This is a genomic window from Tatumella sp. UBA2305 (genome assembly GCF_002345795.1).
Classification (GTDB): Bacteria; Pseudomonadota; Gammaproteobacteria; order Enterobacterales; family Enterobacteriaceae; genus Tatumella; species Tatumella morbirosei.
On sequence record NZ_DDVT01000005.1, the window covers coordinates 57,672 to 115,342 of the forward strand.

At 51.4% G+C, this 57,671-nt stretch carries 47 protein-coding genes (2 of these 47 cut by a window edge); 23 read left to right on the top strand and 24 right to left on the bottom strand.

Annotation, left to right across the window (positions count from 1 at the left end; translation table 11 throughout):
* The 6 genes from B3Z23_RS02680 to B3Z23_RS02705 all read left to right on the top strand — a co-directional run.
* Positions 1-538, top strand: partial view of a M20 peptidase aminoacylase family protein gene (locus B3Z23_RS02680; protein ID WP_294901244.1) — the end only. 569 nt of this gene lie to the left of the window's left edge; 538 of the gene's 1,107 nt are visible here — the last part of the coding sequence; its start codon lies beyond the left edge, outside the window; it ends in the stop codon at positions 536-538.
* A gap of 163 nt (positions 539-701) precedes the next feature.
* Positions 702-2,054, top strand: coding sequence for a glycoside hydrolase family 28 protein (locus tag B3Z23_RS02685; protein WP_294901247.1), 1,353 nt, complete (start codon positions 702-704; stop codon positions 2,052-2,054).
* Positions 2,055-2,137: 83 nt separating this feature from the next.
* Positions 2,138-2,692 (top strand): hypothetical protein, encoded by a 555-nt coding sequence (locus B3Z23_RS02690; protein ID WP_294901250.1) that lies wholly within the window; start codon positions 2,138-2,140, stop codon positions 2,690-2,692.
* Between the two features lie 246 nt (positions 2,693-2,938).
* On the top strand, positions 2,939-3,550 hold the full coding sequence (locus tag B3Z23_RS02695; protein ID WP_294901253.1) for a methylthioribulose 1-phosphate dehydratase: 612 nt from the start codon (positions 2,939-2,941) through the stop codon (positions 3,548-3,550).
* A 123-nt stretch (positions 3,551-3,673) separates the two neighbouring features.
* Entirely contained in the window at positions 3,674-5,986 is a 2,313-nt protein-coding gene (locus tag B3Z23_RS02700) for a molybdopterin-dependent oxidoreductase (protein ID WP_294901256.1), read from the top strand.
* A 315-nt stretch (positions 5,987-6,301) separates the two neighbouring features.
* Complete coding sequence (locus B3Z23_RS02705; RefSeq protein WP_294901259.1) at positions 6,302-7,081, top strand: N-formylglutamate amidohydrolase; 780 nt, start codon at positions 6,302-6,304, stop codon at positions 7,079-7,081.
* A gap of 45 nt (positions 7,082-7,126) precedes the next feature.
* On the opposite strand, the gene B3Z23_RS02710 is transcribed toward B3Z23_RS02705, so the two are convergent.
* Positions 7,127-8,503: an MFS transporter gene (locus B3Z23_RS02710; protein ID WP_294901262.1), complete on the bottom strand. Its 1,377-nt coding sequence runs from the start codon at positions 8,501-8,503 to the stop codon at positions 7,127-7,129.
* Between the two features lie 122 nt (positions 8,504-8,625).
* Between B3Z23_RS02710 and B3Z23_RS02715 the strand changes: the two genes are divergently transcribed.
* On the top strand, positions 8,626-9,537 hold the full coding sequence (locus B3Z23_RS02715; RefSeq protein ID WP_294901265.1) for a LysR substrate-binding domain-containing protein: 912 nt from the start codon (positions 8,626-8,628) through the stop codon (positions 9,535-9,537).
* A 370-nt stretch (positions 9,538-9,907) separates the two neighbouring features.
* A complete protein-coding gene (proP, locus tag B3Z23_RS02720; protein WP_294901268.1) occupies positions 9,908-11,383 on the top strand; it encodes a glycine betaine/L-proline transporter ProP in 1,476 nt (491 codons plus the stop codon).
* A 92-nt stretch (positions 11,384-11,475) separates the two neighbouring features.
* Here proP and B3Z23_RS02725 read toward each other — a convergent pair whose 3' ends face one another.
* From B3Z23_RS02725 to B3Z23_RS02740, 4 genes are all read right to left on the bottom strand, one after another.
* Complete coding sequence (locus tag B3Z23_RS02725; RefSeq protein WP_294901272.1) at positions 11,476-11,763, bottom strand: hypothetical protein; 288 nt, start codon at positions 11,761-11,763, stop codon at positions 11,476-11,478.
* A gap of 73 nt (positions 11,764-11,836) precedes the next feature.
* Positions 11,837-13,192, bottom strand: a complete 1,356-nt coding sequence (locus B3Z23_RS02730; RefSeq protein WP_294901275.1) for an NAD(P)/FAD-dependent oxidoreductase — start codon at positions 13,190-13,192, stop codon at positions 11,837-11,839.
* Positions 13,189-14,697 (bottom strand): aldehyde dehydrogenase, encoded by a 1,509-nt coding sequence (locus B3Z23_RS02735; RefSeq protein WP_294901278.1) that lies wholly within the window; start codon positions 14,695-14,697, stop codon positions 13,189-13,191. The genes B3Z23_RS02730 and B3Z23_RS02735 overlap by 4 nt, the downstream gene beginning before the upstream one ends.
* Positions 14,694-15,608 carry a dihydrodipicolinate synthase family protein gene (locus B3Z23_RS02740; RefSeq protein WP_294901281.1) on the bottom strand — a complete coding sequence of 305 codons (915 nt, stop codon included), beginning with the start codon at positions 15,606-15,608 and terminating at the stop codon, positions 14,694-14,696. The genes B3Z23_RS02735 and B3Z23_RS02740 overlap by 4 nt, the downstream gene beginning before the upstream one ends.
* A gap of 855 nt (positions 15,609-16,463) precedes the next feature.
* Here B3Z23_RS02740 and B3Z23_RS02745 point away from each other — a divergent pair.
* A complete protein-coding gene (locus B3Z23_RS02745) occupies positions 16,464-17,843 on the top strand; it encodes an MFS transporter (protein ID WP_294901284.1) in 1,380 nt (459 codons plus the stop codon).
* Between the two features lie 42 nt (positions 17,844-17,885).
* Here the strand turns inward: B3Z23_RS02745 and B3Z23_RS02750 are convergent, their stop codons facing one another.
* From B3Z23_RS02750 to B3Z23_RS02790, 9 genes are all read right to left on the bottom strand, one after another.
* Positions 17,886-18,932, bottom strand: coding sequence for a GlxA family transcriptional regulator (locus B3Z23_RS02750; RefSeq protein WP_294901287.1), 1,047 nt, complete (start codon positions 18,930-18,932; stop codon positions 17,886-17,888).
* Positions 18,933-19,085: 153 nt separating this feature from the next.
* Positions 19,086-19,952 (bottom strand): formyltetrahydrofolate deformylase, encoded by an 867-nt coding sequence (purU, locus tag B3Z23_RS02755; RefSeq protein WP_294901290.1) that lies wholly within the window; start codon positions 19,950-19,952, stop codon positions 19,086-19,088.
* A 64-nt stretch (positions 19,953-20,016) separates the two neighbouring features.
* Positions 20,017-20,658 (bottom strand): sarcosine oxidase subunit gamma, encoded by a 642-nt coding sequence (locus B3Z23_RS02760; protein ID WP_294901294.1) that lies wholly within the window; start codon positions 20,656-20,658, stop codon positions 20,017-20,019.
* Positions 20,651-23,689, bottom strand: coding sequence for a sarcosine oxidase subunit alpha family protein (locus B3Z23_RS02765; RefSeq protein ID WP_294901297.1), 3,039 nt, complete (start codon positions 23,687-23,689; stop codon positions 20,651-20,653). Before B3Z23_RS02765 ends, B3Z23_RS02760 begins: the two co-directional genes overlap by 8 nt.
* Positions 23,686-24,048 (bottom strand): sarcosine oxidase subunit delta, encoded by a 363-nt coding sequence (locus tag B3Z23_RS02770; protein WP_294901300.1) that lies wholly within the window; start codon positions 24,046-24,048, stop codon positions 23,686-23,688. Before B3Z23_RS02770 ends, B3Z23_RS02765 begins: the two co-directional genes overlap by 4 nt.
* A 16-nt stretch (positions 24,049-24,064) precedes the next feature.
* On the bottom strand, positions 24,065-25,315 hold the full coding sequence (locus tag B3Z23_RS02775; RefSeq protein ID WP_294901303.1) for a sarcosine oxidase subunit beta family protein: 1,251 nt from the start codon (positions 25,313-25,315) through the stop codon (positions 24,065-24,067).
* 19 nt (positions 25,316-25,334) lie between these two features.
* The gene (gene glyA, locus B3Z23_RS02780; RefSeq protein ID WP_294901306.1) at positions 25,335-26,636 is read right to left on the bottom strand and encodes a serine hydroxymethyltransferase; all 1,302 of its coding nucleotides are present in this window, start codon (positions 26,634-26,636) and stop codon (positions 25,335-25,337) included.
* 428 nt (positions 26,637-27,064) lie between these two features.
* Positions 27,065-28,285, bottom strand: a complete 1,221-nt coding sequence (locus B3Z23_RS02785) for a GlxA family transcriptional regulator (protein WP_294901308.1) — start codon at positions 28,283-28,285, stop codon at positions 27,065-27,067.
* Positions 28,227-29,603, bottom strand: a complete 1,377-nt coding sequence (locus B3Z23_RS02790; RefSeq protein WP_294901311.1) for an L-serine ammonia-lyase — start codon at positions 29,601-29,603, stop codon at positions 28,227-28,229. The genes B3Z23_RS02785 and B3Z23_RS02790 overlap by 59 nt, the downstream gene beginning before the upstream one ends.
* Positions 29,604-29,707: 104 nt before the next feature.
* Here B3Z23_RS02790 and B3Z23_RS02795 point away from each other — a divergent pair, with 104 nt between their 5' ends.
* A complete protein-coding gene (locus B3Z23_RS02795; protein WP_294901312.1) occupies positions 29,708-30,640 on the top strand; it encodes a LysR substrate-binding domain-containing protein in 933 nt (310 codons plus the stop codon).
* 617 nt (positions 30,641-31,257) lie between these two features.
* On the opposite strand, the gene B3Z23_RS02800 is transcribed toward B3Z23_RS02795, so the two are convergent.
* The gene (locus tag B3Z23_RS02800) at positions 31,258-32,685 is read right to left on the bottom strand and encodes a PLP-dependent aminotransferase family protein (RefSeq protein ID WP_294901314.1); all 1,428 of its coding nucleotides are present in this window, start codon (positions 32,683-32,685) and stop codon (positions 31,258-31,260) included.
* Between the two features lie 92 nt (positions 32,686-32,777).
* Between B3Z23_RS02800 and B3Z23_RS02805 the strand changes: the two genes are divergently transcribed.
* From B3Z23_RS02805 to B3Z23_RS02825, 5 genes are all read left to right on the top strand, one after another.
* On the top strand, positions 32,778-33,419 hold the full coding sequence (locus tag B3Z23_RS02805) for a YczE/YyaS/YitT family protein (RefSeq protein ID WP_294901317.1): 642 nt from the start codon (positions 32,778-32,780) through the stop codon (positions 33,417-33,419).
* Between the two features lie 153 nt (positions 33,420-33,572).
* Positions 33,573-33,755 carry a DUF6404 family protein gene (locus B3Z23_RS02810; protein WP_294901319.1) on the top strand — a complete coding sequence of 61 codons (183 nt, stop codon included), beginning with the start codon at positions 33,573-33,575 and terminating at the stop codon, positions 33,753-33,755.
* A gap of 871 nt (positions 33,756-34,626) precedes the next feature.
* On the top strand, positions 34,627-35,496 hold the full coding sequence (locus tag B3Z23_RS02815; protein ID WP_294901322.1) for a helix-turn-helix domain-containing protein: 870 nt from the start codon (positions 34,627-34,629) through the stop codon (positions 35,494-35,496).
* Between the two features lie 96 nt (positions 35,497-35,592).
* The gene (locus tag B3Z23_RS02820) at positions 35,593-35,910 is read left to right on the top strand and encodes a hypothetical protein (RefSeq protein WP_294901324.1); all 318 of its coding nucleotides are present in this window, start codon (positions 35,593-35,595) and stop codon (positions 35,908-35,910) included.
* A gap of 235 nt (positions 35,911-36,145) precedes the next feature.
* On the top strand, positions 36,146-36,283 hold the full coding sequence (locus B3Z23_RS02825; RefSeq protein ID WP_294901328.1) for a hypothetical protein: 138 nt from the start codon (positions 36,146-36,148) through the stop codon (positions 36,281-36,283).
* A gap of 2 nt (positions 36,284-36,285) precedes the next feature.
* On the opposite strand, the gene B3Z23_RS02830 is transcribed toward B3Z23_RS02825, so the two are convergent.
* Positions 36,286-37,473, bottom strand: a complete 1,188-nt coding sequence (locus tag B3Z23_RS02830; RefSeq protein WP_294901330.1) for an NAD(P)/FAD-dependent oxidoreductase — start codon at positions 37,471-37,473, stop codon at positions 36,286-36,288.
* Positions 37,474-37,709: 236 nt separating this feature from the next.
* On the opposite strand from B3Z23_RS02830, the gene pitA reads away from it, so the two are divergent.
* On the top strand, positions 37,710-39,197 hold the full coding sequence (pitA, locus tag B3Z23_RS02835; protein ID WP_294901438.1) for an inorganic phosphate transporter PitA: 1,488 nt from the start codon (positions 37,710-37,712) through the stop codon (positions 39,195-39,197).
* A gap of 142 nt (positions 39,198-39,339) precedes the next feature.
* On the opposite strand, the gene uspB is transcribed toward pitA, so the two are convergent.
* Positions 39,340-39,675: a universal stress protein UspB gene (gene uspB, locus B3Z23_RS02840; RefSeq protein WP_038015825.1), complete on the bottom strand. Its 336-nt coding sequence runs from the start codon at positions 39,673-39,675 to the stop codon at positions 39,340-39,342.
* A 330-nt stretch (positions 39,676-40,005) separates the two neighbouring features.
* Between uspB and uspA the strand changes: the two genes are divergently transcribed.
* Positions 40,006-40,437, top strand: coding sequence for a universal stress protein UspA (gene uspA / locus B3Z23_RS02845; RefSeq protein ID WP_038015627.1), 432 nt, complete (start codon positions 40,006-40,008; stop codon positions 40,435-40,437).
* A gap of 76 nt (positions 40,438-40,513) precedes the next feature.
* On the opposite strand, the gene rsmJ is transcribed toward uspA, so the two are convergent.
* Positions 40,514-41,290 carry a 16S rRNA (guanine(1516)-N(2))-methyltransferase RsmJ gene (gene rsmJ, locus B3Z23_RS02850; protein ID WP_294901336.1) on the bottom strand — a complete coding sequence of 259 codons (777 nt, stop codon included), beginning with the start codon at positions 41,288-41,290 and terminating at the stop codon, positions 40,514-40,516.
* Between the two features lie 7 nt (positions 41,291-41,297).
* Complete coding sequence (gene prlC / locus B3Z23_RS02855) at positions 41,298-43,340, bottom strand: oligopeptidase A (RefSeq protein ID WP_294901339.1); 2,043 nt, start codon at positions 43,338-43,340, stop codon at positions 41,298-41,300.
* A gap of 330 nt (positions 43,341-43,670) precedes the next feature.
* On the opposite strand from prlC, the gene B3Z23_RS02860 reads away from it, so the two are divergent.
* Positions 43,671-44,513 carry a 23S rRNA (adenine(2030)-N(6))-methyltransferase RlmJ gene (locus tag B3Z23_RS02860; RefSeq protein WP_294901341.1) on the top strand — a complete coding sequence of 281 codons (843 nt, stop codon included), beginning with the start codon at positions 43,671-43,673 and terminating at the stop codon, positions 44,511-44,513.
* Positions 44,514-44,518: 5 nt separating this feature from the next.
* Here B3Z23_RS02860 and rnz read toward each other — a convergent pair whose 3' ends face one another.
* Positions 44,519-45,427, bottom strand: coding sequence for a ribonuclease Z (gene rnz / locus B3Z23_RS02865; protein ID WP_294901344.1), 909 nt, complete (start codon positions 45,425-45,427; stop codon positions 44,519-44,521).
* A 197-nt stretch (positions 45,428-45,624) separates the two neighbouring features.
* On the opposite strand from rnz, the gene gorA reads away from it, so the two are divergent.
* On the top strand, positions 45,625-46,977 hold the full coding sequence (gene gorA, locus B3Z23_RS02870) for a glutathione-disulfide reductase (protein ID WP_294901347.1): 1,353 nt from the start codon (positions 45,625-45,627) through the stop codon (positions 46,975-46,977).
* Between the two features lie 47 nt (positions 46,978-47,024).
* On the opposite strand, the gene B3Z23_RS02875 is transcribed toward gorA, so the two are convergent.
* Together B3Z23_RS02875 and B3Z23_RS02880 are read right to left on the bottom strand one after the other, a co-directional pair.
* Entirely contained in the window at positions 47,025-47,516 is a 492-nt protein-coding gene (locus tag B3Z23_RS02875; RefSeq protein WP_294901350.1) for a helix-turn-helix domain-containing protein, read from the bottom strand.
* A gap of 195 nt (positions 47,517-47,711) precedes the next feature.
* Complete coding sequence (locus tag B3Z23_RS02880; RefSeq protein ID WP_294901353.1) at positions 47,712-49,043, bottom strand: aspartate aminotransferase family protein; 1,332 nt, start codon at positions 49,041-49,043, stop codon at positions 47,712-47,714.
* Positions 49,044-49,143: 100 nt separating this feature from the next.
* Here B3Z23_RS02880 and B3Z23_RS02885 point away from each other — a divergent pair, with 100 nt between their 5' ends.
* Positions 49,144-50,052 (top strand): LysR family transcriptional regulator, encoded by a 909-nt coding sequence (locus tag B3Z23_RS02885; protein WP_294901355.1) that lies wholly within the window; start codon positions 49,144-49,146, stop codon positions 50,050-50,052.
* Positions 50,053-50,061: 9 nt separating this feature from the next.
* Here B3Z23_RS02885 and B3Z23_RS02890 read toward each other — a convergent pair whose 3' ends face one another.
* Together B3Z23_RS02890 and B3Z23_RS02895 are read right to left on the bottom strand one after the other, a co-directional pair.
* The gene (locus B3Z23_RS02890) at positions 50,062-51,378 is read right to left on the bottom strand and encodes a CitMHS family transporter (RefSeq protein WP_294901358.1); all 1,317 of its coding nucleotides are present in this window, start codon (positions 51,376-51,378) and stop codon (positions 50,062-50,064) included.
* Between the two features lie 450 nt (positions 51,379-51,828).
* The gene (locus tag B3Z23_RS02895) at positions 51,829-51,984 is read right to left on the bottom strand and encodes a YlcI/YnfO family protein (protein ID WP_156994689.1); all 156 of its coding nucleotides are present in this window, start codon (positions 51,982-51,984) and stop codon (positions 51,829-51,831) included.
* 1,016 nt (positions 51,985-53,000) lie between these two features.
* Between B3Z23_RS02895 and B3Z23_RS02900 the strand changes: the two genes are divergently transcribed.
* The 3 genes from B3Z23_RS02900 to B3Z23_RS02910 all read left to right on the top strand — a co-directional run.
* A complete protein-coding gene (locus tag B3Z23_RS02900) occupies positions 53,001-54,626 on the top strand; it encodes an NAD-dependent malic enzyme (protein ID WP_294901361.1) in 1,626 nt (541 codons plus the stop codon).
* Between the two features lie 76 nt (positions 54,627-54,702).
* Complete coding sequence (locus tag B3Z23_RS02905; protein ID WP_294901364.1) at positions 54,703-56,367, top strand: aspartate:alanine exchanger family transporter; 1,665 nt, start codon at positions 54,703-54,705, stop codon at positions 56,365-56,367.
* Between the two features lie 101 nt (positions 56,368-56,468).
* Positions 56,469-57,671: the 5' portion of a sensor histidine kinase gene (locus B3Z23_RS02910; protein WP_294901441.1), read on the top strand. Its footprint extends 669 nt past the window's final position; the window shows 1,203 of its 1,872 coding nt (coding positions 1-1,203); it begins with the start codon at positions 56,469-56,471; its stop codon lies beyond the right edge, outside the window.

Here is a 57,671-nt window from a genome sequence, read left to right on the forward strand (position 1 = left end):
GGATGCCGCAGTCCAGGCAGTCCAGGCGGTAAATACCATTCACCTCTCCCCTTCGCTGACCTTCAGTGCCAAAGCCACGCGCTTTCTGTGTGATGCCGGGGTGACCAACTCCATCCCTTCCGAAGCTACAGTCTGCTGGGACTTACGTTCTGCCGAAAATGTCCCGATGGCGGAGCTGAAACAGAAAGTCACCGCTGCCCTGCAGGGAAGCGCTGCCGCCCTGGGCGCCACGGTCGACATCAAAATTCTCAAGGAGATGCCGGCTGCAATTATTGATGATGAAGCCACGCAAATCATCAGCCAGGCTATCCGCGAAAATCTGGGGGAAGAAGCTCTTCTCCCGGCGCGGGCAACCCCTGGCAGCGAAGATTTTTTCCATTATCTGCGTCTTTGCCCACAGGTGAAAGGCGGGTTCTGGGGACTAGGCTGTAACCTCACCCCGGGCCTGCACCACCCGGAAATGCACTTCGATCGTGATGCTCTGGCGATTGGGGTAAAAATCTTTAAATCCTGCGTACAGCAGGTGCTCGGCGAGTAATGGTCACGGCCTCCCTGAAACCGGAGGCCGTCATTTCTTCTGAACATATTGTTGCACAACACCTCGCATATCCACATTCCGTAACCTTAATTCCGGGTACTCTCTGCCACGGGCTGTTTATGATAAGACATTGCTTGTCATCAACGTTTATCAGGGAGAACTCATGCTGTTGGCCAAACGTTCCCGTCAATTTTTCACACCGTTGACCCTTGGGGGTATTACTTTACTGGCGACTCTTAGTTGTTCTGCGGTGCAGGCCGCCAACCGGCAGTGTTCACTCACTCTGTCTTCCTCAAGCCAGCCGGTGACCGGGGGGCTACAGCACGCTATTGATCAATGCAGTTTACAGGGTGGCGGGACGGTAACATTACCCTCAGGAGTCTGGGTAAGTGGACCACTGCAACTGAAAAGTCATGTGACATTACATCTGGCTGCCGGCAGTGTGTTGAAGTCAACGGCTAACCCGTCTGATTTTACCCCGGCATTTATCAGCCAGCCTCTGCGGCCTCATGAAGCATTCATCATCGCCAGCCATGTCAGCGATATCGGTCTTACCGGACCGGGAACTATTGACGGACAAGGTCAGCACGGCTGGTGGCCACTGGCCAGCGAAGCGCGGAATCATCTGAAACAGGGAGATAGTCAGTGGTTTAGCCAGCACTGGCCGGGTATTCCTGCCGCTAACGGTATGCCGCGTCCCTGGCTGATTGAATTTGATCATGTTCAGCGAGCCAGAATTAACCAACTGCGGGTGATTAACTCGCCGATGTGGAACGTGGTACTGCGCAACAGCCAGAATATTGCCATGACTAACAGTTCGGTGACTAATCCGCCGGACTCACCGAATACCGACGGGGTAGACATCGTGTCTTCGCAGAATATTACCCTACGCCATCTGACACTTTCGACCGGGGATGATGATATTTCGATAAAATCCGGACTGGCGGGCTCCGGAAAGGCAGCTGCCAGCGGTGATATCATTATCGAAGATATTAATGTACTTCGTGGCCACGGTATTTCCGTAGGCAGTGAAACGGCAAATGGTATTGGTCGTATTACCCTAAATGACCTGACATTTACCGGCACCGACAATGGCCTGCGTATTAAATCCGGACGCGACCGGGGCAGCCGTATTGGTCCGTTAATCGCAGATCATCTGAAGATGAGCCATGTCCGTGTTCCATTGGTGATCACGGACAGCTATGGCGGCAATGGTGGATATTCCGCTGACAGTGTTAGTGCCATCAGCCCTGAACCCGTCAGCCGCTATACACCCTTTATCCACGATATTTCAGTCAGCCATCTTACCGCGACCGGGGCGGACAGTGCCGGGATAATCAGTGGATTACCGGAAGCGCCGCTGCAAAATATTCATCTGAAGAATATCAGAATCTCCGCCCGCCACGGGCTACAGAGTCGTTACGTTGCAGGTATGCGCAGTCACGTTGATGTCACAACGTTGCCGCATGTGCTGCCATGGCTACAGGGACCGGACAGTCACTGGACAGCCAGCTAATCACAGAGTAGGTTAAACGCCGCCCGGGAGCTCTCTTCCGGGCGGGACTCTGTGCCTTGCGGGCTTTCCGGGAGAAAAGGGTGATGCAATATTCCGATCAATTTTTACCGCAATACCAGTTTCGTGAACAACATCAACGCCAAATCCCTGCCAGCCCGCAGCGTGTCATTATTGCCGCTGAACACTACCGTCCCGAACAAGACCCGTTCTTCCGGAAAATGATTCAACTGCGGGAATGGCCACAACGGCTACTGGAATGCACAGGGCGCCGCCCGACATCAGGGCAACCTCCCTTCAGCCTGGACAATTTCACCCTGCTGGAGCGTTCCGATAATTTTCAACTGGCTTATGGCTTGATGGGCAGGTTTTGGGAAGCAGGCTACGGGTTAATCCCTGTCGCAGATGTCGACTTTTTCACTGATACCCACCAGCCAGGTGCTGCCCGGCTGTTACTCACTTTTCAGGCCCTGCCAATCGAGGCCCGGGTCAGCGTACTGATCACTGAAACCCGGGTATTTTGTCCGGACTCAGCCAGTCTGAAGGCATTTACACCCTACTGGTATCTGATTCGTCCGGTCAGCGGGATGATCCGCCGTCGTATGCTGTCGGCCATTGCCCGCAATGTTACCGGCGGGTGATGCCGTTTTCCGGGGGCAGATGCCATTTTACTGCTGAAGGTCACAGGTAAGGTATTCCAACCTCCCGGCAAAGCCCTGAGCCGCAAAATTATCCTCTGATCCGCGCCAGCCATTGTACTCCATGGCCTGCACAGACAATCATTGCTCCCTCTGCAGCGCAGTGATACCATCAATCAGCCATATAGATGGCTAAAATCTGCTTAAAATACCAGCTCAACATTGAATCACGCGTAATAAGGAATGGGTATGTGGCAACAACGACTGGCGGACTTAGTCACCGCCTGCCATTGGATTGGCAGCAAAGGCTGGGCGCCCGCGACCGGTGGCAATATGTCTGTCCGTCAGGACAGCCAATGGTGCTGGCTGAGTGAATCCGGTCGCGATAAAGGCGCTCTGACCACAGATGATTTCCTGCAGGTTGATATCACTACCCTGCAGGCACCCTCGGGGCGCAAACCTTCCGCAGAAACCGGCCTGCATACCCTGATTTACCGTTTGTTTCCAGAGGCCAATGTGGTTCTGCATGTCCATACCTCTAATGCCACGGTGTTGTCGCGCATCGAAACCGGCCCACAACTCAACCTGTCCGGTTATGAAATGCAGAAAACCCTGAGCGGCCAGACCAGCCACCTGGATACCGTACCGATTGCCGTGTTCGACAATGATCAGGATATTACCGCACTGGCTGAGCGAATCGAACAATGGTCAGCCACCCATCCGCTGAAATACGGCTTCCTGCTGCGCGGCCACGGCCTGACCTGCTGGGGTAAAGATGTCAGTGAAGCCCGCCGCCATCTGGAAGGACTGGAATTTCTGTTTGAATGTGAGCTAAAACGCCGATTGTACCAGCGCGATTAATCTCCCGAATGAAAGGCCATCAGGATGGCTCATTCAGAAGAGTTTCCCGCACCATTCACTTATTGATATGTTTCCCTGCATTCGGGGAACACAAATTTTCACCGATATGACAGGCAGTGACTGATGAAAACAGCAAACAACCTGACCAGTACCCACTGGGGGAGTTACCACGTAGAAACGGCGGGTGATAAAATCGCGTCCATGACACCAGTGGCCTGGGATAAAAACCCGTCCCGGATTGGTCAGTCAATGCCAGAGGCCATTACCGGCAATACCCGCATCCGCCGCCCGGCGGTACGGCTGGGCTACCTGAAAAACGGGCCTGCTTCCCGTGAAGGACGGGGCAAGGAGCCGTTTGTGGAAGTCAGCTGGGAGCAGGCGCTCGATCTGGTCGCCCGTGAAATGCAATCGGTAAAGCAACGCCACGGAAACCAGGCCATTTATGGTGGCTCATACGGCTGGGGCAGTGCCGGTCGTTTTCATCACGTTCAAAGCCAGTTGCACCGGTTTTTGAAAGGATTCGGCGGTTATACCGCCAGTACCAATACCTACAGCAGTGCCGCCGGTGAGCGCATCCTGCCCCATATTCTCGGGCCACTCAGTCCGCTGCATACCCGACATACCCACTTTTCGGTACTGGCAGAACATTGCGAAGTATTTGTGGCAATTGGTGGCCTGCCGCTGAGAAACTCGCAGGTTAATGTCGGCGGAGCCAGTGACCATATGCTGAAACACTGGCTGGAAACCCTGCAGGCAAACGGGGTTAAATTTATCAATGTCAGTCCGGTCAAAAATGACCTGAGTGCCGTCAGCAATGCGCAGTGGCTACCGGTCAAACCCGGCACCGACACCGCACTGCTGCTGGCCCTGTGTCAGACCTTAATCAGCGAAAATCTGCATGATACGGCGTTCATTGCCAGCCATACCGTCGGCTTCGAACCGTTACGTCAGTATCTGGCGGGTGAAACCGACGGGGTGGTTAAAAGTGCGGCGTGGGCTGCCTCCATCACCGGGTTGGCGGCAGAGCAGATTACCGGGCTTGCCCGGACTCTCGCCGGTCACCGCAGCATGGTGAATATTTCCTGGTCATTGCAGCGTTCGCGCCAGGGTGAACAGGCTTACTGGGCCACGGTAGCGTTAACTGCGCTGCTGGGTCAGATAGGTACGCCGGGCGGTGGACTGGCGTTTGGCTATGCCTGTACCAACCTTGCCGGTGCTGACCGGGTCGCATTTTCCGGGCCACGCCTGCCCGCTGGGGAAAATAAGGTTAACACCATAATCCCGGTCGCCAGACTGTCAGATATGCTGTTAAACCCCGGTGGGGAGTATCAGTTTGATGGTCAGGACTGTCGCTACCCGGATATCCGGATGGTCTACTGGGCCGGAGGGAATGCCTTCCACCATCACCAGGATCTGAACCGGCTGGTCGATGCGTGGCGGCAGCCTGAAACGGTAGTGGTCCACGAACAGTACTGGACCGCTCAGGCGAAATTCTCCGATATCGTGCTACCTGCCACGACAGCACTGGAACGCAATGATATCGGCAGTGGCAGTCACGATGGTTTTATGGTCGCCATGCGTCAGCATATTCCGCCGGTCGGCGATGCGCGTGATGATTATGCGATTTTCTGTGGCCTGGCAGAGCGCCTTAACTTTGCCGATACCTTTACCGAAGGGCGTAACCCGGAACAATGGCTGAAACATCTTTATGAAGAATCCCGCCCACGGGCCGAACAGGATGGTATCAGTCTGCCGAAGTTTGATGATTTCTGGGAACTGGGTAAGCTGGAGTTCGATCGCCCTGCCAGTCCGCAGATATTCTTATCGGCGTTTCGCGCTGACCCTCAGCAAAATCCGCTCTCTACGCCATCCGGCAAAATTGAGCTGTTTTCTGAAACCGTGGCCGGGTTTGGTTACCGTGAGTGTCCGGGCTATCCGTTCTGGGATACTCAGGAATATGATTATCAACAGCAGCAGGCAGCAGAATGGCCACTGCATTTACTTTCCAGCCAGCCCAGAACCCGGCTGCACAGCCAGTATGATCATGGCAGCGTCAGCCGTCAGACCAAGATTCAGGGCCGCGAACCCTTATGGATGCACCCTGAAGATGCTGCAGCGCGCAATATCAGTGAAGGATCAGTCGTCAGGGTCTTTAACCAGCGTGGGGCAATTCTGGCAGGAGTCCATCTGAGCGACCAGATCCGCCAGGGGGTCGTGCAGATCTCGACCGGTGCCTGGTATGATCCGCAAGATCCGTCGGTGCCGGGATCACTGGATAAACACGGCAATCCGAATGTACTGACCGAAGATCGTGGCAGTTCACGGCTTGGTCAGGGATGCAGCGCTCAAAGCTGTAAAGTTGAGATTGAGCGCTGGCTGCAACCCGTTCCGGAAATTACTGCTTTTTCACCCCCGGAGTTTGTTGAAATAAATTAACCATTTCAACTCTGATGACCCGTGAACCGGTGACAGAACAGCAACTGCCGGTCAATGAGGTTATCGCATACTTAAGCCGGTTAATGTGAGTACCTTAAGAGAAAACCCCGGGTTCTGCTGGCATAAATTGTTGCCCGGCGGCACACTGACAGAGTCAGATGCACAGCACCGGGCTGACCTCCTCAGCATACTTTGTAGATCGCTGGCTGGCGTCTGTCTCTAGCGCACTACTACGGCTGAATGAATGACCCCGGCGGTCGGCTGGCAGAAAGCTGACCACCCCGGCGATTTTTTATCACTACGGAGTTTTACACTGTGTCTGAACCGCTTTTATACCCGGATGAACCTGCCGCCTTTACTGTGACCAATCCTGAAGGCACCTCACCCTTTCTCATCCTGTGCGACCATGCAGGAAAACAGATCCCACGCCGGCTCGGAAACCTTGGCCTGAAAGAGTCTGATATTCACCGGCATATTGGCTGGGATATTGGCGCACTCGCGGTCTCAACACTTCTCAGCCAGTCACTGGACGCGACATTAGTTTCTCAGACCTATTCACGACTGGTGATCGACTGCAACCGGACCCCGGGGGTGGAAAGCTCCATCCCGCTGTTATCTGAAGATACGCTGATCCCTGGCAATGAAGGGATCTCCGCGCAACAAAAAGAAGCCCGTTGCCGGGAGATCTTCACCCCCTATCACGATCAGATCCGGCAGATCCTGGAACAACGGCGCCAGCGCGGTCAAACTACCTGTATTCTGGCCATGCACAGCTTTACCCCGGTCTATCTTGGCGTTGCTCGCCCGTGGCATATCGGCGTTTTATACAACCGTCTGAAAGCCTATCCACATGCCTTACTGAAAAGTCTGCATCAACGTAATCAATGGGTAATTGGTGATAACGAACCGTATTCGGTCTCGGATGCCACTGATTACGCGCTGCCACAACATGCCGAAAAGAACGGGATTCCTGCGGTTGAAATTGAATTACGTCAGGATTTAATTGCCGAAAGTGAAGGGCAACAACGCTGGGCAAAAGATCTCGATCTTCTGTTCCGTGAAGCCTGGAGCAACTATCCTGGCGAAGCAAACTAACCCTTCAGAGTGAATCTGCATTTTTCGTCCCCGTCGACCCGGGGGCTATCTGACCTGTGAATATTCATCGGTCTGTTCGGTTTTCCCGACATTCATTGCCACCACCATGCCAGCCATGGCGGCCCAGGTCAGCCACTGAAATGCCTGTTGCCATTCGCTGGCGTTCTGCCCTTTGCCCGGGAATACGCCGAGAGCCGCTAAAGTGATCGCCCCGCTCAGATACTGGCTGGTGACAATCACCGCGCTGGCGCGCCCCTGTGAATCCGTGGCGACCCCGCTAAGACCCAGACTGAATATCGCCGGATAGACCATGCCATGACCGAGACCGCTTAGGATCACCCCGACTACAAACCACAGCGATTGCTGACTCAACGCCTCGCTTCCCTGCAGGTAAAACCCTGCAGCGCAGATTAAAAACCCCATGCATAGCAGTTGCGGCGCACGGTATCGGCCCGATAAACCACGATAAACACGGTTACCGGCGATAATTAACACCGCCAGGGGGACAAATAGCATCCCCGTCTGCAGGGCACTGAAATGGTAATATTGCTGCCAGAGCAAAGTCAGCAGGTAAAACTGACTACCGGCACTGGCCATATAACAGGCACTGGCCAGCCAGCTGGCCTGAAACGAAGCCTGCCGTCTTAACGCCGGGCAAATCAGTGGTCGTGACGACCATTTTTCGTGCAAAAAAAACACCCCTGTCAGCACGGCTGCCAGCCGGTTTAGCAGATAATCAGGCCCACCGTCCTGACTGAGCCGTAGTAAAGCCAGAACCAGACAACCTGCCGCCGCACTACCGACTAAGGCTCCTGGCGTGAAAAGCACCCGGGTTTCAGGACGCGGTAGCACTGGAAAATGTCGCCATACCAGCCACAGGATCAGCGTACCTGCCGGGATATTCATTAAAAATATCAGTGGCCAGTAGAGCTGACTGAATATCCCGCCCAGTATCACTCCGGCCACTAATCCCAGGGCGCCGGTAGCACTCCAGACTGTCAACGCCTGCCGGTACTCTTTGCCGGCAAAACGTCCAGCCATCAGTGCCAGAATTGACGGTTGCATAAAGGCAGCGGCTACGCCCTGTAACGCCCTTGCCACCAGTAACCATTCCGGCCGATACGCCAGCGCCCCGGCAAAGGAAGCCAGCATAAACAGACCCATCGCCATGCTGAACGTTAACCTTGCTCCCGCCCGATCGCATACGGCTCCACCCGCCAGTAAAAATGCCGCAAAACAGAGCCCATATACCGCCATAATGCCTGTGGCTTCCGCGCTACTGAGTTGCAGTTGACGGGTAATCACCGGCAATGCCACAAACATCACCGCATAATCCAGCGCAATCATTGCCTGTGCCAGGCCGGGGATAACCCTGGCGAAAGTGGACGGCCTGCCAGACCATGGGCTTATACCAGGATGCATCACTCTCTCCGTCATAAAAATGAATATAATTCATGATTAAATGTTCCGGAGAACAGATTAATGCTTTGCTATACTGGATGACAAAATCATATATTTCATTTAAAGATGAGTTTAATTCAGCTATGAAGCCCACCAGACTGCCACCGTTACTTTCTCTGCGTGCTTTTGATGCGGTAGCCAGACTCTCAAGTTTCAAGCTGGCCGGTCACGATATTGGCGTGACACCTACGGCGATCAGCCACCAGATCCGCACCCTGGAAGAGTCGCTGCAATGCCGGTTGTTTGAGCGCTCCGCAAGAGGAGTCTCCCTGACTCATGACGGAGCCATATTGTTCCGTGCGACCTCTGCTGCCTTTTCCACACTACGGCAGGCGGTTGAAGAAATTACTTCGCCGCGCCCCCGGGGAGCAGTGACCCTGAGTACCACCTCAAATTTTATGACTCACTGGCTGATCCCCCGGTTACCCTCTCTAAAAATCTCCTGCCCTGATCTCGAACTCCACCTGCACACCAGCACCGCTGTGGTGGATATCCGTGGTTCACTGGCCGACTGCGCAATACGCTACAGCCAGCACGTGAACCCGTCCCTGGCCAATACGTTGCTGTGCCGGGACCATTTTATTCTGGTGGCCAGCCCTTCGCTGGCCATCACCGGGAATGATGACCTGCGACATCAGACTCTGTTTCATATAGATAACCGGCAAATACCTCAGCCTTCACCTGACTGGAAACACTGGCAACAGGTATTTGGCCCGGCAGAACTCGATATCCAGGCAGGAATACATTTCAATGATGAAAGTCACGCCTTACAGGCAGCAATTGCCGGCCAGGGCGTACTCATTGCCAGTGAATTACTGGCCAGAGATGCGCTGAATAAGAAGATATTGCAGGCCCCCTTAGCGCAAAGTCTGCCCGGGGGAGAATATTATTTTGTGACCAGCCCGGAGAAACAACAGTGGCCGGAAATACAGCAATTATCCCGCTGGCTGGCAGAAGAATTTTCAACAGCCCGGTCTGCAAATCCCCAGAAATAATTTTGGCATAGCGCTATGTTATTCCACGTAAAAACGGACTTGTCAGCGTGAAAATATTTGTGATAATTTTATCTGCGCGGGGGAAATATATCTCCCGCAAACCTCGTCCATTACCCCAGGCAATTAGCCTGCCCAATTGGTAAATATCAAAATATAATTCTGTTTCCGGGAATACATTCAGCTATTTCAGCCCAAAACTTGAAACCCGTCACAGTTTTATACTAAGGTAAATATATATCGATTTATGTCGATATTTTTTGGCCTTATTCTTTTGGCTTCTTATAGCTTTCTTTCCCTTCTCAATTTTCTGTTATCTCCATGGCAACGAAAGCTATAAGACGCCCTCATTGACCACGTTATTGAGGACTGTATGACGAGCACCAGCAACAGCACCGAAAAACAGAAAAAACATTTCTGGAATAAAAAACAAAAAGAACTGACCGTCGATGATATTACCATCGTCGATAACGATATGCTGAAACGCGCCGTGGGCGCTGCAGCACTGGGTAATGCCATGGAATGGTTCGATTTTGGTGTCTTCAGCTATTTGGCGGTGACTATTGGTAAAGTGTTCTTTGCTGATGCCAGTGCCACTGCTCAGCTGATTGCGACCTTTGGTACTTTCGCGGCCGCCTTCCTGGTCCGCCCGCTGGGTGGGCTGGTATTTGGTCCGTTAGGTGACCGTTATGGTCGCCAGCGCATCCTGGCGATTACCATGATTATGATGGCTATCGGTACCTTCTGTATCGGGCTAATTCCTTCTTATAATAGCATTGGTATTATGGCACCTTTGCTGCTGCTGGCAGCCCGGTTGTTACAGGGCTTTTCGACCGGCGGAGAGTATGGCGGAGCGGCGACATTTATTGCCGAATACTCTACCGATAATCGTCGCGGATTTATGGGCAGCTTTCTGGAGTTTGGTACCCTGGGGGGTTATCTGCTGGGCGCCGGGTTGGTCACGCTGTTGACTTCGGTCATGCCGGCACAAACGATGCTGGACTGGGGCTGGAGAATCCCGTTCTTTATTGCCGCCCCCCTGGGTCTGTTTGGGTTATATGTCCGTCTGAAACTGGAAGAAACTCCGGCGTTCCAGCAACATATGGAAAAACAGGAAGCTCTGGAACACAGTAAACCCCGGCTGAATTTATGGCAGATGCTGAATAAATACCGTGCACAGATGCTGAAATGTATCGGCCTGGTCTTACTGTTCAATGTCTCCAACTATATGCTGACCTCATACATGCCAAGCTATCTGACCGGTATCCTCGGTCTGAGCGAACTGAGCAGCCTGTTGCTGGTAATGGTGGTAATGTTTGTGATGATGCCACTGACCCTGTTCTGGGGACACTGGACTGACCGTGTCGGACGTCGTCCCGTGATTGCGGGCGGTGCTATCGGTCTGCTGGTGCTGTCGATCCCCTGCCTGATGCTGATTGGCTCGGGAAGTATGTGGGGCGTGTTTGCCGGACTGATTATTCTGGGTGTGGTACATACCTGTTTCAGTGGAACCATGCCTGCCACGCTGCCAGCACTGTTTACCACAGACATCCGTTACAGCGCACTGGCGATTGGCTTTAATGTGTCGGTATCACTGTTTGGTGGGACCACTCCGTTACTGACCGCCTGGCTGGTAGATAAAACACATAATGTCATGGTGCCGGCCTATTATCTGATGGCTGCGGGTGTGATTGGCCTTATTACCGTATTTACCCTGCGTGAGACTGCACGTAAACCATTACGTGGTTCCACCCCTGCGGTAGCCACTAAAGCGGAAGCCATGCTGCTTATCAAAAAGCTGCAGCGCCGTAATAAGAAAAACGCAGAACCCCGGACACCTGCGCAATAATTCTCGCCAGGTTTCACACCGCTCAGTCCGGTGTGAAACCTGTTTACCACCCTTGCCCACCCTTTCCCTGTCAATACTCACCACCCTCCGGACTATTTTGAGTTAACCATGCCACCGTCAAAACAGGCTTCCGGCATCGCCGCTGCTAAGTTGCTTAAATTATCGTTCTCAGACCGAATCTCCGCCGCTTCAGAAGGGGGATCACTCCTTTCCGCAACCCGAATAAATCCTTGCCCCATAGCACAGTAAATCACGGTCATCTCTCCGGGCAGATGGTGCTCCGAAGAACTGGCCGACAGGAACAGAGACCGTAATTTTTTCAGTCTGAGCAGCCAGGGATGTTCCGAAGATTCTTTGTGCATTGTTGCTGCTGTTTTCATAAACACCTCACAAAGTCTGGAAGATAAAAACCCGGAAGTTGCCTCCGTGCCCGGATCTGGCTCTACGCTGCGGTTACCTTTCGGCTCCCGCCCGGTGTTCCTGCCAGTGGATATAAGAATTAATGCCACACCATGCCAGTGGCTTTGGAGGTAGCCGTTTAGGTGCAGCCTGATGCTGATATTTTCCCAGCAACTCTGAACGGGTACCGGTCGCCATTTCCGCCACCATCATGCCAGCCAGGGTACTTTTCACGGTCCCCAGACCATTTTCACAGCAGGCGGAGAACAGGTTATGGTCAACTTCACCGAATGCCGGAACACTGTTACGACTCAGGCACAGTCGCCCTGCCCAGCTAAATTCAAACGGTAACTGTTTGAGTTCAGGAAAGCGCACATCCATGGATAAGCGTTGTTCTGCGGCCACCGCCTGCAGACGCTTAGATGAAATAGTTTTACCAGGGTCATACGTAAAGCGCGTCCGGATAACTATCCGTGAATCCCCGTTCTGGCAGGTGAGTTTACGCAGAGTCGCTCCCATCGGATCAGCCGGCAGCAATGCCCAGCTCTCTGCACCACTGGAGGAGTGAAAACGGGAGTTATCCCGGTAAGCGCGGGTCATAGAAGCATAAGTGAAGATATGCATTAATCGTCCGCGGTAAAAACCAAAATCCTCAACATGGCCGTTGACACCCAGTATCACTTTTGGGGCTGAAACACTGCCATGCGGTGTTTTAGCACGCCAACAATTGCCCTGTTGTGTCAGCTCTGTAACCGGAGAATGTTCATATAGCGTAATATTATTCTGCAGCCCTGCCGCCAGATCACGAATGTACTGTGCCGGCTGAATAATGACCGCTCCCGGGGTATACAAGCCATCATGAAAGTAATCAGATCCTGTGATTTCCTTGATTTGCTGGCGGTCATACCGGGTAAACTTTTCGCCAATTTTGCTGAGCGATTCCGCGTAGTGCCGGTTATGTCGCAGACCATTTTCGGTGGCTGAGGCATTAATTTTTCCGCAAGGATTAAACGTGAGTGCGGACATGCCGTACTCTTCAGCGGCGCTCCTTGCAAAACTAATGGCATGACGATTAAGACGGATCTCCATTAGTGTTTCATCTGCACCACTACCGGCATACTCCCCGGTAGATAAGCTGTGTGGTACGTCTATCATAAATCCCGAGTTGCGCCCGGCCGGTCCGGTAGCGACTTCACAGGCATCCACCACCACAATCTTATCGCCAGGGCAAAGTTGCGACAGGCGACGTGCGGCAGAAAGCCCGGCAAAACCTGCACCAATAATCAGCCAGTCAGCGGTAATATTTTCCGTTAACGATACTTTGGGCTGATGGCGCTGTGAAATCGCCTCCCAGCCTGATCTGCCGGTATCTACCGGCAGTTGGCTAACCATTCTGGTTCGGCTCTTCATGACAGTAACCCGTCACCGGCAGAAACATCCATCCATACCGTTTTCAGTTCGGTGTACTGATCCAGGGCATGTACGGATTTATCCCGTCCACCAAACCCTGACTGCTTATAACCACCGAAAGGAGTTGTGGCATCACCTTCACCGAAGCAATTGACGGTCACGGTGCCGGCACGTATCGCGCGGGAAACAGCAACAGCACGCTGCAGATTATCCGTAAATACCGAGGCGGCCAGTCCGTAATGAGTGTTGTTGGCCAGAGCCACGGCTTCCGCGGCCGTTTTGAAGGTGGTGACACACAATACCGGACCGAAAATTTCTTCCTGAAATAACTGACTTTCCGCAGGCACATTATCGATAATCGTGGGCTGAACATAAATTCCCTGTTCTGTGTCTCCGCCGCAGAGAAAGGTCAGCCCTTCATCCCGCGCCTGTTTGAGATACGCACTCACCCTGGCAAAGTGTTCCGGACTTATCATCGTACCTAGCCGGTTTTTCGGATCCAATGGGTTGCCCATCGGCCATTCATCCAGTTTGGCAATCATTCGTGCCAGTAATGCCTCTTTTACAGATTCATGGACAATCAACCGGGAAGTTGCCGAACAGTTTTCGCCCATATTCCACAAGGCACCATTTAATATATGACCCGCGACACTCTCCAGATCACTCACATCATCAAACACCACGGCCGGATTTTTTCCGCCGCATTCGAGCACAATCCGCTTCAGGTTTGAATCGGCGGAATAACGTAGAAACCGTTTTCCGGTAGTGGTCGAGCCGGTAAAGCTCACCATATCGATATCCGGATGCAGACCAATGGGCTCACCAGCATCCTTACCCGTCCCGGTCACAATATTCAGCACCCCGGCAGGGAGTCCGGCTTCATGAGCTAGTTCCGCCACCCGTAAAGTCGTTAATGAGGTCTGCTCCGCAGGCTTGACGATAACGGAACAGCCTGCGGCGAGTGCCGGCGCCAGCTTCCAGCCGAGCATCAGTAACGGGAAATTCCACGGTAATACACAGCCGGCAACACCGACAGGTTCGCGTACAATCTGAGTCATTGCCGAAGGGCCTGACGGCGCAGTCTGGTCATAAAACTTATCGATAGCTTCGGCATACCAGCGGAAAATATGGATGGTTTCAGGAATATCCACCGCCATACATTCTGAAATAGGCTTTCCACTGTCCAGGCTTTCCAGTACCGCCAGCTCCCCACTGCTCTCTTCCATCAGTGAGGCCAGAGTCAGCAACACTGATTTTCGTTCTGCAGGTGATTTCAGTCGCCAGCTTCCCCGCTCAAACGCATCGCGGGCTGATACGACCGCGAGATCAACATCAGCGGCACCGCAGGCAGCAATGTGCGCCAGTACCTCACCGGTCGCCGGGTTTACGGTCGGCAGTGTCTCCCCGGAAACGGCATTAACAAACTGACCATTAATAAAGGCCTTATCCGGGAAAGAGACTGTTGAGGCTATCAGGGTATAATCTGAAACCGATGGCTGACTCATAGACCCTCCGCTACACGGGTGATTGCTGCAACATCACGTTTGACTGTGGCGATGATATCGCGGAGTTGCTGCTGCTGTTCCTCATCAAGAGGTAGCAGAGGTGAACGTGCCGGACCGACATTAAAGCCCGCCAGCTCACAACCATATTTGATTGACTGAACAAATTTGCCCTGGTCCAGGAAATTCATGAGTGGCATCAACGCTGACATGATTTTCCGGCCTTTATCAAAGTCTTTCTGTTTAACACAGGCCTCATAAAGGGCGATATGTTCATGCGGGATAAAGTTAGAGCCGGCACATACCCAGCTACGGGCACCCCAGGCGAAAAACTCCAGCGCCATATCATCCCAGCCGCAGGATAACGCGATATCAGGGAAGTGATTCGCCAGCAGATGCAGGTTGTTTACATCACCGGAGCTCTCTTTGATAGCCACAACATTCGATGACTGGCTGACCTGAGAAAAATAGAGCTGATCCATCGAGACACCCATACGCCCCGGATAGTTGTAAAGCATGATCGGCAGTCCGGCGGCCTTATCGACCGTCAATGCATGATGAGCATTTTCAAGTGAATCCGGTAACGCATAAGGAGGGGATGTCACCAAAATAGCATCGGCTTTAATTTCTCTGGCATGCTGTGCATATTCGACCGCATCCTCAGTTCGGGTGGCTCCTGTACCAATAATCAGCGCTGTCCGCTGGCCAATGATATCCCGCGCCGCTTGCGCAAGAAACCGACGTTCTTCTGCAGACTGCGAATAGTATTCACCGGTTGAACCACCAATGATAATGCCATGTACTCCGGCCTCTATTAATGATTCCAGCACTTCGGCAAATCTTTTCTTATCGATGCTGCCGTCTGCCGCATAAGTGGTAACTGCCGGCGTATAGATGCCTTCAAATTTAAACACAGACCCTCCGGGTATTATTGGCGGTATACTTCTGAAAAAATCGACAACCGGTATATTGTGGGACCTGACTCCTGTTAAGATAACAAATGATGCCGTTTTACATATCCTTCCGGCAGAACTCGCCACCCTAAAATACCTATATTGCCCATCAACAAAACTGGTGATGAATTTATTGTCATACGTCCTGTCTTAGTCGGGGAACACCGACAAACCGATCAGCTATGCAAACCATAAAAATTTAAAATCACCAGTACTTAATAGTCATTAATTTGTCATTATCACCTGACAACATGATAATTACACCGAAGATTATTAGGGGTCAATCGGCCGCCAGGAACGACTTACAATGAAAAGACAGCAAAGTATAATTTTTTGTCATTATCAGGATATAAAGTCATTATTTATCATTTAGTTAAGAATAGTATTTTTTATTCATATCTTTATCTTATTTGTGAATCTACTAACGAACCCCAACCTTTTCCGGGCTGAATAAATAGCGTACACGTCAAAAAAACACCATTTATTCTCTATATAAATTTTATGCTTTCAATGAAATTAATTACATCTTCCGGTAATAAAACCCTCCGTAAATAAATAAAAAATATATACATAGAATTTTCATATCACTGAAACTATTAAATCGTGATAACAATAATCAGGTGAATAAAAAAACATCGCCATTTGGCTCAGAAAAATCCCACGAATTATTCCAGAGAGACACTATCCTGAGTATTCTCTGTTATTTACCGAAAAACAAGATTGAGGAGTAACGAAAGCGTAACGTTTAAATTTAAACACTGCCGCACTATCGCACTGTGTTTCCCTTTTTCCATGACAGCAGAGGTCTGAAGTTATATGTCCAGCCACCTTTCAATAGAAGATGTTCCTCTTAACCGGTTTCATAAATTACTCACCATCCGTTCAGGCGGCGGATCATTTGTTGATGGCTATGTACTGAGTATAATCGGCATTGCGATGACTCAAATCTCACCGGCACTGAAACTCAGCTCCTTCTGGGAAGGAATGATTGCCGCGTCGGCTCTTATCGGGATTTTCTTTGGCGGGTTTCTGGGAGGTGCGCTCACCGACCGGTTGGGAAGGAAGAAGCTGTATTTCGTCGGACCTATCCTGTTTACCCTTTGTTCCGTTCTGCAATATTGGGTCAACAGTAGCGTGACATTGTTTGCCTTAAGATTTTTGATTGGTATGGCGGTTGGGATAGAGTATCCGGTGGCCACCTCTTTTCTGGTCGAGTTCTTACCCAAAAATTATCGTGGGCCGCGCCTGGCTGTACTGACTATTCTGTGGTTTGCGGGGGCGGCAGTGGCCTACATGGTGGGTGAAGTCATCCTGCATATGGCCGGTTCAGATGCATGGCGACTGATCCTCGCCAGTACCGCCGTATTCGGGGCGTTTCTGTTTATTATTCGCCTGGGTATGCCCGAATCCCCGCGCTGGCTGATTAGCAAGGGACGTAATGCCGAAGCTAAACAGATTATCCAACGTATTTATGGTCCGGAATTTGGGCTTAAAAATGTTCCTGAACAAGTCACAACCACCACGTTATCTTTCCGCAATTTGCTGCACTCCGGTTACGGTAAACGTATGGTGTTTGTCACGCTATTCTGGACCTGTTCCGTGATCCCTGTATTTGCGGTATATGCCTTCGCCCCCCGGGTGATGCAGGCGCTACACCTTGATGGTCGCTGGGCGTCTTATGGCTCGGTGATGATCACTTTGCTGTTTGTCGTGGGCTGTGTGATTGCCACCCGACTCATCAATGGGATAGGACGTCGTAAGCTGCTGTTGAACAGCTTTTTATGGTCGGGTCTGGCGCTGCTGCTACTCGGCTGGTTACATAACAGCAGTTCACTTATCATTCTGACCATGTTCGGTGCCTACGCATTATTTATCGGTGGTGCTCAGGTTTTGCAACTGGTCTACCCTAACGAGATTTTCCCCACTCAGATACGTGCCGCCGCAGTCGGTGTCGGTACCTCCATGTCACGGGTGGGTGCTGCGGTCGGGACCTGGCTGGTGCCTGTGTCGCTGCAAAATCTGGGGATTACTGACACAATGTATATTGCCTCGGCGATTACCTTTATCGGGTTGCTGGCCACCTGGTGGCTGGCACCGGAAACCCGGGCCATGAGCCTGAATGATGCCGCCGCCCTGCCGGAGGATCCCCGGTTATCTGAAATTAACGGGCTGAGAAACCAGACTTATCCCCGCTGACAACCTTGCGGATAATGCCAGCCATTATCCGCCATGATCCCTTCAGGGTTTGATCAAACGTTCAGCCTCCCGCCGGCGTTTCCGGAAAGATGCCGGCGTTTCTCCATACTGCTTCCGAAACCATAAAATCAGATGAGAAGCATCAGCAAATCCACAAATATCAGCGATGTTATCAATGCTTTTTGAAGATGATGCCATCATCTTTCTTGCATGCTCCAGCCGCATGTTTCGCCAACTGACAGTCACTGTATCACCGGTACTTCTGATAAAAGCCTGGTTTAGCTGGCGGGAATTGACCTGCAGGTGTTCGGTAATTTCCTGAACGGTAATAAAGGAATTAAGGTGTTGACGCATGTAGAGAATGGCCCGCTGTACCATTTCATCCTCATACACTTCCTGTTCCCTTTCCACCGGTAATTTTCTGCCGGAACTTTTAGTTGTGGCAGTTTCCTGAACCAGCAGATATTTCAGGACTTTTTGTGTCCGGGCTATGCCGCAATGACGCCGGATAAGATCGGCAGCAAGGTCGATAGAGGTTCCTCCCGGACTGGAGATGATACCGCCATCATTAATATAGGTCTGATCGATGACCGGAATGGACTGCGGGAAGCGCTGCCTGAATTCATCACGGGTAGTAAAATGGATAGCACAGCGTTTACCGTTAAGCAGCCCTGCATTGCCCGCAATAAATGAGCCACTGCACAGAGTGATCAGCGGGATTTTACGCTGATGCAAAGTCCGGACTTCGTCCAGCAGCCAGCCAGGGGGATCGCGGGTTTCTTCCAGCAATCCCCCCGCCAGCACCACGTAATCCCAGTCCTGAGAGAAATCCAGATCGATGGTGGGTGTGACCTTCATACCGCAACTGGCGACAACCGGTTGATTATCACAGGTCATCCATTCCCACTGGCAAAATATCTGCCGGCTTGAAAAAGACTCATCGGCGGCAAAACGTAGAGACTCCACCAGTCCGGAAACCGAGACCAGAGTGAAGTGGTTCATTAACAGAAAAGCAATTCGCAGATCAGGCCGCCCGGCCTGCCCTGCAGTATTTGGTGAATCCCCTGCTGGCGTTTCACTTTTATTCATCACAGTACCTCTGCAAGCAAGTAGCATTATGACAAGATTCGTGGCCTGCCTGATAGCCCGCAGGGAAAGCCAGCCAACGTAAAAAAAAGGGGAGCAATAAAGCCCCCCTTCAGGTTTAACTCACCCCGGGCGTGCGGGCTGTATCATATTGACTTAACGGGAAAAAACCACTGTTTTATGCTGATATAAAAACACTCTTTTTTCCACATGACAAGCGACGGCATTGGCCAGCGTCAGTCGCTCGATATCCCTGCCTTTGTCCACTAAATCTTCCGGGTAATCGGCATGGCTGACCACCTCAACTTTCTGGCTAATAATCGGTCCTTCATCGAGAAAGTCATTAATATAATGCGCTGTCGCGCCTACCAGTTTGACGCCTTTGGCATAAGCCTGATGGTAAGGCATCGCCCCCTTAAATCCCGGCAGCAATGAATGATGAATATTGATGGCCTTACCCGCCAGACGCTGACACATTTCTGCCGACAGCACCTGCATATAGCGGGCCAGAACCACCAGCTCAGCCCCGGTGTCACAGATAACCTGCCATACCTGGCTCTCCTGCTCCGCTTTAGTCTCCGCCGTCACCGGAAAATGGTAGTAAGGAATATCATGCCAGCGTACCAGCGGTTCCAAATCCGGATGATTGGATATCACCGCCCGAACATCCACCGGTAACTTCCCGGTACGCACGCGGTATAGCAGGTCATTCAGGCAGTGATCTGTCTTCGATACCATAATCACCACCGGCATCCGGTAGCCCGGCTCGGTCAGTTCAAAGGTCATATCAAAAGAGTGAGATTTTTCAGAAAAACAGCGGCTAAACTCCTGTGGATCAAAACCACTGTTCTGCGGCTGAAATTCAGTACGGATACAAAAACGCTGAGAAATTTTATCATCGAACGAATGCTGTTCAGTGATGTAGCACCCGTACTGCTTCAAAAATCCTGTCACAACATCGACAGTCCCGAGCTGGCTTGGGCACTGAGCGGTCATAATCCAGGCATCGCGATTAAGGCTCATGGTAGTCATCCTTTTAACGGGCCAGAACACCGGCCCGGGGCTGAGATCAGAAACAGTCTGCGGGTTAACGAGCCACACCAATGCCGTATTCTTCACCGGCATCCACTAACCAGCGATAGCTGTAATCCGCAAAACTACGACGAACCACCAGCTCCCAGCGGGTATCGGTGGCTCTTCTGAGCAGGGCCGTAGTGTTGGCAAACACAGTACTAATACCCTTACCCACCGGAAAGTTCTGCGGATGCACATCATAGTTCGACGATTTCATGAGTATGTCGCGTGCTGAAGGTCCTTCGAGAGTCAGTAATGTCTGTCCACCGCTGACGTTCACTATCGAATAAAAAGCATCCTCCAATAGCGTACGTAACCCGTTCTCAATGGCAAATTCCTCTCCTGGTGGCACTATAAGTAACCATTCATCCGGAGACAGCCACTGCAGGCTATAGCGCTCCTGACTGTCACGGGTCACCGTCAGTGGCTGACCCGGCAGGGAAAAACCCAGCACTTCCCGCACCGCTTTATCCAACACAACCGCTTCTCCGCGCAGCAGCAAATGGCCGAAAAACTCCTGCTCACGCAGTACCACACGGCTCTTATCTGTCACCGGTTTCACGGGTTGCCGGAATGTCCAGGCCAGTGGTGACTCAGACGGAACCGTGGCCGCAGGATGTGAGTTAAAGGTTCTCACAGAGGGAAAATCAGACATTCTGGCGCTCTCCTTTCGGGTCAACAAATATGGACTTCACAATTTCCGCAGGGTGCATACTGCCGTCTGAACCAGCCATATAGACGGTTTCCCCCAGACGTTGCGATCCCCCCATCACTACTGCCAGTGCAAAGCCACTGTCCAGCGTCGGGCTGTAATAGGCTGACGTGACATGACCGATCATTGGCGCCGGGATCGTATGTTTAGGATCACTGACAATTTGCGCCCCTTCCTGCGGGATCACCGCCGGATCTTTAGGTTTCAGCCCTACCAGTTGCTTACGATTACTTCGAACGGTATCTGGCCGCTGGTGTGACCGTTTACCAATCCATGAGAATGGCTTGTCATTCGCCACACACCATTGCATCCCCAGGTCCATCGGGGTCATTGAACCATCAGTATCCTGCCCCGCGATAATGAAGCCTTTTTCAGCACGCAGTACGTGCATGGTTTCAGTGCCATACGGCGTCAGGTTGTATTTTTCGCCATGCCGGAACAGTGTTTCCCACACATGTTTGGCATAGTTCGCCTGGACATTAATTTCAAAAGACAATTCACCGGTGAAGGAGATACGGAAGACTCTGGCGGGGACACCAGCCACCATACCTTCACGCCAGTCCATGAATTTAAATTCGTCGCGATTGAGATCGATATCACTGACCTCTGCCAGTAATTTCCTGGCTTCCGGACCGGAAACAGAGATCGTTGCCCAGTGATCGGTGACGGAATTGAACAAGACTTTCAGTTCCGGCCATTCAGTCTGATGCCATAACTCCAGCCATTCAAGGACCGTCGCCGCCCCGCCGGTACTGGTGGTCATCAGGAAATGGTTCTCGCCGAGGCAACTGGTGGTCCCGTCATCCATGACCATGCCGTCATCACGACACATCAGACCGTAACGCACACGTCCGGCCGGCAGTTTGGCCCATTTGTTGGTGTATACCCGTTCCAGAAACTCACGAACATCGGGTCCCTGCAGATCAATCTTCCCTAACGTGGACGCATCCAGAATACCCACACCTTCGCGAACCGCGCGGCATTCACGAATGACTGCCTGATGCATGGTTTCGGTCTGGCCGTTGATCTTTTTCGGGAAATAATGGGGGCGTTTCCACTGGCCCACATCTTCAAATACTGCACCATGTTCAACATGCCAGGCATGGAGAGCGGTATATCGTTCCGGCTGGAACAATTCACCGCAGTAACGTCCGCCTACCGCACCGAAGGCAACAGGGGTATAGTTAGGGCGGAATACGGTGGTACCGACCTCAGGAATGGTCCGGCCAAGGATGCGCGCAGCAATAGCCATTCCATTGATATTTCCGAGTTTTCCCTGATCGGTACCGAAACCCATCACGGTATAGCGCTTGATATGTTCTATTGATTCGAAACCTTCCCGAATCGCCAGTTCAATAGACCCGGCTGTCACATCATTCTGTAAATCAACAAACTGCTTCGGAGCACGTAGCGTAGGTTTAGAATGAGGCACCTGATACAGTGGCATGGATTCCCCTTCCAGTCCTTCGGAGGTCTGAGGAACGTCACTGTGAATCCGCTCTCCGCCGCTTTCAAGCGCCGCCTGTAACCCCATAAAAGCGCCATCCTGCAGCACCGCTCCCGTGGAATAAATCCCGTTGGCGCTACCGGTCGCCAGCATGCCTTTCACCACCGGAGGGACAAAGCCCTGGATATTATTCTGCCATTCGGGGCGACCGCCGGTGTGTGATGCCAGATGAATCACAGGGCTGTATCCGCCGGAACTGGCCACGGTATCGCAATTCAGCGTGGTAACTTTTCCGACCACCCGGAACAGCAGCGTATCAATTTCGGCTACCAGCGCCCGGCGAACCCGTTCGGTTCCCTGGACTTCAATAACCGCAGATGAGGTAATGACCTGCACTCCCCGGGCTCTGACCTGGCGAATAAGGTCGCCTTTGGGTGCCGGGCGTGAGTCAACCACCGCCACCACTTCGCGTCCAGACTCAATCCAATCCAGTGCTGCTCGATAGGCATAGTCATTGCTGGTGCTCAACACCAGTTTATTGCCAGGTGCTACCGCGTATTGGCGGATATAAGTCGACAATGCGCCAGCCACAAAATTGCCCGGAATATCATTACCTGCATATACCAGAGGACGTTCATGTGCACCGCTGGCCAGGACCACTCGTTTGGTTCTGACACGATGCAGACGCAGCCTGGCCTGACGTGGCGCCTGTGTCCTTGGGGCAGAGATCCCAAGATGATCGGTTCTGCGCTCCAGAAGTGTCAGGAAATTATGGTCGTGATAACCGGTGACCGTTGTGCGAGGGAGTAACTGCACGTTATCCATCGCTGACAATGTTTCCAGGGTCTTTTTCACCCAGATCAATGCCGCCTTATTATCAATCAGCTCGCGTGATGACAGCAGGCTGCCCCCCATTTCTTCCTGCTCATCTGCCAGGATAACCCGCACACCACTGCGTGCCGCAGCCAGAGCAGCCATTAGTCCTGCCGGGCCCGCACCGATCACTAAAACATCACAATGCTGATTGAAATGGTCGTAAATATCCGGATCTTCACCCAGCGGACTTTTACCCAGCCCGGCACCTTTACGGATATATTTCTCGTAGGTTTTCCACATCGAAGCGGGTTTCATAAAGGTTTTGTAATAAAACCCCGGGGGCATAAACCGACCTCCCACCTTACCCACAATACCCATCATATCGTGCTTTACATCCGGCCAGCCGTTAGTGCTGCGGGCTTGCAGGCCTTCGTATAACGCCTGCTGGGTTGCTCTGACATTCGGCACCTGCTCAGAGGCGTGCCCCCCCAGCTGCACCACCGCATTGGGTTCTTCGGCACCTGCCGCGACAATCCCACGCGGCCTCGAATACTTAAAGCTGCGGTTAACAATATCGACACCATTGGCTAACAGTGCTGAGGCCAGGGTATCGCCTTCATAGCCTTCCATTTCCGTACCATTAAAGGTAAAACGCAGCTTACGGGAGCGGTCAATACGGCCGCCACTTCCAAGACGGTTAATCTGTTTCATGCCCGTTCCCCTTCAGTGACCCGCAGACTTGACAACTCTTCGCGGCTTTTTTCTGAACGCAGGGCCACAACCTCAGCACCTGCAGTAACCTTCGGCTGCTCGCCGACACGATAGGTTTCAAGAATTTCGTAACTCACCGTATGACGGGTCATATTGAAAAATTTACGGCAGCCGGCTGAATGGACCCATAATTCCTGATAGAGACCGCGGGGATTCTCACGAAAGAACAGATAATCGCCCCACTGCTCATCGCTACAGGCTTCTGGTTCAGCCGGACGTATCAGATGTGCCGGTCCTTTGGCATGAAATTCTTCTTCTCCCCGGTGTTCACCACACCACGGACAATAGATATGCAACATGTTTCGCTCCTGTCAGTTAGTGTGCGACCGCGGCTGCGCCGTGTTCATCGATCAGTGCACCGGTGTTGAAACGATCAATTGAGAAGGGAGCTGCAATAGGGTGCATTTCCCGTTTTGCCAGGCTGGCGGCAAAGACATGCGCAGATCCCGGAGTAGCTTTGAATCCACCGGTGCCCCAGCCGCAATTAAAATACAGCCCGTTGACTTTGGTTTTAGAGATAATCGGGCAGGCATCCGGAGTCGTATCAACAATGCCGCCCCACTGCCGGTTCATACGGACCCGGGAAAAAGACGGGAACATTTCCACGATCGCCTGCAAGGTATGTTCAATGATCGGGTAGCTGCCGCGCTGACCGTAGCCGGTATAACCATCGATACCCGCACCAATCACCAGATCGCCTTTATCTGACTGGCTGACATAACCATGAACATGGTTAGACATCACCACAGTATTCACAACCGGTTTTAACGGCTCAGAGACCAGTGCCTGCAACGGATGTGATTCCAGAGGGAGTTTGATACCGGCCATTTTCGCCAGTACCCCGGAATTACCGGCAACAACACAACCGACCGTTTTTGCTTCAATATCACCACGGGTGGTATGAACACCATAAATCTGATTGTCGCGGATCATCAGTCCTGTCACTTCGGTCTGTTGCAGGATATCGACACCATGCGCATCGGCACCGCGTGCAAAACCCCAGGCAACAGCATCATGTCGTGCCACCCCACCACGGGGTTGCCAGGAAGCTCCCATAATCGGGAAGCGGGCACGGGCCGAACAATCCAGCAAAGGCTCCAGATCCTGAACCTGACGGGCATCCAGCACTTCTCCGTCAATCCCGTTTAACCGGTTGGCAATGACCCTGCGCTGAATGTCACGCATATCCTGCAGGGTATGTCCCAGGTTCAATACGCCGCGCTGGGAAAACATCACGTTATAGTTCAAATCCTGTGACAGCCCTTCCCACAATTTTACCGAGTGTTCAAATAAGGCCGCAGCTTCATCCCATAAGTAGTTAGAACGCACAATCGTGGTATTACGGGCGGTATTTCCCCCACCCAGCCACCCCTTCTCAATGACTGCAACATTGCGAATACCAAATTCTTTGGCCAGATAGTAAGCCGTGCCCAGACCATGTCCGCCACCGCCGATAATAATCACATCGTACTGTTTCTTCGGTTGTGGGTTACGCCACAACCGTTGCCAGTTTTCGTGGTAGTTCAACCCGTGTTTGACTAAACCAAAACCTGAATAACGTTCCATAGAGATCTCCTGGCGAAAGTTACGCGATCGTCTGATCAGACAGCACATCCTGAGAAGGCTGACCGTATACCGGATGGCGGGCACACAACTCAGCGACCATGCCGCGTACTCTGTTTTCGGTGGCACTACTGCCTTGTGGACCAGACATCGCGTCCAGAATGTCGCAGATCCATGCCGCCAGATTTTCACACTCCGGCAGAGTAAAGCCGCGGCTGGTAACTGCAGCGGTACCAATCCTTAATCCTGAGGTGACAAACGGGCTTTGCGGATCTCCGGGAACCGTATTTTTATTAACGGTGATATGGGCACGTCCCAGGGCGGCATCGGCATCCTTCCCTGTCAGGCCCTGACGAATTAAAGAGACTAAAAACAGATGGTTATCGGTTCCGTCAGATACAACATCATAACCACGGGCAATAAAAATATTGGCCATGGCACGGGCATTTTTAACCACCTGCTGCTGGTACTGCATAAACGACGGGCTCATGGCTTCAAGGAAGGCTGCCGCTTTCGCTGCAATGACATGCATCAGCGGACCACCCTGCTGACCTGGGAATACGGCACTGTTGAGTTTGCGGTAGAGATCTTCATCACCACAGGAAGATAAGATCAGGCCACCACGAGGTCCGCGCAGTGTTTTATGCGTTGTGCTGGTCACAACATGAGCATGGGGTAGCGGGCTGGGATAGCAGCCCGCGGCGACCAGTCCGGCAACGTGAGCCATATCAACCATTAACCAGGCACCCACACTGTCAGCAATTTCCCTGAAACGCTGCCAGTCAACCACGCGGGAGTAAGCCGAGAAACCGGCAACAATCAGTTTTGGCTGATGTTCCTGAGCCAGCCTTTCGACTTCCAGATAGTCAATTTCACCAGTGGCCGGGTCCAGACCGTATTGCACGGCATTGTAGTGTTTGCCCGACAAATTAGGTGCTGCTCCATGGGTCAGATGGCCGCCATGGGCAAGACTCATCCCCAGCAACGTATCGCCGGGAGAAAGCAGTGCCATAAATACCGCAGCATTCGCCTGTGCGCCAGAGTGAGGCTGTACATTGGCAAAATCGGCACCGAACAGCAGGCAGGCGCGTTCGATGGCTAAACGTTCAACCACATCGACATGTTCACAGCCACCGTAGTAACGTTTCCCCGGATAGCCTTCTGCATATTTATTGGTCAGCTGACTCCCCTGAGCTGCCATCACTTGTTTGCTGGCATAATTTTCAGAAGCGATTAATTCAATGTGGTTTTCCTGCCGAATCATTTCATCAACAATCGCGGCGTGCAGTTGTGGATCATTGGTCTGTAAATCAGTGCAATTCATAGTTCCACCCTCCCGGTGAATGACTGAGTTAAAATAGGTGATTACCAGCCCGGGGCATTCGTCATCCGTAACCACGGAAATACGACAAATACAGAGGTCATCGCAGAGAGGGAAAGGGAAAGAATTCTTAGCGGTTATCGCTGAATATCAGTCTGATCTTCCGAACTGCTCAGGCTTTATCTTCAGATTCAGAATATCAACAGCCTCTGACAATCGCTTGAACGTTTGCGACATCTTTACCAGATGTTAGCGACACAGACACCATGATTAGTGGGATGTATGGATAATTTCTTATTATGAATTTTTGTATATTCACGCTAAGAGATAAGAAAAAGTGATGACAGTTTCCAAAAAACAATCGTAAACCTGCGCCCGCGGGCAGCACAGTCATAAATAGTCACTGGAATTCCTATGCAGGCAAGCAGGATTCAGCGTTGAGGATCGGATACATCCCGCTGTATATGGAGGAAAAATGGATCGACACGCTCGATGCCAGGATGCTGTCCTTGCTTACGGACCGCCGATGGAGGATAACCAAACATGTCCCGAAAATGGCGGGAAAAATGGGCAGAGTCAGAGAAGCAGCAACGTTCACTGATTTCGGTGATAGTACGGGAGGTGTAATACAGCAGCCATAAACCGTAGCGTAACCGTAAATTACGGGCAAATTTTTGCGGACCAATACCCAGTTCATCGCTGAACTTTCTTTCGATATTTCGTCGGGACGTACCCAGCCGCGCAGCCAGTTCCTCCACAGAAATGGTTTCACCTAAATTCTGAGAAATCATATCTATTGCCCGACGCACCAGACGGTCATTGACCCGTTCAAACACCACCGGTTGTGGCTGAGGGTGTTCCGCCTGGCGTCGTTCATCAATCAGCATAATATGCAGGCTTTTCATCGCCCAGGCTTTACCCAGGTGACGTTCCACCAGCCAGGCAGCCACATCTGCCGCGGCGACGCCGCCGGCACAGGTAATAATATTATTTTCCTCAATAAACAGCCGGTCAGAGACCGGTGATATTGAAGGAAAGCGGCGGAGTAAGTCGCCATGATGATACCAGCTGACACAACAGCGTTTACCGGTGAGTACCCCGGCATGCAGTAACGCAAAGACGCCGGTGCACAGACCAATCAGGGGCACCTGCTGTTTAGCGGCCAGGCGCAGATACTCAATAGCCCGTGGGTCAAACTTGTCTTTATCATCCAACACCCCGCCAATCACCACGATATAATCAAAGTCAGTAGGTTTGCGGAACGGTTCGCAAGGGCTGACCGAGGCTCCGCAACTGGCGGTCGCCGCTTCACCGGTGCTGGTCATAAATGTCCAGTGGCAGCGTAACTGGCGGCTGCGGTCACCGTCATCCGCCGCCAGACGCAGGCAGTCAACGAACGCGGCAAACGGCAGCAATGTAAAACGTTGCAATAACACAAAACCCACCACGATGGGGGGATCTTCAGTGACCGGTGCTAAGGTGGTGTGTAATGGCATGCTATTATTCATCGGTATCCGTTCTGACAATAAGGCTGTCTGCGAACCGAGAATATCATCAGTTTCCGACTCAGGTAACATCACATTTTTACCTGACTCAGCACTCAACATAGTTAACAGCCAGTCCCCCACGGGAAGTTTCTTTATATTTTTCATGCATATCTTTCCCGGTATCCCGCATGGTGCGGATAGCAGAATCCAGAGAAATAATATGTGAGCCATCACCACTGAGTGCCATTTGTGCGGCATTAATCGCTTTCACCGCAGCAATGGCATTGCGTTCAATACAGGGGATTTGTACCAGACCGCCGACCGGGTCACAGGTCAGCCCCAGATTGTGTTCCAGCCCTATTTCTGCCGCATTTTCCACCTGAGCGGGTGTTCCTCCCAGGACTTCAGCCAGCCCGGCTGCCGCCATGGCGCATGCCGAACCCACCTCCCCCTGGCAGCCCACTTCGGCACCGGATATAGAGGCATTTTTTTTACACAAAACACCCACAGCAGCAGCGGCCAGGAAAAAACGTACCACATCCCCCGGCGCCGGCGCTCCGGCAAACTGCATGTAGTAATGGAGGACTGCCGGAATAATCCCTGCAGCGCCATTGGTCGGTGCAGTCACCATCCGCCCGCCCGCGGCATTCTCTTCATTGACCGCCAGTGCAAACAGATTCACCCACTGCATTGCGGACAGGGTGGAAGTAATGACATTTGGCTGGCTGGCCGCAATCAATGACTGATGAAGGGAATGTGCCCGCCGGCGGACCTTCAGCCCTCCGGGTAATATCCCTGATGACGACAGCCCGCGCCGGACGCAGGACTGCATCTCCTCCCAGAGCAGCATAATCCCCCGCTCTGTTTCTTCTGTACTGCGCCAGGCTTTTTCGTTTTCCATCATCAGTTGTGATACCGACAACCCTTCACGGCGGCACAGTGCCAACAGTTCAGCGGCAGAAGAGAAATCATAAGGCAGCGACGTCTGTTCGCTGTCGGCCTCCCCCTGCAAAGCCTGCTGTTCATCCACCACAAAACCGCCACCCACCGAATAATAGGTCGTCTGAACACTCTCACCATTATTGAAAAAAGCCATTAATGTCATAGCATTAGGGTGATAAGGTAAAAACTCATCCCGCAGTTGCATATCCTGAGCCCAGTCAAAACGGATGGGATGACACCCTGCCAGCAACAAGGTACCGGTTTCCAGTAATTGCTGAATTTCCTGCTGAGCTTCCAGAGGATCGACCTCGTCTGGCCATTTTCCGGTTAACCCGGTTATAGTGGCGCGATCACTGCCATGACCTACGCCGGTTGCCGATAACGATCCCCAGAGACGGACAACCACCCGGCAGGTATCGTACAGCTGGCCGTTTTCCTGAAGTTGCTTCACAAATAACGCCGCCGCTCTCATGGGGCCGACAGTATGTGAACTGGAAGGACCAATACCGACTTTAAATAAGTCGAAGACGCTAATAGCCATAACAATATCCTTGGGGACGGTTTTCCTGAATTGCGCTAGCCTGGGCTAATTGAACGCCGTCAACAATCGATATTTCCTAAAACAATGATTAGCAGGACTGACAGATGAAAAAAATTGTAAACGCACAGATGCATGCTCACTTACAGGTTTTTGCCTGTGCAGCCCGACATATGTCGTTTACCCGCTGCGCGGAAGAACTGAATGTGACGCCGGGCGCTATCAGTCAGCAAATAAAGCAACTGGAAGATAAACTGGGATTTTTGTTATTTCACCGGGCCGGCAGAGGTCTGGAACTTACCGCTCCGGGCCAGCGGCTGGCGGTTGTCGCGAATGAAATGCACAGCAGGGTCATTGAAGAGTTAAGGTTACTCAATTCTGCCGGGATTAGCGGTGAATTCCGGCTACGGTGTATTCCGTCATTTCTGAATAAATGGCTGATGCCACGTTTACCCGCGCTGGTGCATGATTTTCCTAACATTGAATTAAGGATTACCGCTGAAGACAGCAGTGATTCATTACACGGTAATGACTTTGATTTAGCCATCGATTTGAATGACGGCAGTTACCCCGGGCTGATAACCACCCCGTTATTTGAAGAAGAGATTTTTCCGGTATGCTCACCTTCTTTACTGATTAACCGGCCGCCACTGACAGAGGTCAGCCAGCTGAAACATTATCCGTTATTACATGATGTCACTGCCTGGCGTGGCAGCCATGAGTATGCCGAATGGGCATTTTATTTACAGGCCGTCGGGGCAGAAGATATTGATGTTCGCCGTGGTCATAAATTTAACCGCAATCATCTGACTATCGATGCGGCTAAGCGGGGGATCGGCGTGGCTATTGCCCGGAAAAACCTGATCAACGAAGATCTGGAGGAAGGTTCACTGATCATTCCGTTTGGTACGCCGGTCAACGTGAAAAAGCGATACGTGGTGGCTTACAGCGAAGGGACGCTAAACGAACCGGCAAAACGGGCTATTTATGACTGGTTGCTGGAACAGGCAAGAATGTCCGACAGGAAAATCTCTCTGTAACCTGAAAGGTATTGTCCGACAGTGACCTGCTTCTACGGCAGATCACCGGAATAACCAGACTGTCGGACAGTGCTGAGCCATCATTTTATCCTGAAATTTTGAGAGTGCCTGGTGGATCTGTCTGTCATCACAGGGGCTTCAAAGCTGCCGCAGCAGACTACAGCGATTAACCTGCTGGCAGTGTTCTGATAATTAAGCAGATTTAATCTTTAATCCCCGCGAGTTCATCCGTTTTTCTTTTTATGGCTTTTTTGAGGCTGTTTCTTAATGTCATTGTCCGAAGAATAACCACCAAAATGACAGGTTATTTCCCCGGCAACTGAACATGACAGGCATCCGGCGATAGGATTCATTCAAAAACATATTAAGGAATAGAACTATTCCACCCCGGATACAGGCCGGTTGATCATTAATGGAAATACTTATTTTAAATTGCTGGTTAAACCGGGCTGTCAAAGCAGTGAACAGCAGGAACAGGCATGGTAATTGCTGCCAGGCAGACAGGTCACCAGTCAGATGCCCGCCCGTGCTGCCAGCAGTTATCTGGTTTATTCCTGGCGTTTTATTCCCCTGCGCCAGAATTGCGCCGGGGAATAATTAGCGCTCCGCATCATTCTTCAGAATACCTGGCGATGACCGGCAATGACATTGCTGTCCGGCAGCGTCGCCCACAAGGGCTGCAACCGCTGAAAGGCCTGGCGTAATGTGTGCTCATCTGCACTGAAAGGCATACGCAGGTAGCGGTCAAACGCCCCTGACAGGCCAAAACGTGTGCCGGTTCCCAGTAATATTCCGGCATCGCTGGCCCTCGACGCAAACCCGGTGGACTGCATACCTGGCAATTCAACCCAGAAAGAGAGCCCTCCTGCCGGAGTCAGTGTCTGCCATTCGGGGAAATACTCCTGCATCAGGCGCTGGCAGGTATCACGATGCTTTTTCAGCATGGCACGACGCTGCGGCAAAAACTGCTCACTGTTATCCAGCAACCATCCGGTCGCCAGTTGGCTTAGGAGCGGAGAACCTAAATCCAGAGAGTCGCGGATTTGTATCAACGAGGTGATCAGCGAAGACGAAGCCCGAATCCAGCCGATCCGCAACCCACCCCAGAAGCTTTTCGCCGCCGACCCCAGGCTTATCACCCTCTCACTGTCAGGAAAAGCGGCCACCGGCCGGGGAGGTGGCTGGTGATACCAAAGTTCGGCCAGTGTTTCATCAATGACCAGCGGTGTACGTGTTCTTGCCGCAATCGCCGTGACCTCAGCCCTGCTGGCTTCATCCATGCAATAACCGGTAGGATTATGGTAATCCGCAATCAGGTAAGCCAGCCGTGGGGAAGTCTGGGCAATGGTCGCTTTCAGTCCGGCAATATCCCAGCGCCCGGATAATAAAGGAACCCCCACTGCCTGGCAGGATGCACCACGAATGGTCGCCAGTGCCGACGGATAGGTCGGATGATCAACCAGTACCCTGTCACCCGGCCCTGCCAGCAACCGCAGTATCAGGGCCAGTCCGCTGACCGCACCATTCACCACCATGACCTGATCCGGCGTCGTAGGTAAACCACGCTGGCAATACCGCTGTGCAATAGATTCCCTCAGGGACAGCACGCCTTTCGGGTTATAACCGGAAGTTTGCAAATGGCCCGGTAATAGTTCCATGGCATGGCTGTAGGCCTGATGAATCTCCGGTCCCGCCACCGGAGACGCCGTTGACAGATCCAACTGAGTGCCGGAAAGCGCTATGCCGGACAAGGCCACACGGTTGGCAGGGATCACTACCTGACTGCCGCTTCCCTGGCGACTTTGCAGGAAGCCCTGATCCCGTAGCTGAGTGAGTGCACTGCTAACCGTGGTGCGGCTGATATTCAGACCAGAGGCCATTTCCCGTTCACCAGGCAACCGTGTTCCCTGAACCAGGCGTCCGTCCAGAATTAGCAGGCGCAATGCCGCAGCCAGTTGCTGCCATAAAGGAATCCGTGAAGGTGTCTGTTGCCAGTGCCCGAGCATCTGAATCAGTGACTGATGACCAAACCGTCTTGACGACATATGCGATCCACTTTTTATAAACTGGCTATTAATTAGTAATCCATTTCAGATAACAATCAGTCCACTGTCAACCGGAAATAATGAGAACCACGATGTTGAAGAGATTACTGCAACTCTACGTTGGCCTGACGCTGTACGGAATTTCCTGCGGGATGTACATGCACACCGGGCTGGGTGCCGACCCCTGGGATGTCTTTCATCTGGGCGTGGCGCAGACCCTCTCTGCGAATGTAGGAACCGTGATGATTGTGACCGGGGCCCTGGTACTGTTACTGTGGATCCCTCTGCGTCAGCGGCCCGGACTGGGTACTCTCAGCAATGTGGGTGTACTGGGATTGGCCGCGGCAGCCGCTCTGGCCGTCATGCCGCCGCTGACTTCTCTGACAGCCCGCTGGCTGATGCTGGCCGCCGCCATTGTTCTCAATGCCATTGCCACGGTGATGTACATATGTGCCGGATTTGGCCCCGGCCCGCGTGACGGCCTGATGACGGGCCTGCACCGCCGTACCGGCTGGTCACTGCGGTTGATCCGTACTTCTATCGAGGTCACCGTCTTACTGATTGGCTGGGCTCTTGGCGGTAACTTTGGGCCAGGCACAATGATTTATGCACTGGCTATCGGACCGATGATTCAGTTCTTTCTTCCCTGGTTCGGACAAGGCAGCCATCTGATATCACCGCAACCCACTCAGCAAGCCGCTATGGTGGTGTCTGATACAGAAAAGAGCCCGTAGTTGTGAGGCCTTGTCAGCCAATCCGGCGCATATTCCCGGCGAGTGACCAGCAACTCCTCAACGACTGCGGGCTGCCAGGTTAATTCAGCGGATGATAGTCGTCCAAAATCATGTAGTATGGACGGCTATCGTTTTGACCATAACGGGAAATCAATGAAAGAGACCGTCATCAGTTTTATTTCCAGTGCCGTTTTTTTTGCTGTGTTCTGGGGGCTGGCAATGTGGTTCTGGCAATGGAAAAAAGCACACGTCAAAATACCGCGGGCTGTCACAGTCTCCTTGATTTCAGGGTTGCTTTACGCCGTATTTCAGTTGCTGGTTAAGAATATGATGTAACAACTTCTTCGTGAAATTGCCCTGCCCGGACAGTTTACTTTGCCAGGCAGCGGCTCTGTTCACGGCGTTAGGCTGATGGCACTCGTCCCACTTTCGATCCGCAGCCAGGCCCGTAACATAGAATCGACCGGAACTCAGGTCCTGGCCTGAAGAATTTATCCTAAGGTTTTCAGAATAACTCCCCTGCTGATAAGTATCACTGTGTTCATCATCCGACAATCACCGGGCCCCGAAAACAGGCATAGGGTTGTCTGCGTTTACCATTCAGGAATAACCAAATACAGATTCAAATGCATCCCCGGAAGAAATCATAACTCAGTCAGAGTTTTTCATAATATTCATTTATTAATCGTATTATAAGAAAATAAATAAACAGGTGCAGATAAATATTCACGGACTGCCATTATTATTCACCGGCAGAACTATTCGCTAAGTGGCTTAAGTCAGTTTCCCCGGACGGATAAAATTAACCGGGATATTTTGTCGTTTTTTTTCACCCTGGATAAACAGATATTTCCTGCGAAGTGGCAGAAGTCATGCCGACAGGCTGCTGTACTTAACAATTAATTTACTTTCATTAGTTCGCATTATTATCACTGCCTGTATGACTGACTGGCGTTTCCGGGGCTGAGACCCGGAAACGAGTGACGACTGCAAGTCCCGCTCATCCGGGTGAAGGCTGGTAATTTTTTATGTCAGGAGCCACTGACCGCTAAACAAAGGCCGCGTAGAACATTCAAATTTATTTTACTGCGTGTTGAATTATTTTATCAGATTGCTCACAACCTGTTGGAAATATCAATAAATTTATATTATGGATATTCGCCATTTTTATCGCTATTATTATTCCGGTCATTAAAGGAGTAATTAAATGAATACGTTTACCCGTGATCTTATTGACTGGATTGAAAAAAATCTGGAAGGAAAACTCACTATCGATGATGTCTCGGCAAAAGCTGGTTACAGCAAATGGCATCTGCAACGTATGTTCAGGGATGATACCGGATTTCAGCTGGCCTCTTATATCCGTTACCGGAAACTCAATAAAGCGGCGTTGATTTTGAAAATGACCGATATGCCTGCGGTCGAAATCAGTGAGTTACTGGGATTCAGCTCACAACAGACATTCACACGGGCCTTTACCCGTCATTTCGGTAATGCACCGGGACAATATCGCAGCAGCCACGAATGGAATTTTCGCGGTATGGTCGCCAAAGCCCATCATTATCCTGATGCACTGCCACAGGCAGAAGTTGTCACCCGGGGGCCGGATGCTATCCGGGGAACCAGCCTCAGTTATTACTGTGACCACAATGAACTTGAAGATATTACTTACCATCATCTTCATCGCGAACGCATCGTCGGAGAGATCCTGGCGATGAGGAAAGGATCACTCCCTGGTTGCGTCGCCGAGCATTTTGAACCCGACCCGGAAAGCAGTAAGGTCCGGTTTACTTTGACATTTAATACGGCATCTCAGGACATCATCATCCGTCCATCTGCGTCAGGCCGGTTTTTACGCTTTAATTTTACCGGGACACAGCAACAGTTTGTGGATATGCAGGCCACCATTTATCAGCATGTGATGCCGTTTCGCCCGGAAGCGCGCCGTAACGGCCAGGATATTTTTATCTGTCAGCACAAATATCAGCCTGACCAGCCGTTACCAGAAACTTTCTCCGGCAATTATTATATTCCCGTCTCTCAGGCAGTGATGACAGAGCCAGACTGGCTGTTATAGCCAGTGATGGCCGGATGTCCGCTATCTGTATCGCTACATCGTTCGGACCGGGCGATGTTACTACTGACTCACTGACTTTCCCCGGAGTTTCAGAAAATGAAAAAACTGATCACCCTTCTGCTGCTGTCGTTCACCACAGCGACCTCTTTCTCCGCCGCAGCCCAGTGGCCACCGGAGACCGGAGCCAAAGTACCAGGTAATGCACTGGAATATCCCACCCGGCTGTCCCCGGTAAATCAGTCACTGGAGCAGATGCTGAACCAGGGCGGTGAGATTATTGCCTCTTCCCTGGCCTCAGATGGCCCGGTGGTCACCCTCAGGCTGAAAAAACATTATATTTTCTGCCTGCTAAAAGGCGCGGGTAGCGGTTCAGACCAGAATGTTGCGACGTCAAAGTGTTACGCCATGAACTAACGGTTTCCCTGGCAGTAAAATGAGCGTTACGAAGTATTGATTGATGTTTTCCAGTCTCAGCTGGTGAATATTCCCGGCTTTCAGACAGATACCGGTAACACACCCTCCGGAATTTTCTTCCCGCTCTGACCAACAACAAGGCTGCCTGATTAAGGGTTAACGTTGCGTAAACAGTGCCTGCCCTACACTGGCGGCACTGCCGTCAGGTCGGGGGCTGAAAAATACGCCTCTGGTAATGGATACCTGCTACTATGCCGCCACTCTGCCCGGGGTGTCACTGGGTTATGTGGGGCGGCGGCATATTCCCGCCGCTCTGAAAGCGTTAATCACGATTATTCACGAGGCCAATGATGAGCAGCATCACAATCCTTGAGGCTACAAAGCTCCGGCGCAGGCGGCTGCCGAGCTCCATGCCCACTGGAAGTTATAGCCTCCCAGCCAGCCGGTCACGTCCACCACTTCGCCGATAAAGTAGAGACCCGGCACATCGCGGGCTTCCATGGTGCGTGAAGAGAGCTTATCGGTATCGACTCCCCCAAGGGTAACTTCGGCCGTCCGGTAACCTTCGGTTCCGTTAGGCTGCACCGCCCAGCAGGTCAGCTGTTCCACCAGTTGCTGCTGCTGTTTGTGGTTCAACTGCTTTAACGTCAACTCCGGAACCATCTGCAACTGTTGCAGTGTTTCGGTCAAGCGTTTAGGCAATACTTTGGCCAGGCAGTTCTTCAGACTGAGATTAGGGTGAGCCGTGCGCTGGATATTGAGAAACTCTTCCAGGTCCATTTCCGGTAACAGGTTAATCATCAGCCGTTCACCTGGTTGCCAGTAGCTGGAAATCTGCAACATCGAAGGCCCGGACAATCCGCGGTGAGTAAACAGCATGGCTTCTTTAAACAGTGTGCCTTGTTGCGCAGTGACCGTCACCGGCAGAGCCACCCCGGAAAGCGTCTGTAGCTGTTCGAGTAACGGTTTGTGCAGCGTAAAAGGCACCAGTGCCGCACGGGTCGGAAATACCCGCAATCCAAACTGTTCAGCAATCTTATAACCCCAGGGGGTTGCCCCAAGGCCAGGCATCGACAGCCCCCCGGATGCAACAACAAGTTTGCGAGCACTTACTTCACAACCATTCACGTTTAGCCGGTATTCACCTTGATCGTCTCGTTCGGTGGTGAGGATTTCGCTGCGTAGTCGCAGGGTTACCTGGCCTTTCTGGCATTCCGCCAGCAACAAATCGACGATTTGCTGAGCAGAATCATCACAAAACAGTTGTCCGAGAGTTTTTTCATGCCAGGCAATACCGTGTTTACCCACCAGCTCAATAAAATCCCACTGTGTATAGCGAGCAAGTGCTGACTTACAGAAGTGAGGATTATGTGACAGGTAGGCAACAGGCTCGGTATACAGATTGGTGAAATTACAGCGCCCGCCTCCGGACATCAGGATTTTTCGGCCGGCTTTTTTGCCGTTATCCAGCACCAGGACTTTCAGACCTCGCTGCCCGGCCTGTGCCGCACAGAACAGCCCGGCAGCACCGGCACCCACCACAATAACGTCAAACTTTTCCATATCGCCCCCGCCCGAAAAACGGCTGATTGTAGAGATATGCGTTGCCGGACTCCAGACTGAAAATTTCTTAACACGCCTGGGCTTCGCATAACTTTATAATTTTTAAGTATTTTTAAAATTAAACTTTCATGAAGCTGTCACATTACTGCAAAAAAAAAGAGATTTTTCTTTCCTGAAAGGACTTATCTCGCCGATAATGCGCGGGGTTCATGTCCTCAAAAAATGGCGTAACGTTTATGCTGCATCTTTTTGCTGGTATCGATTTAAGTACTGGCCTACTACTGGTAGTTGCTCTGCTGTTTGTTTTGTTTTACGAAGCAATCAACGGATTTCATGATACCGCTAATGCTGTTGCCACGGTAATTTATACCCGTGCGATGCGCGCGCAACTGGCTGTTGCAATGGCGGGGATCTTTAACTTTTTGGGAGTTTTGTTAGGTGGTCTGAGCGTGGCTTACGCTATTGTTCATATGCTGCCGACCGATCTGCTGCTTAATGTAGGTTCTGCTCATGGTCTGGCCATGGTGTTCTCTATGTTACTGGCCGCAATCATCTGGAACCTGGGGACCTGGTACTTTGGTCTGCCTGCCTCCAGCTCCCACACTTTGATTGGAGCGATTATCGGCATTGCTGTCACCAATGCCCTGGTCACCGGCACTTCGCTGGTTGACGCCCTGAACATTCCGAAAGTCATCAATGTTTTTATGTCACTGATTCTGTCACCGCTGATTGGTATGGCGCTGGCAGGCGCATTAATATTTCTGCTACGCAAATACTGGAACGGAACACGTAAACGTTCACGGGTCCATATGACGCCAGCAGAGCGGGAAAAGATTGATGGCAAGAAAAAGCCGCCTTTCTGGACACGAATTGCGCTGATTGTTTCTGCCATTGGTGTCAGCTATTCCCACGGCGCCAATGACGGACAGAAAGGCATTGGCCTGATTATGCTGGTACTGATTGGTGTCGCCCCTGCCGGATTCGTGGTGAATATGAATTCTTCGGGATATGATATCACCCGGACCCGCGATGCGGTGGAACATCTGGAGCAGTATTACCAGCAGAACAGCCAGTCGCTGCAATCTATCATCGCTCCGACGGTCACCCCGGCGGCAATAGCCACTCCGATAGAAGAGTTCCACTGCAGTAATGAGCGTGCTCTGGAAGCCGTGACGCATGCTCAGAAAATGCTGACCAACCTTAGCAGTTACGACCAACTGAGTGTCGAAAATCGTTCTCAGATGCGCCGCCTGTTACTGTGTATTTCTGATACCGCTGATAAGATTGCCTCGCTGCCACAGACCAGCAGCCAGGATCGTAAATTCCTGGGCGATTTACGCCATGACTTACTCGGCACGGTTGAGTACGCCCCGGTGTGGATTATCTTTGCCGTAGCGCTGGCGCTGTCTGTCGGGACCATGGTCGGCTGGCGTCGTGTGGCTACCACGATTGGTGAGAAAATCGGTAAGAAAGGGATGACCTACGGTCAGGGGATGGCGGCTCAGGTCACTGCGGCGGCTTCTATCGGGATTGCCAGTTATACCGGTATGCCGGTATCTACCACCCATATCCTGTCATCTTCCGTCGCCGGAACTATGCTGGTCGATGGAGGCGGTTTACAGGGTAAGACTATCAAGAATATCGCGATGGCCTGGGTACTCACTCTGCCGGTTTCGATTCTGTTGTCTGCCGGGCTGTACTGGATTTCACTGCATCTGGTTTAGTGATTTCAGCAGCACCACTGAAAAAGGCTGTCCATATGGACAGCCTTTTTATTATCTGCCGACCTTATTATCCGCCGACGATTCCGCTCTGAGCGTAGTAGTCCCGGGCCGCATGCCTGCCCCATTAATCCCCTGTCGGGGATTAATGCCAAATCAACAATCCGACCAGGCTTATCACAATAATCGCGCACAGGCTGCTGGTCAGAATAAACTGCCCGCGCACCCGTTCGCAGCGACGAATAAACTCTTCATCATGGTGTTCAAGATAGCGCTTTGCATGGATATAACGCACCAGCCGCATCTGTTTCGCCGGCTGTCCGTGGGCCGTGAAAAAACCAGCACCATCCACCGACTGATAGAGCAGTGGGTCACAACCTCGCAGCACCACCAGCAAGGCCCGTAATGAAGAAAAGTAACGCAGCATATTAATCACACAGACAATACATAAACAGGTAAACAGTACCGTGGTATTAATCATCTTTCCCTCCACCATTCCCCTGACTGGCAGCCAGTATTACAGGTTTCTCAGGCCGTTTTATTGATTAGTGTAGGTAATATTTCACCCACCGGCACAATCATTTGTGATAACTCTCCTGAAAAAAAGGACTCTCCCTTTGACCTGACTCACACTTCCCGCTGCCGGTCTGACAGACAATGATTCTATACTCAGTTGTATAGCCCTATGGTAGGATAAATTCACAGCACACAGTAGAAAATCGCCATAGTGGTCAGCAACCTGTCTGTTGATTGTCCTGTATTAGTGACAATACTGCTGATCCTTACCTTTTTCGTATTTGAGGAGTCTGCCATGTCTTATAAACATATTCTGGTCGCTGTTGATCTGTCTCCGGAAAGCCAGCTACTGGTTGAAAAAGCCGTTTCTCTGGCACGTCCGTACAATGCCAAAGTGTCATTAATTCATGTAGACGTAAATTATTCTGATCTGTATACCGGACTGATTGATGTCAACCTGGGAGATATGCAGAAACGTATTTCTGAAGAAACTCAGACAGCACTCAGCGAATTATCTACCAATGCCGGATATCCTATGAGCCAGACATTAAGCGGAAGTGGTGATCTGGCGCAGGTACTGATTGATGCTATCAACAAATATCACGTCGACCTGGTCATTTGTGGGCATCACCAGGACTTCTGGAGCAAGCTGATGTCATCAGCACGCCAGTTAATCAATACCGTGCATATTGATATGCTGATTGTGCCAATGAAAGACGAAGAGTAACTCTCTGAAGTGCCAGGGCCCGGCGACTGCCGGCCCTGACTAAAAGAGTGCCGGACGCTGATGCAGTCCGACGAAATTACTCTTGCGCAGCCGATGCCCCTTCCGGGGCCAGCGAAGGGTAAATGTCAAACCGGTGGCTTTTGGTCACGACCGCCGAAGATGTCGGTACTCCATCCAGAGGTTCGGCATAATCCGGACGTTTGACGACTATCCGTTTCTTAGCCAGCAGACGTGCAGGCTGCAGCAGACTATCTGCATCTTCATCAGCCCCCACCAGTGACTGAAAAACCCGCATCTCTTTCTTCACCATGGCACTTTTTTGCCGGTGCGGATACATCGGGTCCAGATAAACCACATCCGGTCGCGGGGAAATTTCGCTCAGTGCCTGATGGCTGGTCGCGTGAATCAGTGTCAGCCGCTGTTGCAGCCAGGGGCCTATCTCAGCATCCCGGTAGCCTCGCTGCAGACCATCATCCAGCAATGCTGCCACGACCGGATGGCGTTCCAGCATACGCACCCGACAGCCGCTGGACGCCAGTACAAACGCGTCACGCCCCAGACCGGCAGTGGCATCCACCACATCCGGTAAATAGCTGCCTTTTATCCCGACCGCTTTAGCCACCGCTTCGCCACGGCCTCCGCCAAACTTACGCCGGTGAGCCATTGCTCCCGAGACAAAATCGACATAGATCCCCCCAAGCTTTGGCTCATCGAGCTTACGAAGCTCCAGATGGGTCGGGGTCATCACCAGCGCCATGAGCGCCTGTGGGTCATGCGTCAACTGCCAGCGTTCGGCTAAAACAGATAAGGCGCCGTCTCCGGCGCCTGTTTCATCTATCAGACAAATCTTCACCCGTAATTTATCCCTGGATACCGTAATGCTCCAGCATCGCATCCAGTTGTGGTTCACGACCACGGAAACGGCTGAACAGTACCATAGGTTCCTCAGAACCACCGCGGCTCAGGATATTGTCGAGGAATGACTGACCGGTTTCGCGGTTAAAAATACCTTCCTCTTCAAAACGTGAGTAGGCATCTGCCGCTAACACGTCTGCCCACAGATAGCTGTAGTAACCCGCCGCGTACCCCCCGGCAAACACATGGCTGAAGGCATGTGGGAAGCGGCCCCATGAGGGTGACGGTACGACGGACACCTGTTTTTTCACTTCCTGCAGGGTTTCCAGCAGACGGGCACCTTTCGCCGGGTCATATTCAGCGTGCAGGCGGAAATCAAACAGGCCGAATTCCAGCTGACGCAGGATAAACATCGCGGCGTTGTAATTTTTCGCCGCCAGCATTTTCTCCAGCAATTCCTGAGGTAACGGCTCTCCGGTTTCATAGTGCCCGGAGATAAATGCCAGTGCTTCCGGCTCCCAGCACCAGTTTTCCATAAACTGGCTTGGCAGCTCGACAGCATCCCATGGCACACCACTGATCCCGGACACGCCTGCAGTTTCGATTTCGGTCAGCATATGGTGCAGACCATGCCCGAACTCGTGGAACAAAGTAATCACTTCATCATGAGTAAACAATGCCGGTTTGCCATTCAGCGGCCGGTTAAAGTTACAGGTCAGATAGGCGACCGGTTTTTGCAGTGAACCGTCGGCTTTACGCATCCGTCCGACACAGTCGTCCATCCATGCACCACCACGTTTATGCTCACGTGCATACAGATCCAGATAGAAACTGCCGCGCAGATCTCCGGTTTCATCATACAGTTCAAAGAAACGCACATCCGGATGCCAGACATCAACATCCTTACGCTCTTTAGCAGTGATCCCGTAAATACGTTTTACCACTTCAAACAGACCACTGACCGCTTTATTTTCCGGGAAGTAAGGACGCAACTGCTCATCGCTGATGGTATATAAATACTGTTTTTGCTTCTCGGCGTAGAAGGTAATATCCCACGGTTCCAGCGTATCGACGTTATAGTGAGTTTTGGCAAACTCACGCAGCTGAACCAGCTCTTTCTCACCCTGTGGCCGGGCACGTTTTGCCAGGTCTGTCAGGAAATCCAGAACGTGCTGTGGCGATTTTGCCATTTTAGTCGCCAGAGATTTTTCAGCGAAAGAGCCAAAGCCTAACAGTTGAGCAAACTCGTGACGCAGTGCCAGTTCTTCTTCGATCAACGGGCCGTTATCCCATTTACCGGCATTCGGCCCCTGGTCTGACGCACGGGTGCTATATGCACGGTACATCTCTTCACGTAATGCCTGGTTTTCACAGTAAGTCATCACCGGCAGGTAGCTGGGAATATCCAGCGTCAACAACCAGCCTTGTTGTTCTTTCGCTTCAGCCTGCGCTTTGGCGGCAGCCAGTGCGCTCTCTGGCATACCAGCCAGTCCGCTTTCATCAGTAATCAGCTTGCTCCAGCCCATGGTCGCGTCCAGCACATTGTTGCTGTAGGCCGCGCCGATTTCTGACAGCCGCGCGGCAATCTCTCCATAGCGTTGCTGTTTGTCTTTAGGTAAGCCAATACCAGATAATTCAAAATCACGCAGTGCGTTATCTACCGCTTTTTTCTGTGCGGTATTCAGAGATGCGTAACTGTCACCCTGTTTCAGGCTGACATATGCCTGGTACAAGCCTTCATGCTGCCCGACCCAGGTGCCGTATTCTGATAACAATGGCAGTACCTGCTCGTACGCTTCACGCAGTTCAGGGCTGTTTTTAACCGAGTTAAGATGGCTGACCGGTGAAAACAGCCGTCCCAGCCGGTCATCGGTTTCAGCCAGCGGCTCGCATAAGGTGTTCCAGGTGTAAGGACCGCCCTGTGCGACGACTTTTTCGACGGTTGCACGACAGTCCTGCAGTGCCTGAGTGACCGCCGGAACAACATGTTCAGGCTTAATCAACGAAAATGGTGGCAGTGTGAACGAAGTCAGTAACGGGTTAGTCATAGCTCAATCCTGTTGATGTTAGAGGCGCTCTGCATGCGCAATATGATCAGGATGGGGTCAGAACATCAGAAAATCAATCACCCCTATCCGTCAGGAAGAGGGAAACTGGTCACACGGCTCCAGGTTAGCCAGTCAACCGGCAGGAAAACGCCCCCGACAGCAGCAGGATAAATCGCGGCCTTTACTACTGCCCGCCAGCCAATACTGCTATACTCGGCCCCCCGGCGAAGCCATACTGCCGGACAGGCTGGAATTTGTCTCTGCCGTGAGGATGTGACGATAGCCGGGTTTACACCTCACAGAACAAAAGATCTTACAAAGGTTAACAAGATGCTGAGCTATCGTCATAGTTTCCACGCAGGTAATCATGCGGATGTCCTGAAACACACCGTTCAGAGCCTGATTATTCAGTCATTACAGGAAAAAGATAAACCGTTCCTTTATCTGGATACTCATGCCGGGGCTGGCCGCTATTTGTTGGGCAGTGAACATGCTGAACGTACCGGCGAATACCTGGAAGGAATTGCCAGAATCTGGCAGCACCCGGAAGCCCCGCAACAGTTGCAGCCATATCTGTCGGCAGTCAATGCCCTGAACCGCTCTGGTAAACTGAAGTATTACCCTGGTTCACCGCTGATTGCCCGCCATCTGCTGCGCCCACAGGACTCACTGCAACTGACAGAACTGCATCCGTCGGATTTTCCACTGCTGCGTAATGAGTTTCTGAAAGATGACCGGGCACAACTGTCGCGTTCCGACGGTTATCAGCAACTGAAAGCGAAACTCCCCCCTGCTTCACGGCGTGGGCTGATACTGATTGATCCGCCTTACGAGATAAAAACCGATTATCAGGCCGTGGTAGCCGGAATTCAGGAAGGTTACAAACGCTTTGCCACCGGCATCTATGCGCTGTGGTATCCGGTGGTATTACGCCAGCAAATCAAACGTATGATTAATGAATTGCAGGCCACCGGTATCAAACGCATTCTGCAAATTGAACTGGCGGTGCGCCCGGACAGTGATCAGCGCGGAATGACGGCGTCAGGGATGATTGTGATTAACCCACCGTGGAAACTGGCCTCAGAGATGGAAGCTGTGCTGCCGTGGCTGCACCAGCAGCTGGTGCCTGCCGGTACCGGCCATACTCTGGTGGATTGGATAGTCCCGGAATAACCGGCTCAGATTTCAAATACCGAAAAATCGTTAGCCAGTTCGGTCGCGGAAAAAACTGACTGGCATTCGGCCAGCAACCGCGGCAGATCCTCTGCGCCGTAGCGTGAACTGAAATGCGTGGCAATCAGCCGCTTAGCCCCGGCATCTCTGGCTGCCTGTGCCGCCTGAATGGTCGTCGAGTGCCCGCGACCATTCGCTTTCTCTGCCATCGCAGCTTCCAGCGTCGTTTCATGTACCATCACATCAACATTCGCCGCCAGACTCAGACTTTCACTGCAGGGTGCCGTATCGCCGAAAATAGCTACCGATTTTCCTTTTACCGGCGGCCCAAGATAGTCTCTGCCTTCCACCTGACGCCCGTCCGGTAAGGTGATAGTTTTTCCCTGTTTCAGTTGCTGAAACCACGGACCGGTGGGTATTCCGTCCGCTTTCAGCCTCGGGGCATCCAGCAATCCTGGTTTGTCGTATTGTTCAATACGATAACCAAAACAAGGCACCACGTGATTCAACGGGTAAGCCGTGACCCGGTAGTCACCGTTGTCCACAATCATCCCGGCTTCAATTTCGATAATCTCCAGCGGGAAACTAACCCATGAGCTGCTGAGCGACAGTGCGTTATCGACAAATGCCCGAATTCCGGGCGGACCGTAAATAGTCAGTGGCTGGCTGATACTGCCCATAGAGCGGCTGGTCAGCAAACCTGGCAGGCCGAAGATATGGTCACCATGTAGATGAGTAATAAAGATTTTTTCCAGTTTGCCCGGCTTAAGCGCACTGCGCATATACTGGTGCTGGGTGGCTTCCCCGCAGTCAAACAGCCAGTCTCCAGCCGCCGGTAACGTCAGGGCAATTGCCGTGACATTGCGTTGCAGGCTGGGAGTCCCAGCACAAGTGCCCAGAAAGGTAAGGTGCATGATATGCTTCCGCAAGTTCAGTCAGACCAGTTCGCATCCTATCACAACTATAGGTGCAAACTTTGCGGCATTTGCCTGAGTCGCGTTACACTGGATAACATAGATGACAGTACAGCAGATACAGCCTCACCCACCCGGTGACTGGCCGGCTTCCCGGCACCATGCTCTGCTTAACCCGAAACGGACGGACTTTTTCAATGACTAAACATTATGACTATCTTGCTATTGGCGGCGGCAGTGGCGGAATTGCCTCAATTAACCGTGCAGCAATGTATGGGAAAAAATGCGCCCTGATTGAAGCCAAAGAGCTGGGCGGTACCTGTGTCAACGTTGGCTGTGTGCCGAAAAAAGTCATGTGGCACGCGGCACAAATCTCCGAAGCCATTCGGCTGTATGGCCCTGACTATGGTTTTGATACCACCATTAATCGTTTTGACTGGGCGACGCTGGTAAAAAGCCGCAGTGCCTATATCGACCGTATCCACACCTCTTATGACAATGTGCTGGGGAAAAACAAGGTCGATGTGATTAAAGGTTTTGCTAAGTTTGTCGATGCGCATACTGTTGAAGTCAACGGCGAGCAGATCACTGCTGACCATATTCTGATCGCTACCGGCGGACGTCCGAGCCACCCCGATATCCCGGGCGCTGAGCTGGGAATTGATTCAGACGGTTTCTTTGAACTGGAGGCTCTGCCGAAACGCGTCGCCGTAGTCGGTGCCGGCTATATCGCGGTAGAGATTGCCGGTGTGGTAAACGGACTGGGTGCCGAAACTCACCTGTTCGTCCGTAAACAGTCTCCGCTGCGCCAGTTTGATCCCATGCTGTCTGAAACGCTGGTAGAAGTGATGAATGCCGAAGGCCCGTCACTGCACACTCACGCAGTGCCGCAGAAAGTGGAGAAGAATACCGATGGCAGCCTGACCCTGAGCCTGGAAAACGGCGATAAATATACCGTCGACTGCCTGGTGTGGGCGATTGGTCGTGAGCCGGCCACCGATAATCTGAACCTGCAAGCCAGTGGTGTTGCACTAAATGAGCAGGGTTACATCGTAGTGGATAAATTCCAGAATACTAATGTCGCGGGTGTGTATGCGGTAGGCGATAACACCGGAGCCGTAGAGCTCACGCCGGTCGCTGTCGCTGCAGGACGTCGTCTGTCAGAGCGTTTATTTAATAACAAACCGGATGAGCATCTGGATTACAGTAATATCCCGACAGTAGTGTTTAGTCACCCACCAATCGGTACAGTGGGTCTGTCTGAACCTGAAGCCCGGCAGCAGTATGGAGATGATGCTGTTAAAGTCTACAAATCATCATTTACTGCCATGTACACCGCAGTCACCAGCCACCGTCAGCCTTGCCGCATGAAACTGGTCTGCGTAGGGCCGGAAGAAAAAATTGTCGGTATCCACGGTATCGGTTTTGGTGTGGATGAGATGTTGCAGGGTTTTGCGGTTGCACTGAAAATGGGTGCCACCAAAAAAGACTTCGACAATACCGTCGCTATCCACCCGACAGGCGCCGAAGAGTTTGTGACTATGCGCTAAGCGCCGCATTATTACCTGAAAAGCCCGGAAACGGGCTTTTTTTATACTTAGCGCTCTGTATTACTCCTCCGACGGATCGCCCGGCTTATGTGATGTCGTTTTGCCACATTGTCTTTCGGCATTTTACCCGCCACATTCAGTAACCGCAGGAATGTCGGGCATTCCAGATGTGAAGATGCCGGACAGTCAGCCACGTGGCGTAAAGTATCGCGCATCACCATAAGCTGCTCTATCTGTCGGTCCAGTTCATCGGCTTTTTGGTGTAGCCTTTCCCTCGGCAGATCTAACACACGTCCCCGACCCAACATCCCGGCAAGCTCTTCCAGCGAAAATCCCGCCAGTTGACCCATCGAGATCAGACGAAGCTGTAGCAAGACTTCCGGCAGAAACTGACGGCGTAAACCATGTCGTGCCACCGATGAAATCAACCCCAGCTTTTCATAATGTCGCAACGCCGACGGTGTATTCCCACTTCTGCTGGCGACTTCACCAATATCCAGATACACCATCTCTGACCTCATTCTGGCAGTAAGTTGCAAACTGATACTCCGGATAATTTATGCAGAATCGACCAGGATGGAACAGATAACAGGATTTTTAACCGGAAAATGGCGGATGGGAGGTCTTAGCCACAGACTTTCCATGAAGGGAAGAAGGTCAGTTTGCTTCGTGCCAAAAACAACAAGGCCGGGCTTTTTGCCCGACCTTCAGGAAGCCATCCACTGGTATTCCTGTCAGGCAATCTGATGCAAAGCTTCACCCACCGCATCGAACAGACGATCCAGTTCTTCAGGGCGGGTATTGAACATCGGGCCAAACTGTAAGGTATCGCCGCCAAACCGCACATAGAACCCCGCTTTCCATAATGCCATACCGGCATCGAATGGCCGGATGACCGCATCGCCGTCACGGGGTGCCAGTTGGATAGCGCCTACCAGCCCACAGTTACGGATATCGATAACATTCGGGCAGTCCCGCAGGCTATGCAGCGCACGTTCAAATACCGGTGCCAGCTCTGCTGACTGAGCAATCAGATTCTCTTTCTCCAGCATTTCCAGAGTCGCCAGCCCTGCCGCACAGGCCACCGGATGCCCGGAGTAAGTGTAGCCGTGCCCAAACTCGACCGAATGTTCCGGCAATGCCTGTGACATATAGGTATGGTAGATCTCGCTGCTGGCAACCACCCCGCCCATCGGGATCGCACCGTTGGTGATTTGTTTGGCAAAATTCAGAATATCCGGCGTGACACCAAAGTATTCAGCCCCTGTCCAACGCCCCATCCGACCGAATCCGGTGATGACCTCATCGAAAATCAGCAGGATATTGTGCTGATCGCAGATTTCACGTAGCCGTTGCAGATAACCCTGCGGAGGAATAATGGCCCCGGCAGATCCGGACAAGGGTTCAACAATCACTGCGGCAATGTTGGAAGCATCATGCAGTTCAATCAGCTTCAACATTTCGTTCGCTAATTCAACCCCTCCGGTTGCGGCCATGCCTGCCGTAAACGCCTGATCGGTTTGCAGTGTATGTGGCAGATGATCAACATCCATAAACTGACCAAACATCTTGCGGTTACCACCAATCCCACCGAGGCTGGTGCCGGCAATATTCACGCCATGATAACCCCGGGCCCGACCAATAAATTTGGTTTTTGCCGGTTGACCTTTTGCACGCCAGTAACCACGGGCCATTTTGACTGCCGTGTCGGCTGATTCTGATCCGGAGCCGGTAAAAAAGACATGATTCAGTTCACCAGGCATACGCTCCGCAATCTTCTCTGCCAGTTTAAATGACAGAGGATGCCCGTACTGGAAGGCGGGTGCATAGTCCAGTGAACTGAGCTGTTTTGCTACCACCTGCTGTATTTCGCTGCGGCAGTGACCTGCACCACAGGTCCACAGACCCGAGAGGCTGTCAAATAACTGACGCCCTTTATCATCTGTCAGCCAGCGGCCCTGCGCCGAGACAATAAACCGTGGGTCACGTTGAAAATTACGGTTAGCACTGAAGGGCATCCAGTGAGACTGCAGATTAAGCGCAGAAGTATGGATTGATTCAGACATGGTGATTCCTCATAAAGCCGATAAAGAACAGTTTGCAATCAATCGATAGTTAAGTTAAATCCATATAACCATATCTTTAGTTACAGAAAGACTTACCTATATGAAAAGCTTATCGCTCGCGCGGGTCAGTGACTTCGACCTTAAACTGCTGAGGGTTTTCCGGACCGTTGCCGGTTGTGGCAGCTTTTCTGCCGCCGAAGGAATACTGGGGATTTCCCGACCGGCGATCAGCCAGCATATGAGTGATCTGGAAAAACGTCTGGGGATGCGGTTATGTCAGCGTGGTCGGGCAGGATTCTCTCTTACCGCCGAAGGACGGGAAGTGTTACAGCTCAGCGAAACCATGATGGCATCCATCGAGACGTTCCGCCAGCAGGTTAACCAGATGCACAAGCAACTGCGTGGAGATTTTAATATCGGTATTATCAATAACCTGGTCACCCAGCCAATGATGAAACTCACCCATGCCCTGGAGAGTTTGCGCCGTCAGGGGCCGGGGATTCATATTTCATTAACCATGACCACCCCGACCGAAATAGAGCAGGCCCTGATGGATGGCCGCTATCACGTAGGTGCCCTGCCTCTGACGTCACCCTTGTCAGGACTGGATTATTTGCCGTTATACGAGGAAAAATCGTCGCTGTATTGCAGCCATACACATCCACTGTTTTATCGTGATGATGATGCCGTCGCTGGCGAACTGGGCCGCTATGATGCTATTGCGCCTGCCGAACGGATGACTGCCGAAACCGTTCGTCTGCATCAGCGGCTGAACTGTACTGCCACCGCCTCCGATCGGGAGGGTATCGCTTTCCTGATCCTTACCGGACGCTTTATTGGCTTTCTGCCGGATCATTATGCCGCCCACTGGCAGGAAAAAGGGCTAATGCGGCCGGTGGCACCACAGCAACTCCATTTTACGCATACCATCGCACTGGCAACCCGTAAAGGGCGGCAACCGAATGCTATCCTGCAACTGTTCACTGACTCTCTGTCTGCTGCAGGATAATGGCTGGGCTTAGGACTGATGGTAAACCGGGATGGCCCCAAAGATAATCCCCCCCACCAGTAATGCCAGACTGATAAAAATTCCCCATTTGATGGAAAAACGTTGGTGGTCTCCAATATCGACCTTAGCCAGGCCGACCAGCAGGTAGACGGAAGGGACCAACGGACTCAATAAATGGAATGGCTGACCGACAATCGACGCTCTGGCAATCTCCTCTGCCGAAATACCGTACCCTGCCGCAGTCTGAGCAATGACCGGTAAAATACCAAAATAAAAAGCGTCATTAGACATAAAAAAGGTAAACGGCAGGCTGACTAATGCAGTAAAAATAGCCAGATACGGCCCAAAACTATGCGGAATGACCGATAACAGGCTTTTTGCCATCGCATCGACCATCCCTGTCCCCGACAAAATACCGGTAAAAACCCCCGCAGCAAATATTAACGAAGTGACTGCCAGTACATTCCCGGCATGTGCGGCAATCCTCTCTTTCTGCTGTGCCAGTGAGGGGTAATTCAGCATAGCAGCGACGGCAAATGCCAGCATAAACAGGATTTGAATCGGCAGCGTACCCATCACTAACATCACCAGTAACACCGTCGTTAGTATCAGGTTTGGCCAGAACATTTTTGGCCGAAGATGTTCTGAACCGGACTCGTCATCTGACAGTCCTGACGTTTCGGGGCCTGCATACAAAGTCTCTGGCGAAATGACCCCCAGCCGGCGACGCTCCCGCAGGCCAAACCAGACCGCAACGCCTACCAGTGAACAACAGGCCAGCAACATGGCTGGTATCATGGGGATAAAGATATCTAACGCATCAATTCGAAGGGCCGCCGCCGCCCGGGCGGTGGGACCTCCCCACGGCGATAAATTCATGATTCCACTGGCCAAATTAACCAGACAGGTCATTGCCAGGATATTCATTCCCAGCTTGCGGTACAGCGGCAAAAATGCCGCAATAGCAATCATATAGGTAGTTGAGCTATCCCCGTCGAGTGAAACCAGCAAGGTCAGAATGGCCGTCCCGGCCAGAACTTTTAACGGATCGCCCCGAACTATTTTCAGAATAAAGCGTACCAGCGGGTTAAACAGCCCTGCATCAATCATCAGACCGAAGTAAAGGATGGAAAATGTCAGCATGACACCAGTCGGGGCCAGTTTTTTTACCCCGTCCAGCATCATCTCGCCTAATCCCTGATAATATCCCCCTGCCAGTGCAAACAGAGTAGGCACGATGATCAGGGCGATCAGGGCCGACATCCGTTTAGTCATGATCAAATACATAAAGCAGACGACCATTGCAAAGCCTAGTATAGTCAACACAATACACCCCCCGACATTACCCAATGTGCCCCATCAACGAATTTCCCGCATCCGGCAGGTTGCTTAGCCTTCCCTGAAACTTCCCCCTGAAAATAAACAAGTTGAAACATATAGATCCAACTAATTCAAGCTAGCAATAAATTGCAACAATTAAGTAACTTTCGCTCCAAAAATCGAGGTGCATCAAGTTTTGAAGGAGCAGTGCAATATTTTTGTGAACAGGATCGGGTCAGTCAGAGAAATGAACAGGTGATAACGGACAGGTAAACGAGGCAGCAATAACAATGAAACCGGTATCATGGGGAGGTATCGGTAACACCCGCTGGGGAAAATGTGTTCTGGCAGGATTTTCGGGGGGTTTCCGGACAACTCCCTCCGTCCGGGAAAACAGTCACATAACGATTTTGATACTCACAGGTCTGCGACAATACTGGCAGCCTGTCTGAGAGATCAGTTGCTTTTTCTGAGTCTGATACGGCAGGCTTCAATCACCCAGGCAGAAAAGTTTTCACTACTTTCTTTCTTCAGCGATTCCTGAATATCATTCAGCATATGGTGCGGAAAGCGAATATGTTTAGCGCGTGTTTTCGAGGTGCTCATTTTCATTACTTAGGATTCCTTTAACTCTTTGCTAACATTGATTTAGTATTTATGACCAAAGTAAAACAAAATTATAATATTCTGACGATGTTAAGAATGTACAAAATTCTAAAGAATTATAAATTCAGATGAAACCAGTCAGGTAAAAAATGTGGAAAACGGCCAGGTTATGCCGGAAGGCAGCATAAATAACCAGATTTTCGACGGTGAAATTTTATTTGTAGTGAGATCTCTGCATACTTCCGGCATTTCAGGCGATGAAGTCGGGGGCAGTAAGCCTCTGCAAGGGTCTGACGCTGAATGTGATAACAAAATTTACCGTGATTCACTGCAACTGTGGCGTCATCCTGAGTTATTACAGCAGATTTTAATATTTCTATTAATGAATTTTTGTTCCAGAGAATGTTACCTACAGGGTATCAGATCTTGTCAGAGCGGCAGATATCTCTGTGGATAAGGCTGTCGCTCCGATACATAAACAGCTGCCTGCCCCTTCTTCATGATCGAAAATACTTTACTGCATCGCTTTTCAGGTGTGTCTGATCGTCTGGTGACATCCTGCAGGACGGACAACCGGAAAAACTGCAGGCATTTTTCCGACAGGGACTGATCATTCTGTCGACAGATGTTCGAAAAACGTCCGGAAGAAATATTTTCAATCTTCGACATGAAATTATTAAATAAAAAATCTTCCATCGATGAAACATAAAATCATCGTTTATTTCTGGTTTACCCTGAAACTTATAAAAATGCTAAATGTCGCAGTTGTATTTTTAACTTTGCCCCTCAGGTGTATACATTAATTTAACCTGGCCTGACGTATAAAATATATTCTCTGCCGGTTATCCAGCAGTTAAATAGTTTAAATTTCCGGAATTCCGGACTTTTCCTGAAAGATTAAAATAAAAAACCATATTTTTCATAAGGATAATTTTCAGTACAGGTTGGTACGCCAGTTGCAATAGATATCAGCGTGAGTGTTATTCAATGATTTTAATTCTATTGCTTACAGGAGCTATATCATGTCTATGGAAACTACAACTCTTTCAGGTATCGATTTACTGCATAATGCAGCCAATAATAAAGGCACCGCGTTTAATGAACAGGAGCGTAAAAATAACGGCCTGGAAGGGTTATTACCACCTTCTGTAGAATCCCTCGACCTTCAGGTAAGTCGTGTACTCAATCACCTGGACAGTAAAAAAGATGATCTTGAGCGTTATATTTATCTGATTGGCCTTGAAGAACGTAATGAAGTGGTGTTTTACAAAACAGTCATGTCTGATCCGAAACGCTTCATCCCGATCCTGTACGATCCAATCGTTGCTGACGCCTGTCTGGAGTTCGGCCACATCTATCGTCGGCCACGCGGAATGTATATCACACGCCATATGAAAGGCCGCATGGCCGAAGTACTGAAGAACTGGCCGGTAAAAGACGTCCGCTTTATTTGTGTTTCTACCGGCGGACGTATTCTGGGTCTTGGTGATATTGGTGCGAATGGTATGGGTATTCCTATCGGTAAACTGCAGCTTTACACTGCCTGTGCCGCGGTTCCACCGGACTGTTTGCTGCCTGTATTGTTCGATATCGGTACTACTAATGAAAAACTGCGTGCCGATCCGCTGTATCTGGGTACCCGCGAAGCTCCGGTCAGTGAGCAGGAACTGAATGAACTCACTGAAGAGTTTGTACAGGCCGTACAAACCGTATTCCCGGGTTGTTGTATCCATTTCGAAGACTGGAAAGGTACCGACGCTATTCGCTATCTGGACCGTTATAAAAATAAAGTTCTGTGTTACAACGATGATATTCAGGGCACTGCCAGCGTTGCACTGGCCGGTATCGCCAGCGCAATGAATATTACCGGCGCTAATCTGGCAGAGCAACGGGTGTTGTTCTATGGTGCCGGTTCAGCAGGTATTGGTATTGGTAAACTGATTTGTGCCGAACTGCAGGATTTAGGGCTTTCTGAAGAACAAGCCCGCTCCCGGATCGCTTATATGGATATCAACGGGCTGATCGAAACCTCCCGCCAGGACCTGACACCGGAACAACGGCAATTTGCGCTGAATACTCAGCCTACCCGTGATTTGGTTCAGGTGGTTGAAGATTTCAAACCAACAATTCTGTTTGGCGTCAGTACCAGTGCTGGTGCCTTTACCCGGCCAGTGGTAGAAAAAATGAGCGAGATTAATTCACGTCCTGTTATTTTTGCGCTTTCCAACCCCACCAGCAAAGTTGAATGTACCGCTGAACAGGCTTACCAGTGGTCAAAAGGACAGGCGCTGTTTGCTGCCGGTGTCCAGTTCCCGGAATTTGAAATGAATGGCAAAACATTCTGGCCGGGTCAGGCAAATAATTTCTATATTTATCCCGCAATTGGCCTGGCCACCTACGCTGCCAGACCGCTGCTGTTAAATGATGAATGTTTTATTGTTGCCGCGCATGCCATTGCTGAACAGGTGACGCCTGAAATGCAGAAAAAAGGCATGTTGTACCCAAGTCAGGACAATATTCTGGAAACGGAAGTGAACACTGCCGTGCGTATTATTGAATATATGTTCGACAGCGGACTGGCACAGGTTGAACGTCCGGCAAATATCCGCAGCTGGCTCGAAGCCATGCTTTATAAACCTCACTATTAATTTTACCGTTCAGGTTGAGTTCAGGGACCGTTTTGCGGGGCGCTCATCCGCCCCGTTTTTCCATCAGGAGAAAATCATGAACTTCTTTATTGCTACTCTGCATGAAAACCCCGATATTGCCATTTACCTGACTCTGGCATTAGGCGCATGGTTTGGTACATTCAAAATCCGAAAATTTAGTCTCGGGGTGGTGACCAGTACTTTAATTGCCGGCCTGCTGATAGGCCAGCTTGGCTTACATATTTCCCCGGTCATGCAAGCTACATTTTTTGATATGTTCCTGTTTGCCGTGGGTTATGCTGTCGGACCGGAATTTATCCGCGCACTGAAAAGTGATGGATTACCCCAGGTGATCTTTACTGTGATCATCTGCTTATCCGGACTGGGTACCGCGCTGATCTTAGGTAAAATTTTCCACTATGACACTGCACTGACTGCCGGATTGCTTTCCGGCGGGTATACCAACTCGACTGTCCTTGGCGTGGCTTCCAGTGTGATGTCGCAAAATGCCGCTGCAGCAGCAGCCCTGCTACCTGTAGCCTACGCAGTCACCTACCCGTTCGGTACTGCGGGTTCTGCCTGGTTTCTGGCAACCCTTGGCCCTAAACTGATGGGAATTAACCTGCCTGAAGCCTGCAGGGATTATGAAAAAACTCATAATCATCATCAGGAAATTAAAGACTCCGCTTACAGCGCCCACGTTGCCCGTGCTCTGACCATAGAGAATCCGGATTTTGATCAAAAAACAGTGGCACAGGCAGAGGAAATGCTGGGTCACAAAGTGTTTATCCGCCGTATTCGTTATCAACCACAGTCTCCGGTTATTCAGTGTGAAGCTGAGACAGTGCTAACCTGCGGTGCAGAAATTATCGCCTCAGGCAGTCTGCAGGATATCGTTGCCAGTCAGTCATTGATTGGCCCTGAGAGTGCGGACGTAAATCTGCTGAATTTTGCCACTGAGAAACTGGACATTGTGCTAAGTAAACAGGCGGCACAGGGTAAAACCCTCGGCGATTTGCTGTACAACGAGTTCAGCCGCCCCGGCCACGGTATTTTTCTACTGTCAGTCACCAGGGCTGATGAAACACTGCCACCGGATATCGATTTAGCACTGAAAGCCGGCGACGTACTGACCGTAAAAGGCGCAGGCAAGGATGTGGCTGAACTGGCGGCCAAAACCGGTTATGCCGACCGCAACACCAACAGCTCTGATATAATGTTTATGTGCGCCGGTATTGCGATTGGTTGTCTGATTGGCGCTATCACCATCCGTGTCGGCGGTATTCCGTTAAGCCTTGGGACCAACGTCGGTGCAATTGTCGCAGGGGTGATTTGCGGATATATCCGGTCTGTAAAACGTACCTTTGGTAAAATCGCTAATCCCGCTATCTGGTTACTTAACAATCTGGGTCTGAATGGTTTTATTGCCATTGTCGGCATTAATGCCGCTTCCGGCTTTATCGGCGGGCTGAAACATTACGGATTACCCTTATTTATCTGTGGGATCATTGTTACACTGGTACCGCTAATACTGGGGCTGATACTGGGACGCTATGTGTTCCGTTTTCATCCGGGAATTTTGTTTGGTGTCTGTGCCGGTGCCCGTTCTACCACCGCTGCGCTGGGAGCCATACAGGATGCAGCTAAAAGCAGCGTTCCGGCAATTGGTTACACTGTTGGCTATGCCGTTTCGCGTCTGGTGATGGCGGTGTTGACCATTGTCCTGCTCAATATTTATTGAGTTACGTCATCACCTCTGAAAGACAGTAGAGGATCCGGCCGTCAGAGCTTAAGCTGACGCCCGGTTCCGTACAACACAATGAGTCAGCAGGACACCAGGTGATGCTTCAACAACCGAATAAACGCTCTGCCGCTAATGGTTTTTTTAACTTCTCTCGTAACAGCCTGATATTACTGTTGACTATGTCACTCGCTATTCTGCTGGCCGACTGGTTGAGCTATCATTATCTGTTACCGGTGATGCTGGAAAATACCAGCGCACAAATCCGAAATAACCTGCAACGTAAAATTAATATCTTCGAACGAAATCTGGATAAATACCGCTACCTGCCGCTGACCCTGGCATTTGACAGTGAGTTGCAAAATTATCTTATCGCACCGCAAACCATACCTTATCAGCAGGTCAGTCAAAAACTGCGCGATATCAGCCAGGCCATTGGTGCCGACCAGGTATTCCTTGCTTCAACCTCAGGTATTATTGTCGCGTCAGAACAATCTTCCGGGCCAAATGCATTACGTGGCCATGACATTTCTTTCCGCCCTTATTTCCGCGAGGCCGTCAGTGGCAAAGTAATGACATTTTATGCGGTGGGCACCACGGAAAATATGCCCGGCTATTATCTGTCAACCCGCATGACCGTCAGAGGGAAAAACATTGGCGTACTGGCTCTGAAAATTAATATGGACCAGTTATTTATCGCCGATGCACCCGCCAGTGAGCCCCTGACACTTTCTGAGGCCAGCGGGATCATTATTACCTCCAATATACCAGGCTGGAAGTATCACACCCTGGGAGTAGCAGAAGCTAAAGATTTGCAAACCGTTACCAACACCCGGCAATTTGGTGGTTACAGAATTTCACCGTTACCCGGAGTGAGTCTGGATAATCATCTTCAAGGATTCAGTATCTTAACCATCAACGGACAGCGCTTTCTGGCTTCCCGTGCGGCGCTCCCCGGCACCAGTATGTATTTAACCGGTATGCAGCCCGTCCAGCCGGTGTATCGCGATATCTGGCTCCGGATTGCCTTGCTGGATAGCATACTAACCTCCATGATTTTCTTCGGCTATCTGGTCAGCCAGCGTATCAAACTGGTTCGTAAGATAGCGGAAAATAATAACGCGATAAAAAATGCCTACAATCACCTGGAAATACTGGTTGCGGAGAGAAATCGTGAGCTACAGACCAAAAACCTCGAATTAGAAAATGAGATTGCTGAACGGCTGGGCTTCGAAGAGCGGGAACGCAATCTGCAAAAAGAACTGATACGCACAGAAAAGCTGGCAGTCATTGGACAGCTGTCG

Excerpts from the sequence above, each read along its gene's own strand:
- B3Z23_RS02715 (WP_294901265.1), top strand. The coding sequence starts at position 8,626 with ATGAAGCCCACCAGACTGCCACCGTTACTTTCTCTGCGTGCTTTTGAT.
- gorA (WP_294901347.1), top strand. The coding sequence starts at position 45,625 with ATGACTAAACATTATGACTATCTTGCTATTGGCGGCGGCAGTGGCGGA.
- B3Z23_RS02805 (WP_294901317.1), top strand. The coding sequence starts at position 32,778 with ATGTTGAAGAGATTACTGCAACTCTACGTTGGCCTGACGCTGTACGGA.
- uspA (WP_038015627.1), top strand. The coding sequence starts at position 40,006 with ATGTCTTATAAACATATTCTGGTCGCTGTTGATCTGTCTCCGGAAAGC.
- prlC (WP_294901339.1), bottom strand. The coding sequence starts at position 43,340 with ATGACTAACCCGTTACTGACTTCGTTCACACTGCCACCATTTTCGTTG.
- B3Z23_RS02820 (WP_294901324.1), top strand. The coding sequence starts at position 35,593 with ATGAAAAAACTGATCACCCTTCTGCTGCTGTCGTTCACCACAGCGACC.
- B3Z23_RS02775 (WP_294901303.1), bottom strand. The coding sequence starts at position 25,315 with ATGGAACGTTATTCAGGTTTTGGTTTAGTCAAACACGGGTTGAACTAC.
- B3Z23_RS02825 (WP_294901328.1), top strand. The coding sequence starts at position 36,146 with ATGGATACCTGCTACTATGCCGCCACTCTGCCCGGGGTGTCACTGGGT.
- B3Z23_RS02830 (WP_294901330.1), bottom strand. The coding sequence starts at position 37,473 with ATGGAAAAGTTTGACGTTATTGTGGTGGGTGCCGGTGCTGCCGGGCTG.
- B3Z23_RS02795 (WP_294901312.1), top strand. The coding sequence starts at position 29,708 with ATGAAAAAAATTGTAAACGCACAGATGCATGCTCACTTACAGGTTTTT.
- pitA (WP_294901438.1), top strand. The coding sequence starts at position 37,710 with ATGCTGCATCTTTTTGCTGGTATCGATTTAAGTACTGGCCTACTACTG.
- B3Z23_RS02685 (WP_294901247.1), top strand. The coding sequence starts at position 702 with ATGCTGTTGGCCAAACGTTCCCGTCAATTTTTCACACCGTTGACCCTT.
- B3Z23_RS02885 (WP_294901355.1), top strand. The coding sequence starts at position 49,144 with ATGAAAAGCTTATCGCTCGCGCGGGTCAGTGACTTCGACCTTAAACTG.
- B3Z23_RS02735 (WP_294901278.1), bottom strand. The coding sequence starts at position 14,697 with ATGAGTCAGCCATCGGTTTCAGATTATACCCTGATAGCCTCAACAGTC.
- B3Z23_RS02810 (WP_294901319.1), top strand. The coding sequence starts at position 33,573 with ATGAAAGAGACCGTCATCAGTTTTATTTCCAGTGCCGTTTTTTTTGCT.
- purU (WP_294901290.1), bottom strand. The coding sequence starts at position 19,952 with ATGAGCCTTAATCGCGATGCCTGGATTATGACCGCTCAGTGCCCAAGC.
- rnz (WP_294901344.1), bottom strand. The coding sequence starts at position 45,427 with ATGCACCTTACCTTTCTGGGCACTTGTGCTGGGACTCCCAGCCTGCAA.
- B3Z23_RS02800 (WP_294901314.1), bottom strand. The coding sequence starts at position 32,685 with ATGTCGTCAAGACGGTTTGGTCATCAGTCACTGATTCAGATGCTCGGG.
- B3Z23_RS02690 (WP_294901250.1), top strand. The coding sequence starts at position 2,138 with ATGCAATATTCCGATCAATTTTTACCGCAATACCAGTTTCGTGAACAA.
- B3Z23_RS02710 (WP_294901262.1), bottom strand. The coding sequence starts at position 8,503 with ATGCATCCTGGTATAAGCCCATGGTCTGGCAGGCCGTCCACTTTCGCC.
- B3Z23_RS02725 (WP_294901272.1), bottom strand. The coding sequence starts at position 11,763 with ATGAAAACAGCAGCAACAATGCACAAAGAATCTTCGGAACATCCCTGG.
- proP (WP_294901268.1), top strand. The coding sequence starts at position 9,908 with ATGACGAGCACCAGCAACAGCACCGAAAAACAGAAAAAACATTTCTGG.
- uspB (WP_038015825.1), bottom strand. The coding sequence starts at position 39,675 with ATGATTAATACCACGGTACTGTTTACCTGTTTATGTATTGTCTGTGTG.
- B3Z23_RS02790 (WP_294901311.1), bottom strand. The coding sequence starts at position 29,603 with ATGGCTATTAGCGTCTTCGACTTATTTAAAGTCGGTATTGGTCCTTCC.
- B3Z23_RS02895 (WP_156994689.1), bottom strand. The coding sequence starts at position 51,984 with ATGAAAATGAGCACCTCGAAAACACGCGCTAAACATATTCGCTTTCCG.
- B3Z23_RS02880 (WP_294901353.1), bottom strand. The coding sequence starts at position 49,043 with ATGTCTGAATCAATCCATACTTCTGCGCTTAATCTGCAGTCTCACTGG.
- B3Z23_RS02760 (WP_294901294.1), bottom strand. The coding sequence starts at position 20,658 with ATGTCTGATTTTCCCTCTGTGAGAACCTTTAACTCACATCCTGCGGCC.
- B3Z23_RS02815 (WP_294901322.1), top strand. The coding sequence starts at position 34,627 with ATGAATACGTTTACCCGTGATCTTATTGACTGGATTGAAAAAAATCTG.
- glyA (WP_294901306.1), bottom strand. The coding sequence starts at position 26,636 with ATGAATTGCACTGATTTACAGACCAATGATCCACAACTGCACGCCGCG.
- B3Z23_RS02905 (WP_294901364.1), top strand. The coding sequence starts at position 54,703 with ATGAACTTCTTTATTGCTACTCTGCATGAAAACCCCGATATTGCCATT.
- B3Z23_RS02730 (WP_294901275.1), bottom strand. The coding sequence starts at position 13,192 with ATGAAGAGCCGAACCAGAATGGTTAGCCAACTGCCGGTAGATACCGGC.
- B3Z23_RS02900 (WP_294901361.1), top strand. The coding sequence starts at position 53,001 with ATGTCTATGGAAACTACAACTCTTTCAGGTATCGATTTACTGCATAAT.
- B3Z23_RS02770 (WP_294901300.1), bottom strand. The coding sequence starts at position 24,048 with ATGTTGCATATCTATTGTCCGTGGTGTGGTGAACACCGGGGAGAAGAA.
- B3Z23_RS02765 (WP_294901297.1), bottom strand. The coding sequence starts at position 23,689 with ATGAAACAGATTAACCGTCTTGGAAGTGGCGGCCGTATTGACCGCTCC.
- B3Z23_RS02785 (WP_294901308.1), bottom strand. The coding sequence starts at position 28,285 with ATGAAAAATATAAAGAAACTTCCCGTGGGGGACTGGCTGTTAACTATG.
- B3Z23_RS02700 (WP_294901256.1), top strand. The coding sequence starts at position 3,674 with ATGAAAACAGCAAACAACCTGACCAGTACCCACTGGGGGAGTTACCAC.
- B3Z23_RS02695 (WP_294901253.1), top strand. The coding sequence starts at position 2,939 with ATGTGGCAACAACGACTGGCGGACTTAGTCACCGCCTGCCATTGGATT.
- B3Z23_RS02750 (WP_294901287.1), bottom strand. The coding sequence starts at position 18,932 with ATGAATAAAAGTGAAACGCCAGCAGGGGATTCACCAAATACTGCAGGG.
- B3Z23_RS02860 (WP_294901341.1), top strand. The coding sequence starts at position 43,671 with ATGCTGAGCTATCGTCATAGTTTCCACGCAGGTAATCATGCGGATGTC.
- B3Z23_RS02745 (WP_294901284.1), top strand. The coding sequence starts at position 16,464 with ATGTCCAGCCACCTTTCAATAGAAGATGTTCCTCTTAACCGGTTTCAT.